The sequence below is a fragment of the Extensimonas perlucida genome (genome assembly GCF_007655255.1).
GTDB classification, from domain to species: domain Bacteria; phylum Pseudomonadota; class Gammaproteobacteria; order Burkholderiales; family Burkholderiaceae_C; genus Extensimonas; species Extensimonas perlucida.
This window is the reverse complement of the sequence record NZ_VMYE01000012.1, coordinates 57,012-103,552: the sequence shown is the minus strand read 5'-3', so window position 1 is coordinate 103,552 and position 46,541 is coordinate 57,012. Positions and strand designations below refer to the sequence as shown.

Sequence of the window (46,541 nt, the reverse complement as noted above, 5' to 3'; positions counted from 1 at the left end):
CGATCATCATGGTGTACGGGCTCCTTTGCTGGCTTGCTCATGTTCCTCAATCAGGGCTTGCAAAACGGCACGAGCCATGAACAGGGGGTAGCGGCGGGAGTCTATACAATCGTCAGGGATGCGACAGCAAACTCCTTGCGCGCCTGGCGCACCAGCGCCGCCGTGCGCTCGAAGCCGAAGGACTTGTCCTCGGCGAGCTTGAAGTAGTCGTAGCTGCGCACGTTGAAGTGCAAGTCGGTCGTTTCGAGCACCGCGAGCGTGGCACTCGCAGGGGTGGACAGCGGCGTGGCAGGTGTGGGCGCCACAAAATCCGAGCCGCCACCGCCACAAGCGGTCAGCAGCCCCAGCAAGGCTAGCAACCCTGCGCGGGCCGGCCGCAGCGCAAAAGACACTGAAAAGGAAGGACGTTCCAGCATGGCAAATATCCAGAAAGTGGAAGAAGTGCCCGAGTGTCTGGAGCCGGTTTGACAGTGCAATGAAACGTGCACTGGCGTGCACTCAGCCCCTTTGGGCAGGCAGCGGGAACGCGCAGACTTGTCCCCGCACCGGCTGCACAACTCTGTGGAAAAGCCCGAAAAAGCCTTGTACGGCGTTTGTAAGCCATTGATTTTTAGGCACAAACGACGCATTGCCAAACTTTTCAGCAGGCGGGCGCCCGCTTATCCCGCGCGCCGCTGGACAAACATGTGGATAAGTTTTGGCTTGCGCTGTATGGCCGCGGCAAGCCCTTGATTTGCCGGGCGGCACCGCAGATTGCTTCTTTTTTGCGCACGAGACACAAGCGAAAAAAGGCATGATTGGGGGCTTTGGATTTTCGGGAAGTTCCATGTCCAACCCTTTTTCCCCTGCGCAGCTCACGGCGCTGACCGCGCGCTTTGGCACGCCTTTGTGGGTGTATGACGCGGCCACCATCCGTGCGCGCATTGCGGCGCTGGCCGCGTTCGAAACCGTGCGCTACGCGCAAAAGGCCTGCTCCAATCTGCACATCCTGCAACTCATGCGCGCGCAGGGCGTGCGCGTCGATGCGGTCTCACGCGGCGAGGTGCTGCGCGCGCTCGCTGCCGGCTATACCGCGGGCCATACGGCCGAAAAAGTGCGCGGCGACGCGGCGCGCGCGGCTGCGGCCGAAATCGTCTTCACCGCCGACGTGTTTGACCACGCCACGCTCGAATGCGTGGTGACGCAGGGCGTGCCCGTGAACGCGGGCTCGATCGACATGCTGCACCAGCTGGGCAAAGCGGCGCCCGGGCATCCGGTGTGGCTGCGCATCAACCCCGGCTTCGGCCACGGGCACAGCAACAAGACCAACACCGGCGGCGAGCACAGCAAGCACGGCATCTGGCACGCAGACCTGGGCGCGGCGCTCGCGGCGGTGCGCGCGCACGGCCTTGCGCTCGTGGGCCTGCACATGCACATAGGCTCGGGCGTGGACTACGCGCACCTCGCACAAGTGTGCGGCGCCATGGTCGAGCTCGTGCGCGCCACGCACGCGGCGGGGCACGACGTGCACGCGATTTCGGCCGGCGGTGGCCTCTCGACGCCCTACCGCGAGGGCGACGCGGTGGTCGATACGCAGCACTACCACAGCCTGTGGGACGCCGCGCGCCGCGAGGCCGAGGCCATCGTGGGCCACGCACTCGGGCTCGAAGTGGAGCCCGGCCGCTATCTGGTGGCCGAATCGGGCGTGCTGTTGTGCGAAGTGCGTGCCACCAAGCACGCGGGCGGCACACATTTCACGCTCGTCGATACGGGCTTCACCGAGCTGCTGCGCCCCGCGATGTACGGCAGCTACCACGCGATGAGCGTGCTGCGCCCGGACGGCAGCACACCGGCGGGCAGCCGCGCCACCGTGGTCGCGGGGCCGCTGTGCGAGTCGGGCGACGTGTTCACGCAGGGCGAAGGCGGCGTGCTGCTGCCGCGCCAGCTACCGCCCGCGCAGGTGGGCGACCTGCTCGTGATCCACGACACCGGCGCCTATGGCGCGAGCATGTCCTCGAACTACAACACGCGCCCGCTCGCGGCCGAGGTGCTGGTCGATGCCGATCACGCGCGCCTGATCCGCCGCCGCCAGACCGTGGAGGAGTTGCTCGCGCTCGAGCAGAACCTGCACGAAAGCACTGCGCTACCGCGGCTTTCGGCAGCGTAAACCGCACGCGGGGGCCGAAGGCGACCGGTGGCGCAATTGGGGGCAGATTCCCATTTTTTCTGCCAGCCTCTCACCCAACGCGGTGGTGTACGCAGTCATGGCCGCTCCTATGAACGTCGTAGCTGAGGGGCCACTCGGCGGCGCAACCAACGGGGTACCGGCAAGCTATGCTTGCCGGCGGTCCACTCGAGCGTAGTGTCCGGCCATATGGTTACGCACCTCGCGAATGACGTGCGACGTACTTTCGCAGAACGCTGTCCATCAAGGACTGCCAACCCTCACCGGTGGACTTGAAATAGGCAATGACTTCCGGGCTGTAACGCACCGACACGAGCAACTTCTTGTTCGCGGACCTGGGGCGGCCACGAACGGAAGCCAGGGGAACCATTGCCCACCGCCCGCGCCCTTCGCCCACTTGCCCACAGCCCTCCACGATGGTGAGAAAAATCTCCAATACACTGCCGACGTCTACAACGATTCGACTCGTTGCGCCTCGCTGCTTTTTGCGGGGGCTTCAGGCTCATACCTGATTTGGAAAAGACTGGCACGCGACGGCGCCTGCCTGCGGGGCCAAACGTGGAAGTGAGCGGCCTGCGCGGCTTTTTCGCGCAGGCCGCTCGACTGCCGGTTATGTACGCGCCCGGCGTCAGTCAGGGCAGGCAGCGGCGCGCGCGCAGCCAGAGCTTGGGGTGGCGCCCGGTACCGCGCGACTCACCCGCGCTCTGGCTCGGCGCGCGGCTCGCGCTCCATGAGCAGGGCCACGGCGTCGGCGGCTTGCAGGTGGCCGTCGAGCAGGGCCACCACGGTTTCGGCAATGGGCATTTCCACGCCCAGGCTGCGCGCACGCTGCACGGCGGTGTGTGCGGAATAGACGCCCTCGGCCACGTGGCCCAGAGAGGCCACGGCCTGCTGCAGGCTCTGCCCTTGTGCGAGCAGCAGGCCCACGCGGCGGTTGCGCGAGAGGTCGCCCGTGGCCGTGAGCACCAGGTCGCCCACGCCCGCCAGGCCCAGAAAGGTTTCGCTGCGCGCGCCCAGCGCCAGGCCCAGGCGCGTCATCTCGGCCAGGCCGCGCGTGATCAGCGCGGCGCGCGCATTCAGGCCCAGCTGCAGGCCGTCGCACAGGCCCACTGCGATCGCAAGCACGTTTTTCACGGCACCGCCGATTTCAACGCCGATGAGGTCGTCGTTCGCATACACGCGCAGGCTCGGGCCGTGGAAGGCCTGCACCAGCGCGTGGCGCACCGATGCGTGCGCGCTCGCCGCCACCAGCGCCGTCGGCTGGCCGTGCGCAACCTCCTGCGCAAAGCTTGGGCCGCTGAGCGCACCCGCTTTCAAATCAGGAGCTACCTGGGCGCATATTTCATGGGCCAGCAACCCAAAAGCGTCTGAACCCGCAGGCGCGGCCTCGAAGCCCTTGCAGAGCCAGGCGAGCGGCACCTGGCTATCGCGCAGCAGCGCCAGAAACGAACGCAGCGCCGCCATGGGCGTGGCGACGATGAGCAGATCGGCACCGCGCGCACACTGCAGCGCATCGCCCTGCGCCAGTGCCAGGTTCTCGGGCAGCGAAACGCCCGGCAGATAGCGCAGGTTCTCGCGCCGGGCCTGCATGTCGGCCACCTGCTGCGCGTTGCGCGCCCACAGCGTGACCGCATGGCCCGCAGGATGGCGCGCTGCATTCATGGCCAGCGCCGTACCCCAGGCACCGGCGCCGAAAACTACGATATTCATAGCTACTGACGCTTACTGGATGGGCACAAAATGGCAAAACGACTCGAAATACTTACTGCGCCATGCCCCCAGCCGCCTGCGCCTGCTGCTGCTCGTACATGGCCTGGAAGTTGATCTCGGCAAGGTGCACGGGCGGAAAGCCGGCGCGCGTGATGATGTCGGCGACGTTGCCGCGCAGGTACGGATAGACGATCTGCGGGCAGGCGATGCCCAGCACCGGGCCCATCTGGTCTTCGGGCAGGTTGCGGATTTCGAAGATGCCGGCCTGCTTGACCTCGACCAGGAATACCGTGCGATCGTCGATGCGCGTGTGCACGTTGGCCGTGACGGCGACTTCGATGATGCCCTCGCTCACGGGCGTGGCTTCGACGCCGAGCTGAATGTCCACCGTGGGCTGGCTCTGGTCGAGCAGGATGCCGGGCGAGTTGGGCTGCTCGAGCGACATGTCCTTGAGATAGACGCGCTGAATTTGGAAAACGGGGGTGTCTTGGTCGGCCATGGTGGAGTCTTTGCGTGAAAGTGGAGCGAAACGATGCCCGCCGGGGAGTGGCTCCCACGGCGGGCAGACAGACAGGTGGGCTGGCGCAAGTGCCGGCAGCCGCGCCGCATTATGCAATCGCGGCGTGTCTTTACAACGCCATCCTGTGGTTCAGGCCGCGGGCTTGCCTTCGAGCAGCGGCACCAGGCCGCCGCGCGCGTCCAGCGCCACGAGGTCATCGTGGCCGCCCACGTGCGTGTCTCCGATGAAAATCTGCGGCACGGTGCGCCGGCCGGTGATCTCCATCATGTGCTGGCGTGCCGCAGGGTCGGCATCCACGCGGATTTCCTCGATGTGCTGCACGCCCTTGGACTGCAATATCTGCTTGGCGCGCACGCAGTAGGGGCAGACGGCGGTGGTATACATCTTCACGGTTTGCATGCTTGTCTTTCGCTCAAAAAGTGGGGGATCAGGCTTTTTCGACCGGCAGCCCGGCCTCGCGCCAGGCCTTGAGGCCGCCGGCGAGCACCTGGGCGTTCTCGTAGCCGAGCTTGCGCGCGATGGCCGCCGCGCCGCGCGCGCGCATGCCGCTCGCGCACACCAACACCACGGGCAGGGACTTGTTCTTCACCACGGCCGGCAGGCGCTCCTGCAGCTGCGCGAGCGGCACGTTTTTCGCGCCGTTCACATGCCCCGCGGCAAACTCGCCGGGCTCGCACACGTCGATGACCACGGCTTTTTCGCGGTTCATGAGCTGCACCGCCTGCTGCGGCGAGAGGGCGCCGCCGGCATTGCGCAGCATGGGCAAAAACAGCATGCCACCCGAGGCCAGGGCGATGAAAATCAGGTACCAGTTGTCGATGATGAATTGCACGAAAGCTTCCTTAGAACCCGTTCACGATCGGCAGGATTCTAAAATGACTGGTTTTGACCCGTTCACTGGCCTTGCAAGAAACCATGCACAAACTCGTCCTGATCCGCCACGGCGAATCGCTGTGGAACCTCGAAAACCGCTTCACCGGCTGGACCGACGTGGACCTCACGCCCACGGGCGTAACGCAGGCCATGTCCGCGGGCAAGCTGCTGCGCGCCGAGGGTTACGAATTCGACCTGGCCTACACCAGCGTGCTCAAGCGCGCGATCCACACGCTGTGGTATTGCCTCGACGAGATGGACTGCACCTGGCTGCCCGTGGTCAAGAGCTGGCGCCTCAACGAGCGCCACTACGGCGCGCTGCAGGGCCTGAACAAGGCCGAGATGGCCAAGCAGTACGGCGACGAGCAGGTGCTGATCTGGCGCCGCAGCTACGACACGCCGCCGCCCGCGCTCGAGCCCGCCGACCCGCGCTGCGAACGCGCCGACCGGCGCTACGCGGGCTTGGCGCCCGATGAAGTGCCGCTGACCGAATGTCTCAAGGACACAGTGGCGCGCGTGCTGCCGTTCTGGAACGACACCATGGCCCCGGCGATCCGCGCGGGCCAGCGCGTGGTAGTCGCGGCGCACGGCAACTCGATCCGCGCGCTGGTCAAATACCTCGACGGCATCTCCGACGCCGACATCGTGGGCCTGAACATCCCCAACGGCATCCCGCTGGTCTATGAGCTCGACGCCGAGCTCAAACCCCTGCGCCACTACTACCTCGGTGATGCGCAGGCCGTCGCGCAGGCGGCCGCGGCCGTGGCCGCACAGGGCAAGGGCTGAAGGCAGGGGTCGGCAGGTGCGGCGCAGGGGTGTAAACCCGCAGTAAATCCAGCGCAATTTGGCCCTGCGGCGCGGCAAATGTGGGTGAAAAACCGCACAATGTGGGCCGCCTTCGCACTTCACTTTATTTTCCCGCTTTCACCGCAGCACGCTTCGGATCGGTAAAAGGTTTCTTATGGGCCACAAACTCAAAATCGCAGGATGGATCTCGGTGGGCGCACTCGCCGGGGCGCTCACCACGGTGTCGCTGCAAACCATGGCGCGCAACGCCATGGCGCCGCTGCCGCTCGAGGAAATCCAGCAGCTTTCGGCCGTGTTCGGCCTGATCAAGACCGACTACGTCGAGCCCGTCGATGACAAAAAGCTCATCACCGACGCGATCTCGGGCATGGTCAGCGGGCTCGATCCGCATTCGCAGTATTTCGACAAAAAGTCCTTCAAGGAATTCCGCGAGGGCACCTCGGGCCGCTTCGTGGGCGTCGGCATAGAAATCACGCAGGAAGACGGGCTCGTGAAGGTGGTCTCGCCCATCGAAGGCTCGCCCGCGTTCCGCGCCGGGCTCAAGACCAACGACCTCATTACCAAGATCGACGACACCGCCGTCAAGGGTCTCTCGCTCAACGAGGCCGTCAAGCGCATGCGCGGCGAGCCCAACACCAAGGTCACGCTCACCATCTTCCGCAAGGACGAGAGCCGCACCTTCACGGTGACCATCACGCGCGAGGAAATCAAGACCCAGTCGGTCAAGAGCAAGATCGTCGAGCCCGGCTACGCCTGGGTGCGCCTGTCGCAGTTCCAGGAGCGCACGGTGGAAGACTTTGTGCGCAAGGTGCAGGAGATTTACCAGCAGGAGCCGCGCCTCAAGGGCATGGTGCTGGACCTGCGCAACGACCCTGGCGGGCTGCTCGATGCGGCCGTGGCGATATCCGCCGCCTTCCTGCCCGCAAACGTGACCGTGGTCAGCACCAATGGCCAGTTGCCCGAGAGCAAAGCCACCTTCACGGCCTCGCCCGAGTTCTACGCGCGCCGCGGCAGCCCGGATCCGCTCAAGCGCCTGCCGGTGGCGCTCAAGACCGTGCCGCTGGTGGTGCTGGTCAACGAGGGCTCGGCCTCGGCGAGCGAGATCGTCGCCGGCGCCCTGCAGGACCACAAGCGCGCCACCGTGCTGGGCAGCCAGACCTTCGGCAAGGGCTCGGTGCAGACCGTGCGCCCGCTCGGACCGGACACGGGCATCAAGATCACTACGGCGCGTTACTACACGCCCAGCGGCCGCTCCATCCAGGCCAAGGGCATCGTGCCCGACATCATGGTGGACGAGTCCGAAGACGGCAATCTGTTCGCCGCGCTGCGCGTGCGCGAAGCCGACCTCGACAAGCACCTCGGCAACGGCCAGGACGGCGACAAAGGCAAAGACCCTTCGGCTGACAAAGCCCAGGAGCAGGCGCGCGAACAGGCCCGCGAGGAAGCCCTTAAGCGCCTCGAATGCGAAGCCAAGAAGCCTGAAGCCGAACGCAAGCTGCCGGAATTCGGCAGCGACAAGGACTTCCAGCTGCAGCAGGCGCTGAACCAGCTCAAGGGTCTGCCCGTCAAGGTCAGCAAAACCCTGACCGAGCGCAAGGAAGAAAAGAAGGACAAGGACGAATAAGCGCTTTGCGAGCGCGACAGGCCGGCACCCGTGACGGGGCGGCCTTTTTTCTTTTTTGCCTGCCACACGCCCCGCCATGACCGACGAGCAACTCCTGCGCTATTCGCGCCACATCCTGCTCGACGAGGTCGGCATCACAGGCCAGGAGCGCATCCTCGCGAGCCACGCGCTGCTGATCGGCGCCGGCGGGCTGGGATCGCCCGCGGCGCTGTACCTGAGCTCGGCCGGCGTCGGACGCATCACGCTGGTCGATGACGACGTGGTCGACCTGACCAACCTGCAGCGCCAGATCGCCCACACCACGGCGCGCGTGGGCCAGCCCAAGGTGCAGTCGGCCGCACAGGCGATCGAAGCGCTCAACCCTGAGGTGCAGGCCGTGCCCGTGCAGGCGCGCGCCGACGCCGCGCTGCTCGCGCGCCTCGTGCCCACGGCGTCGGTGGTGCTCGACTGCAGCGACAACTACGCCACGCGCCAGGCTGTGAACGCCGCCTGCGTGCGCCACGGCGTACCGCTCGTGACAGGCGCGGTGATCCGCTTCGACGCGCAAATCACCGTGCGCGACCCACGCGACGCGCTGTCGCCCTGCTATGCCTGCCTGTTCGCACCCGACGCCGCGCCGCAGGAAGCGCGTTGCTCGACCATGGGCGTCTTCGCCCCGCTCGTGGGCGTGATCGGCGCCATGCAGGCAGCCGAAGCGCTCAAGCTGCTTGCGGGCGTGGGCCCGTCGCTCGCCGGGCGCCTGCTGATGCTCGACGGACGCAGCATGGAATGGAGCAGCCTGCGCGTGCAACGCCAGGCAGACTGTTCGGTATGCGGCACGCCAGGCCGGCATGCAGAGGAAAGGGATGGAACTTCGGATAATGATTGACATTGATCAATCACCATCCATGGGAGCGCTCTACAGTCCCTGGAATTCTCGCAAACACCGAGCACCCACATGACCCCCCTGGAGCTTTACCGCGACCCCAAGCACGCCTGCCTGATGTTCACCGACCTCATCGAAGAAGACGGGCAGGCGGTGCAGGCCAACCAGTTCCTGATCGTGGACGACGACACCGGGGCCGTGATCGACCCCGGCGGCAACCTTGCGTTCAACGAGTTGTTCATGGGCATGACGCGGCATTTTCCGCCGCACAAGCTGTCGTACCTGATCGCGTCGCACGCCGACCCGGACATCATCGCCTCGCTGGACCGCTGGATGACCAGCACCAAGGCAAGTCTCGTGATCTCGCGCCTGTGGGAGCGCTTCGCCCCGCACTTCACCAAAGTGGGCAAGACCGAAAACCGCGTGATCGGCGTGCCCGACAGCGGCGGCCACTTGCCGCTGGGCCGGCATGAACTCGTGATTTTGCCCGCGCACTTCATGCACGCCGAGGGCAATTTTCACTTTTACGACCCGGTGAGCCGCATCCTGTTCACGGGCGATCTGGGCGTGTCGATGATGTCGGGTGCAGAGGCGCGCGTGCCGGTGACTGATTTGCAGGCACACATCCCGCGCATGGAAGCCTTCCACCGCCGCTACATGGTGTCGAACAAAATCCTGCGCCTGTGGGCGCGCATGGCACGGCAGCTCGACATCGCGATGCTGGTGCCGCAGCACGGCGCACCCATCATGGGCAAGCAGGCAATCAGCGACTTTTTCGACTGGATCGAAAACCTCATGTGCGGTATCGACCTGTTCGACGACCGTGCCTACCAGTACCCCACCGCCTTCATCGACCCGGTCTCGCGCCAGATGCGCCCGGCGCTGCGCTCGGTCAATGGATGATTATGGGCGAAAATTGCCTCAAAGCCATGTGTATCAAGCACAGATAGCTATTTAACAAATAGCAGTTAGTTTGTGACGCCAGCAGGCCGCCGCCTGCGCCACCATACATGGCCCAGGCGCCAGCCCAGCAGCACGCCAAGTATCGCGGCATAGACGGCCACTTCAGCGAAATTGCGCTTGCCCGCGCGCATCCAGAAAAAATGCAGCAGCGCCAGCCCCGCTACGGCATAAACCGCGCGGTGCAAGGCCTGCCAGCGGCATCCGCCCAATGCCCGCACGGCGCGCTGGGTCGAAGTGACGGCAAGCAATGCCAATAGCACCAGTGCCATGCTGCCCACGAGGATGAACGGACGCTTGCCCACGTCGCGCACGATGGCGGGCATGTCCAGCCCCTGGTCGAGCACCGCATAGCACACGAAATGCAGCGCGGCGTAGAAAAACACCCACAGCCCCAGCATGCGCCGAAAGCGTGCGAGCGCGGGCGTGCCCGTGAGCACGCGCAGCGGCGTCACGGCGAGCACCAGGCACAGCGCGCGCAAAGTCCAGTCGCCCGTGGCGCGGATCAGAGCCTCTGCAGGGTTGGCGCCGAGCGTATCGGCCAGCGCCGCATAGACCAGCCATGCGCAAGGCAGCGCGCACAGCATGAACACCAGCGGCTTGGCGGCCGGGTGGAGCCATGGCGACCTCACTCCCGCCTTCAGCCCCGCGTTCATGCCTGCCCGCCGTGCCGCGTTCTGCTTCACCACGAAAATCAGAAAAACCTGCGCAAGTCCATGCCGGCATACAGCTGCGCCACCTGCTCGGCATAGCCGTTGAACGGCAAGGTCTTGCGCTTGGGCGCGAACAGGCCGCCTTCACCAATGCGCCGCTCGGTGGCCTGGCTCCAGCGCGGGTGATCGACGTCGGGGTTGACGTTGGCATAAAAGCCGTATTCCTGCGGCGCGGCCTTGACCCAGGCCGTGGCGGGCTCGCGCTCGGTGAAGCGGATTTTGACGATGCTCTTGGCGCTCTTGAAGCCGTACTTCCACGGCACCACGAGGCGCACGGGCGCGCCGTTTTGCTTGGGCAGCACCTCACCGTACATGCCAAAAGCGAGCAGCGTGAGCGGATGCAACGCCTCATCGAGCCGCAAGCCCTCCACGTAGGGCCAGTCGAGAATGCGCGAACCCACGAAGGGCATGGTCGCCTTGTCGGCGAGCGTGACGAATTCCACGTATTTCGCGCTGCCCAGCGGCTGCACACGCGCTATCAGGGCCGCCAGCGAATAGCCGACCCACGGAATGACCATGGACCAGCCTTCGACGCAGCGCAGCCGGTACACGCGCTCTTCGAGGGCGCTGAGCTTGAGCAGGTCTTCGACGCCAAAACGCCCCGGTTTGTGCACCAGTCCTTCCACCTCCACGCTCCAGGGGCTGGTGCGCAAAGTGTGGGCGTTGCGCGCGGGGTCGTCCTTTTCGGTGCCGAACTCGTAGAAATTGTTGTAGCTGGTGGCATCCTCGTAGCGCGTAGGCTTTTCGAGCACCATGGCGCCGGGCACCTTGGAGGGCACGGCGGCGAGCGGCGCGAGCTTGCCAGGGCGCGGCGCCTGCGCCAATGCCGCGCGGCCCGCCCAGGCGGCCAGCGTGGCGCCTGCGGCACCACCGGCCAGGCTGCGCAGCAGCGCGCGGCGGTTTTCATACACCGCGCGCGGGGTGATCTCGGACGGCAGCGGCTGCGAAAAATCGCGCGCACGGTGAAAAATCGCCATGGCAAGCCCCTCTTTACGTGGCCCCAGCAAAAGCAGAGGCCGATCTACAAGGTACCGTAGCTGTGCAAACCGCTGAGGAACATGTTCACGCCGATGAAGGCAAAGGTCGTCACCGCGAGGCCCCCAAGCGCCCACCAGGCCGACACCGTGCCGCGCAGGCCCTTCATGAGGCGCATGTGCAGCCAGGCGGCGTAGTTGAGCCAGACGATCAGCGCCCAGGTTTCTTTCGGGTCCCAGCTCCAGTAACCGCCCCAGGCCTCGGCCGCCCAGAGCGCACCGAGCACGGTGGCGATGGTGAAAAACGCAAAGCCCACGGCGATGGCCTTGTACATCAGGTCGTCGAGCACTTCGAGCGCGGGCAGGCGCGCCGCGATGCGCCGGCGCCCAAGCAGGATGCCCGCGACGATCAGCGCCGAAATGCCGAAATACACCATCCAGTACGCGCTGCCCTGCGCGCCCGCGCCGCGGCGGAACACCAGCGGCTCGAAGCACAGCACCACGCCCAGCAGCCACAGGGGCGCGAGCTTGTACCAGCGCAGCTCCTGCGCGCTCTGCTTGACGAGGTAGGCAAAAGCCACCATGGCCGAGAGCGCAAAAGTGCCGTAGCCGATGAAGTTGGCCGGCACGTGCAGCTTCATCCACCAGCTTTTGAGCGCGGGCACGAGCGGCTGGATCTCCTGCGCCTCGCGCGCCACGGTGTACCAGAGCAAAAAGCCCACCGCCGCGCTAACCACCAGCATCACGAAGCCGCCGAGCGCGCGCGTGCCGTAGTGCGCCTCAAAATACAGGTAAAACAGCGCTGTGAGCCAGCAAAAGAGCACGAACACTTCATAGAGATTGCTCACCGGGATGTGCCCGATGTCGCTGCCCAGCAGGTAGCTTTCGTACCAGCGCACCATGGTGCCTATCAGGGCCATGGTGACGCCCGCCCAGGCCAGGCGCGAGCCCAGCAACGGCATGGTCTCGCCCGCGGCGCCGCGCGCGAACATGCCTATCCAGTAAAACGCCGTGCTCGCGAAAAACAGCATGCTCATCCAGAGGATGGCCGACTGGCTCGAGAGGAAATATTTGAGGCCAAACACCTGATCGGCGCGCGCCAGATCTCCCGCACCGCCCTGCTGGTACAGCCCGATCGCGAGCAGCACCGCCGCCGCCACCACCAGCATCAGCACGCGCAGCGGGCGCCAGAACCAGCCGAGCCAGATCGCGCACGGCACGGCGGCAACCGTGATGCCCTTTTCATAGACATCCATGGCGCTGCCGTAGCGCTGCAAGGCAAACGCACCGCCGAGCAGCACGAGCACGGCAAAGACCCAATCGAGGACGCTGCGCCGCGCAAAAAAACCTTCGTGCAAGTCCTGCCGAATGCCAGCGCCGCCCACCCCGTGGGGTGCGCCGCCAGCGGAAGAAATTTTTACCGTGGTCGTGCTGTTCATGCCTTGCCTTCCTGGGGTCGAGCCCCTATCAGTTGCTCCGCGAGCTGGGCAAATTCCCGATCGCCATCCATGGTTCTGCGGTTGCTCGACAGCGCCATGGTGGCGTGCGTGCGCGCACCTTGCCCTGGCGCCGGGCCGTTTGCGTCGCCTTGCGGCGCAAGCCAGACCCACACGCGCCGCTCGCGCACGTAGAGCATGGCAAAAACGCCCAGGATCAGCAAGGCGCAGCCCAGATAGACAACGTTCTTACCAGGGGCACGCGCCACCTGGAACACGCTGGCCTGCACCTGCGTGAAGTCCGTGAGTTCGAGCACGAACGGCGCCGGGTAGTTTTGCGCGTCGCTGAGCGCGAGCACGGCCTGCGTCATGAAGGCGCGGGCATGCTCGTCGGCGGGCAGCGGCGCGAGCCCCGCGCGCTCGCGCGTGAGCTGCAGCAGCTCGAACAGGCTGCCGTTGAGGATGCGCACCAGCACCTCGGCGGCCTTGCCGCGCTCGGCCTCGGGCACGTTGGCCTCGATGAAGTCGGACACGGCCTGCAGCCCACCGCGCGCTGCGCCATGCGCAGAAGCCTGGCCACCCGCGCCCGCAAACAGGGCGAGCGCACGCGCGGCCGACTCCGCAAGCTGCTGCGCGAGTTCGGGGCGCGCGGCCTCGAGTGCCTTGGCCACGTAGCGCTGCACGGCCTGCGCACGCGCCTCGGGGTCGGCGAGCGCGGCGCGCAGGCGCATGAAGCCGTCCATGCGCCCTTGCTCGTCGGCCGGAATGCGCAGGTAGCGCATGGGCTCGGCCACACTTGTACGCACGCCGAGCAGAAACACCGGCACGCCGTCGCCCAGATCGACGGGCAGCATGTAGTTGTGGAACTCGATCGCCTGCCCCGCCGCGTCGCGCAGCTTGTAGCCCACGCTCGGGCCCACGTTGCGCAGCTCCTTGGGTTTGCCCGCCTTGTTCGCAGCGCCCAGACGTTCTTCGAGCGAAGCACGCAGATCGACCTTGCGCGCATCGGCACCCGAGCCGCCTTGGTTGCCGAAATTCTCCACGTTGATGGTGCGCAGCGCGGTGAATTCCACCGTCAGGGTTTGGGTTTGCTGCGCGGCATTGCCGGCCGCCGAGCCGCCCGCAGCCATGCGGTTGAGCTGCGCCGAACCGCCCACCACGCCTTCGAGGTCGAAAGGTGCGACGTTCGCGCCCATGGGGTAGGCGTGGAGCTTGAGGCGCGAGCCGCCGTCGTCGAAGCTCGACTGGTAAATCTCGATGCCGCGGTAGCTCGCGGGGTGGTTGACCTCGACGCGCGCGGGCACCTGCGCGCCCGTGGCCTTGTCGTGGATCACGATCTCGCTGGCGAACAGCTTGGGCATGCCCGTGGAGTAGTGCTCGACGATGAATTTTTTGAGTTCGATCGCAAACGGCAGCTCCTGCAGCAGCACGCCGTCCGACTGGCTCAAAATGGCCGTGTCGGACTGCGTGCCCTCGGCAACGAGCAGGTTGCCGCGGAAGGTCGGGTTGCGTTCGGAGAGGCGGTGCTGGGCTGGCACATCCGAGATCAAACCGCCGCCGCGATACGGCGTCTTGCCGCCCAGCAGCATTTGCGCGCGCACGATCAGGTCGCCATCGAACAATCCGCCCAGGCAAATCAGCACGATGGCGCTGTGCGCGGCGATGTAGCCGATCTTGTTCGCGGCGCCCGCTTTGGCCGCGACCATCCAGCCCGCACCCGCCGTTGCCTCCCTTCCCTGCCCCGGCGCGCGCTGCTGCAGACGCACCTTCCAGCCCTTGCGCGCGAGCTGCTGGCCTATGCGCTGCGCGGCGGCCTCGGGCGCTTCGGGCAGCTCGGCCTCGGCCCGGTGGTGGAAGGCACGCAGGCTTTGCACGCGGATGTTTTCCTTGTAGGTCTTGAGGTCGGCCAGAATCTTGGGCGTGTTGCGCGCGATGCACAGCGAGGTGCTGAGCACCAGAAACGCCAAAATCAACACGAACCACCACGCGCTGTAGATGGTATTGAGCCGCAGCGTCAAAAACAGCTCGGCCCAGAACGGCCCGAACTGGTTGACATAGTTCGCCGCCGGTTCGTGCTGCTTGAGCACCGTGCCTATCACCGAGGCGATGCAGATCACCGTGAGCAGCGCGATTGCAAAGCGCATCGACGACAGCAACTCGAAGCTGGCACGCAAAGCCTCGGAGCCGCGGCGCAGGCGCACGCCTTGGGTGGATTCAGACATGGAACGGAAAGTGGAGCGGTGCGATGGTCACAAGCGAAAAAGGGCAGGCCCTCATCCAGCCCGCCCTTTTTTGAGCTTATCGAGTGTGCTTGGTTCCGGCGGTGACACCGTGACCAGCGGTGTCAGCCTCAGCGCAGCCCGGCGATGTAATCGGACACGGCACGGATTTCACGGTCATTGAGCTTGGCCGCGACCTGCGTCATCTGCAGGCTGTTGGTGCGCACGCCGTCGCGGAAAGCGATCAGCTGCGCCGCAACGTAATCCGCATGCTGCCCAGACAGACGCGGATACTGCACGGGAATGCCCGCACCGTTGGGGCTGTGGCAGCCGGCGCAGGCAGCGATCTGGCGGTCGGCAATGCCGCCGCGGTAGATGCGCTCGCCGAGCATCACCAGGTCTTTGTCTTTCGCAAAGCCCGGCTTGGCGGGCTTGGAAGCCACCCACCAGGCGATGTTTTTCATCTCTTCTTCCGAAAGCGCTGCGGCAAAGCCCTTCATGATGGCGTTGTTGCGCTTGCCTGACTTGAATTCTTGCAGCTGCTTGAACAGGTATTCGGGGTGTTGCTGCGCGAGCTTGGGGTTGGCTGGAATGGTCGAATTGCCGTCCGCCGCGTGGCAGGCCGCGCACACCGCGCCAAAGCTGGCTTCGCCCTTGGCCAGGTCGGGTTTGGCGGCCTGAGGCTTCGTTGCAGGGGATTCGCCCGCCGCGAAGGCCGGCAAAACGGGTGCTGCCAGTGCGGCAGCCGTCAGCAAGGAGGCGAGCAACTTCATATGTCGAGGGTCTGTGTCGTTGGAGGAATGCGCAAAACGGGGCGATTCTACAATGCGGCCCCAGCTCTGCCGCATGCCCTTGGGCGCACCCCGCGCCTCTGCCCGCGCCGCTCGTTCTCCGTGCTCTTTCCCGACGCTCTTTTTCGGCGCTTCTTTTTCTTCAGCCATGACCATCGAATCTCCCGCCCCACAGGCTGCCGCGGCCGCTGCCACCCCCATCGCCCCCGCAGCCGCGGTGCCCGACGCCAAGACTGCCATGGGCTGGCTGCACACCGCGCGCTTTTTCACGACCGCCGCACAGCTGCACCAGCTGCCGCCCGTCGGCGTGCCGGAGATCGCCTTCGTGGGTCGCTCGAACGCGGGCAAATCGACCTGCATCAACACGCTGACGCAGCAAAAGCAGCTCGCCTTCGCCTCCAAACGGCCCGGGCGCACGCAGCACATCAATCTGTTTGCGCTGGGCAAGCAGGGCGTGACCGACGCGGTGCTCGCCGACCTGCCGGGCTACGGCTACGCGGCCGTGTCGCGCAGCGACAAGCAGCGCTGGCAGCAGGTGATGGTCAACTACCTCGTGAGCCGCGCGAGCCTGAGCGGCATCGTGCTGCTGTGCGATCCGCGCCTGGGGCTGACCGAGCTCGACGAGGCGCTGCTCGAAATCGTGCGCCCGCGCGTCGAACAGGGGCTCAAGTTCCTCGTGCTGCTCACCAAGGCCGACAAGCTCACGCGCGCCGAGCAGGCCAAGGTGCTGGCGATCACGCGCCTGCAGGCCGGCGGCGGCGAGGTACGGCTGTTTTCGGCGCTCAAAAAGCAGGGCGTGGAAGACGTCGCCCAGCTGCTGTGGCAATGGGCGCATCCGGCTACGGCCCAGGACACGCCCGCGGCGCCGGCCACGTCGCCCGCACCCGCCGCACCCGAACCCACCGCGGACAGCGCGTGAAAGTCGGCCTCATAATCCAAAAACGATAGCTGCTTGCGCTTGATGGACGTTGGCTAGGAGCCTGTCGGACTGTGGGCGTCGAAAGCGAGAATGCGCCCCGGCGAGGCCAGTTTTTGCCGGATTCGCAGCCCCATAGTGGTGCTATGGGGCAAGAAGCCGGTAAAAAATGGGCCGCTGCGGCGCATTCGCAGCCGACGATTCCAAAGTCCGACAGGCTCCTAGAGGCCGATTTCATTCATAAACCGAAGGCTCTCCAGGCGGGCGCGTCTTGAAGCGCCGGTGCACCCAGTAATACTGGCCGGGCATGGTGTCGATGTAGCTTTGCAGGCGCCGGTTCATCTCGGCGGTGTCGGCCTGTGCATCGTCGCTCGGAAAGTTGGGCCAGGCGGGCGTGAGTTCGGCCACGTAACCCTCGGGCGTGATGCGCGTGTACATGCCCACCACCTTGGCCCGCCCCAAGCGCGCAAAGCGCGACAGCGAAGGCACGGTGGCCGCGGGCACGCCGTAAAAGGGCACGAACACCGAATCCTTGGCGCCGAAGTCCATGTCCGGCAACAAATACAGCAAGCCGCCCTGGCGCAAATTCGCGATGATGGGCTTGACGCCGTCGGCGCGGTTGAGCATGCGCACGTCGCCAAAGCGCTGGCGCCCCGCGCGCAGCCAGGCGTCTATGGCGGGGTTGGGGTGCGTGGAGAAAATCGAGGTGAAGGGCCTTTGCGTGCGCAGCGGCAGCGCAAGCCCGCCCGCGTCCATGCCGTAAAAATGCGGCGCGAAGACGATGGTCGGAGTGTCGCCTTCGAGTTCTTGAACAGCGCCCTGCAGCTTGACGCGCCGCTCGACCAGCGCGCGCGGGCCGAACCAGAGCCAGCTGCGGTCCAGCCAGGTCTGGCAAAACGCCACGAAGCTCTCGCGCGCCCAGCGCCGGCGCTGGCGCTGCGGCACCTGCGGAAAACACAGCTCCAGATTGCGCAGCGCGATCTTGCGCCGGTGCGCCGCGAGCACGTACAGCACCTGCCCAATGCCCCAGCCCAGCGCACGCAGCACGGGCAGCGGCAGCGGCGCGAGCACATGCATGAAGGCCACGCCCAGGCGTCCGCCGAGCGCGCCTTTGTCCGCCTTTCCCGACTTTCCCGCCTTTTTTTCTTTTTCTTCTTCCTGCGGCATCATGCTGCAGCCTCCATGCGTTCCACACGCGGTTTTTTGTAGCGCCCGTAGCCCCACAGGTATTGCTCGGGGCAGGCGCGGATCAGCTTTTCCATGGCCTCGTTGATCTGCCGCAGCGCGACTTCCATGTCGGGGGCAAGCTCTGGGCCGGGTTCGAAATGCAATACGTAGCCGCGCCCCCAAGGCCGCCGCTCGCAGCGCGCGAGCACGATGGCCGCCCCCGTTTGCTGCGCGAGGCGCGCGGCGAGCGTCATGGTGTAGGCTGGGCGGCCAAAAAACGGCGCCCACAGCCCCTGCCCCTCGGGCGGCACCTGGTCGGGCAGCAGGCCCACGGCGCCGCCGCGGCGCAAGACCTTGATCATGCTGCGCACGCCCGCAAGCGCGGTGGGCACGGCCTGCACGCCGGGGCGGTTGCGCGCCGTTTCCTGCAAGCGCGCAAGCCAGGCCTGGCGCGCGGGCCGGTAGAGTACCGTGATCGGCCCGTGATCGGCGCTCCAGCGCTGCGCCGCCCTCTGCACCGACATCTCGAAGCAGCCCTGGTGCGGCGTGAGGAACACGATGCCCCGCCCCGCGGCCCAGGCGCGCTCGACGCAATCGCCGCCGTGCAGCGCGCAAGGCGGCGGCCGGCCCAGCCACAGGCGCGGCAGTTCGGCCACCATGCGCCCCGCGTGGCCCACGGCCGCGCGCACCTGCGCAAACGCATAGCCGGCCTGCGCCGCGTTTGCCAGAAAACGCCGGCGGTACGTGGGCGAGAGCGCAAACACCACCCAGCCGAGTGCAGCCCCGAGGCCGTGCAGCAGCCCCAAAGGCAGCGTGGCCAAAAAACGCCAGAAAAGAAGCATTAGAATGAAAATGTCGCTGAGTTAAATGAGCAACTTGCAGGGCGACGTAAAACAAATCTGCTAAAGCGTTCGCCACAGCTCCTGTGAGCCGAGGGCAACGCCCCAAAAGCCGCAAACACAGGAGTTTATTCAATGGAACTGGCGAACAGCTTTCTCTTCACGTCCGAATCGGTCTCCGAAGGCCACCCCGACAAGGTGGCCGACCAGATTTCCGACGCCATCCTCGACGCCCTGCTCGCACAAGACCCGCGCTCGCGCGTGGCCGCCGAGACGCTGACCAACACCGGCCTGGTGGTGCTCGCCGGCGAAATCAGCACCAACGCGCACGTCGATTACATCCAGGTGGCGCGCGACACCATCCGCCGCATAGGCTACGACAACACCGAGTACGGCATAGACTACAAAGGCTGCGCCGTACTCGTGGCCTACGACAAGCAGAGCAACGACATCGCGCAGGGCGTCGATCATGCGAGCGACGACTACCTCAACACCGGCGCGGGCGATCAGGGCCTGATGTTCGGCTACGCCTGCGACGAAACGCCCGAACTCATGCCCGCGCCGATCTACTACGCGCACCGCCTGGTCGAGCGCCAGGCGCAACTGCGCAAGGACGGGCGCCTGCCCTTTTTGCGCCCCGACGCCAAGAGCCAGATCACGCTGCGCTACGTCGATGGCAAGCCGCACAGCATAGACACCGTGGTGCTCTCCACGCAGCACCACCCCGACCAGTCCGAGACGGCCACCAAAATGAAGCCGAGCTTCATCGAGGCCGTGATCGAGGAAATCATCAAGCCCGTGCTGCCCAAGGAGTGGCTGGTCAACACGCGCTACCTCATCAACCCCACGGGGCGCTTCGTGATCGGCGGGCCGCAGGGCGACTGCGGCCTGACCGGGCGCAAGATCATCGTCGACACCTACGGCGGCGCCTGCCCGCACGGCGGCGGCGCCTTCAGCGGCAAGGACCCGACCAAGGTGGATCGCTCGGCCGCCTACGCCGCGCGCTACGTGGCCAAGAACATCGTCGCCGCGGGCCTGGCGCGCCAGTGCCAGATCCAGGTCTCTTACGCGATCGGCGTGGCCGAGCCCATCAACATCACTATCTACACCGAAGGCACGGGCGCCCTTCCCGACGCCGAGATCGCCAAACTCGTGCGCGAGCACTTCGACCTGCGCCCCAAGGGCATCATCCAGATGCTCGACCTGCAGCGTCCCATCTACAGCAAAACCGCCGCCTACGGCCACTTCGGCCGCGAAGAGCCCGAGTTCAGCTGGGAGCGCACCGACAAGGCCGCCCTGCTGCGCGCCGCCGCGGGGCTTTGAGAACTGACTCTGAGGCGCGGCACGCTGCCTGCACACCGCAGGGCCACGGCAGCGAGCGCCGGCGCAAAAGTCTTGTCAAGGCTGGCAGCTATCGACAAAATAGCTGCCAGCGCTTGACCTATCAGCACTGGAGGCAAAAATGACCAATAATTTGGCAACGCCACCGCAGCCGCCGCACACAGCCATCGCCCGCCGCCCGCTGGCCTTGGGCGCCCTGGGCTTGCTCGGCGCGCTGGTGCTGGCCGGCTGCGGCAGCCCCCCGCGCCGCTCAGGCGACGCCGCCGCCGGCAGCGCCCCGCCCTGGCAGACGCGCACCAGCCGCACGCCCCCACTCGCGACGCAGCCGCCGCTGGAGCTCGACCCGCGCGGCCGCGAGGAGGCCGTGGCGCTCGCCACGCTGGTCATCAACACGCCCTACACCTACGGCGGCAACACGCCGCAAGGCGGCTTCGACTGCAGCGGCCTCGTGTATTACGTCTTCAGCCACGTGGCCCAGGGCAGCGCGCTGCCCCGCCGCCTGCCGCGCAGCACCGCCGAGTGGGCCGCGGCCACGCAGCCCGTGGACGACGCCGCACTGCAGCGCGGCGACCTGGTGTTCTTCAACACCACCGGCGCCTTGTTTTCGCACATGGGCATTTACGTGGGGCAAGCGCAATTCGTGCATGCGCCGTCGAGCGGCGGCACCGTGCGCCGCGACTCGCTCGAAAGCAGCTACTTTCGCCCACGCTACGTCGGCGCGCGCCGGGTGTTCGCGCCTGTCTGAGCAGCCATCGCCACGCCCGCGCATCAAACCTCGCCCGCAACCTCGCCCGCAACCGGCCCACACAGCCGCCCCATCCACCATCCACCTCCCCATGACCACAGCCTGCGACACCGCCATCTACATCGGGCGCTTCGAGCCCGTACACCACGCGCACCTTGCGCTGCTGCGCCAGGCGCTGGCCAGCGCGCGGCAGGTGATCGTGGTCATAGGCTCGGCCTGGCAGGCGCGCTCGCCGCGCAACCCCTTCACCTGGCAGGAGCGCGCCGGCATGCTGCGCCAGGCCCTGCCCGAAGCCGAGCGCGCGCGCCTGCAGCTGCTGCCCGTGCGCGACTACTACGACGAGCCCGTGTGGGCGCAGGCCGTGCGCCGCGGCGTGGCCGCGCTGACCACACCGGGCGCACGCATCGCCCTCGTGGGTCACTTCAAGGACGCGACGAGCAACTACCTGCGCAGCTTCCCGGGCTGGGAGCTGATCTCGCTGCCGCGCCAGGGCGACATCGACGCGAGCACGCTGCGCGACGCCTACCTCGGCGCCGCCACGGCTGCGCAGGCCAGCGCGGCGCCGAATGCAGCACTGCATGCGCAAACCGGCGCCGATCTGGCCACCGATCCAGCCGCCAACCTGGCCGCCATCGATGCTGCACTGCTCCCATGGAAAGAGCACATACCGCCCGCCACACTTGCCTTTCTGCGCGATTTTGCGCAAAAACCAGAATACGCCGCGCTGCAGCATGAATGGCACGTGCTGCGCGACTACCGCGCCTCGTGGGCCGGCGCGCCCTACCCTCCCGTGTTCGTCACCGTCGATGCCGTGCTGCGCTGCCAGGAGCACGTGCTCGTGATCCGCCGCGCGCACGCGCCCGGCAAAGGCCAGCTCGCCGTGCCCGGCGGCTTCATCGAGCAAAAAGAAACCCTGTGGCAATCGTGCCTGCGCGAGCTCGCCGAAGAAACGCACTGCGCCCTGCCCGAAGCCGCACTGCGCGCCGCGCTGCGTCAGGTGCAGGTCTTCGACCACCCCGAACGCAGCCAGCGCGGCCGCACCATCACGCACGCGCACTACTTCGACCTCGGCAACGCCCCTTTCCCCGCCGTGCAGGCCGACGACGACGCACTGCAGGCGCAGTGGCTGCCCATCGCCGCGCTGGCGGGCATGGAAGACCAGTTCTTCGAAGACCATTTCCACATCCTCGACCGGTTTTTGCAGCTCACGGATGCGGCGGAGCTGGCGCGGGGGGTGTGAAAGCCTCGGCCCCGACCGAATCCAAATCGCATTGCAGTTGCATACAGGGTTTCATGCAACGATGCAGGACTCCGACGGAGAACATCATGCCAACCACCAATGAATCGGCAGGCAAGGTAGCCCGCTAACGCGAGCGAATGCGTGCTGCAGGGCTGCGTCCCGTGCAGTTTTGGGTGCCGGACACGCGCTCGCCGGAGTTTGCGGCGCAGGTGCGACAGCAGTGCCAAAACCTCAAGGACGACTCTGCAGAAGCCGACGTTTTGCGCTTTACCGAAGAGGCTGCAACCCACATCGAGGGTTGGACATGACACAACGAGGCGACTTGGTCACGGTTTCTCTGCAAGGCGACTATGACAAACCGCGACCAGCCTTGGTGATTCAATCCGATCTTTTGACAGATTTGGAAAGCGTTGTGCTTTGCCCCGTCACGAACGACCTGCGCAATACCGTATTTCGCGTGACCGTGGAACCCAATCCCGCCAACGGGTTGCACACCCTTTCGCAAGTCATGGTGGACAAACTTTCCACGCTACCGCGCACCAAAATCAGCGAACCCTTTGGCCGTCTCGATGCAGACAGGATGAAGGCGATAGACCGGGCATTGCTGCTGGTAATCGGCGTGATTTGATTTACACCTTTTGGATCTGAGAAACCTCTACAAAACGCCCTGCCGCCAATACTTGCGCTTGGGGAATTTTCATCTCCAGAAATCAACCAACTTCTGCAGAAATTGGAATCTGACCCCAATTATTCCATTGGCCTACCATCGGCAAGTTGGGAGGCCTGTGATGAGCAAGAATTGGAATCTGACCCCAATTATCGAGCCAGAGTGCAAAAACATCGGTTTTCCGAATCTCGACCATGGAACGGATGTACCCCAATGGCTACACATTGTCAATTGATCATGTGCCATCAAACGGCGGCACTGTGCGCCGCGGCTCAGCCAAGAACAGCTATTCCCGCTGAAATTGGAATCTAACCCTAATTATCCCAAAGAGGGTGTTCAACGAGTCCTCTTGGATGAAGACTACTTGTTCAGAAATTTCTCTAGGTTAATCGAAAACTGCTCAAAAGAAACGGCCCGCATGATATCCGAAGAAAGCTTCTGCACAAACATCAGCTCATCAATCCCGCGCGACTCAAGATTTTTTCGAAGCCTAAAATAAAGCTTCTTGTCCGGCCGATCTAATTTCACGCCCGCATATTTAGCGTGATGCTCTGCAGCCAATGTATCCAACGAGTCAAGCTGAAAGTATTTGTCATTTATAACCTTTTTTAGGCCAGGCTGCTTTCCGTCAATTATGATATCGTAGAGGAATTTCTCAATGCTTTTGACCGGTAGAAATAGCTTCCTTAGGTCTGGTCGCGCCTTGTTGGCTTCCGTCACCACATCACCATCCAAGATGCTTATTACTTCGCGACCTAAGCCAAGAACGTTTCCCCGCAATAGATCGTCCTGAAGAGAAAGCACGTTACTCCATCCGCCCACAGGGACGATATGAATTAGCTTGCTAGCGTTTAATCCGCGCGTCTCAAGAACATTTTCAACGAGCACCTTGGCAAGAATGTCTTCAACCAATAGAAGAAAGTCAAAACCGTCATGGCGATACACATCGCGAATAACATAACTCGGAAATCCAGGATTAACTACTTCAACTACGCCGCCATTGTTCTCAATTTTGTATATATTCTTGGGGGCAATCTTCCTTATGACCTCGGGTGAGTGGGATGTGAGTATCACCATCAAGTTCTGTGACGCATTAACGAGGTCGCTCATCAGGTCAATAAAGCGACTGACGGCGATAGGGTGTAAAGCCAGCTCAATTTCATCGATAAGAACCAATATAGGTTGATCCTGCGGCAAAGACCTACGAACAATTGCGTTATAGACAAAGTGGAGGAGCGAGACCAGCAAACACTCGCCCGAACTCATCCGGTACTGACTAATTAGCTTGCCGTTCACAGAATTGAAGTAAGGCGTACTCGCAAGCCGCAACTTTTCAGAGATGGCCCTATTTCTTAATCTTTTTAGACCGGAATACTTTCCTACGCCACCGGACAGAATGAAGCTCAGCTTGTCTTTAACGTAATCGTCAGCGTCGACTATTTCATCGGATTGAATACGTCCCGTCCGCAAATGCTCATCTACCGTTCTAGAATCATTGAACCGTGTTCCATAAAACAAGCTCCCCTCATACATGCCGTTAAGCGGCGAATTTCGAGAGTTATGGCGCCAATTTTCTAGGCCTGTCCAGACGCTCGCCTTGCCATCGATATTGATTTCCACTCTCGACGAATCATCAAAATCATCATCGCTCAGTGACTTTAGCGAGCTTCGAATTGCCTGCGACAAAGCCAAGAGAATAGTACTTTTCCCGCTTCCATTGCTTCCGACAATTAGGTTTAGGCTTTTCTCCAGTGGAAATTCAATGGACGCTTGCTTGATATTCTTGACGTTTTCGATGGTAATCTTTAAGTCATTCATATTGCACCCAATCTACAATAGCAACTATCTCAACCAAAACTGAAACGGCTCCACGCCCATTCCGTGGAATTTGACATAACCCACTGTCAGATGGCATGTCGGCCCAGCGGTGATACAACGGCTCAGACACTATCCAGTGTATTCGCAAGGGGAATTGGGGTCGGATTCCAATTATTCCTGCCCCGGCTCGAACCGCCACGAAACCGATCGCAATATACCAGCGCACTCCCCTCACCCCGCCCGCGCCAGCATTGCATGCAGCAGCACATTGCACCCCGCGGTGACGTGCTCGGGTGTGGCGGATTCGATTTCGTTGTGGCTGATGCCGTCTTTGCAGGGGATGAAGATCATGCCCGTGGGGGCGAGGCGGGCGAGGTAGACGGCGTCGTGGCCGGCGCCCGAGACTACGGGCATGTGTGCATAGCCCAATTGCTGCGCGGCGCGCGCGACGGCGGCGGTGCATTCGGGGTGGAAGGGCTGTGCGGGGTAGCTCGACACCAGCGTGACGTTGATGTCCAGTCCGGTTTCGGCCGCGAGGCGCGCGGCGGCGGTGCGGATGTCGGCGTCCATGCGCTCGCATTCGGCGTCGCTGGCGTTGCGCAGGTCTATGCTGAACTTGACCTGGCCGGGGATGACGTTGCGGCTGTTGGGGTGCACTTGCACCATGCCCACGGTGCCGCGGCCGTGTGGCGGGTGGCGGTGCGCGCAGGCCACCACTTCCTGCATCAGGCGCGTGGCCACCTGCAGCGCGTCACGGCGCAGGGCCATGGGCGTGGGGCCGGCGTGCGCCTCCATGCCGGTGACGGTGCAGTCGTACCAGCGGATGCCGAGCACGCCCGTCACCACGCCTATGGTTTTGCCGTGGTCTTCGAGCACCGGGCCTTGCTCGATATGCGCCTCGAAGTAGGCGCCCACGGGGTGGTCGCCGGGGCGCTGCGGGCCGATGTAGCCTATGCGTTCGAGCTCGGCGCGCACGGTTTTGCCTTCGGTGTCGGTGGCGGCGTAGGCGTGTTCGAGCGTGAAGGCGCCGGCGAACACGCCCGAGCCCATCATCACGGGCACGAAGCGCGAGCCTTCTTCGTTGGTCCAGAAGGCGACTTCGATCGGCGCTTCGGTTTCGATGCCGTGGTCGTTGAGCGTGCGCACCACTTCGAGGCCCGCGAGCACGCCGTAGTTGCCGTCGAACTTGCCGCCCGTGGGCTGGGTGTCGATGTGGCTGCCGGTCATGATGGGCGGCAGCGCCGGGTTGCGCCCCGCGCGGCGCATGAAGACGTTGCCGATCTGGTCTATGGTCACTTGCAGGCCGGCGTCGCGCGCCCAGCCGATGACGAGGTCGCGCGCCTGTTTGTCGAGCTCGGTGAGCGCGAGGCGGCACACGCCGCCCTTGGGCGTGGCGCCGATCTGCGCGAGCTCCATGAGCGAGGCCCACAGGCGCGCGCCGTTCACGCGCAGGTTGGCAATGCGGGGTTGGACTGCGGTATCCATGGCTTGGTTCCTTTGCAATATTTGGTTCCAAAAGAATAGCTGCTTACGCTTATTCATAAAGCGCAAGTGGCATATTCGATGCCTAGCTTTTTGCTATCGAATTCATAACTTTTGGCGCTGCACGGGCGTGGGCGCGAGCAGCTCTGCGCGGCGCTGCGTGGCCTGGAAGTCGGGGCCGAAGGCGGGGCGGGGCACGTAGCGCCCGCGGCCGGGTTCGACGCGCAAGTCGCCCTGCGCATAGACGACTTCGCCCTGGCTGATGGTGTGGCTGGGGATGCCGCGCACGCTGCGGCCTTCGAAGATGTTGAAGTCGCCCTTGGAAAACTGCGTGCGCGCCGAGAGGGTTTTGTGGCCCTGCGGGTCCCAAAGTACGAGGTCGGCGTCCGCGCCCACGGCGATGCAGCCTTTGCGCGGGTAGATGTTGAACAGGCGCGCGGCGTTGGCCGAGGTGATGGCGACGAATTCGCTGGGCGTGAGGCGGCCGGTGTTCACGCCGGCGTCCCAGATCACGGCCATGCGCTCCTCGATGCCGCCCGTGCCGTTGGGGATGCGCGTGAAATCTGGGAGCTGGTCGGGCTTTGGATTCGTCGGCTGCAAATGCGCCGCAGCGGCCCACTTTTCACCGGCTAACTGGTCTCGCTGGGGCGCATTTTCGCTTTCGACGCCCAAAGCCCGACCAGCTCCCTGCGCCTTTTGCGCCGCACAAAAAGTGCAGTGGTCGGTCGCGGTGGTGTGCAGCTGGCCCGACTGCAGGCCGCGCCACAGCGCCTCCTGGTGACCTTGGGGGCGAAATGGCGGGCTCATGACGTGCGCCGCGGCGGTGGCGAAGTCGGGGTGGCGATAGACGCTGTCGTCGATCAGCAAATGGCCCGCGAGCACTTCGCCGTACACGCGCTGGCCGCGGGCGCGGGCGCGCGCGATGGCTTCGGCGCTTTCGGCGCAGCTCACGTGCACGACGTAGATCGGCACGCCGAGCACGTCGGCAATCGCGATCGCGCGCTGCGCGGCCTCGGCCTCGACGGCGGGCGGGCGCGAGAGCGGATGCCCCTCGGGGCCGGTGATGCCGCGCTGCAAGAGCTGCTGCTGCAGCAAAAAGACGAGCTCGCCGTTTTCGGCGTGCACGGTGGGCATGGCGCCGAGTTCGAGCGCGCGCTGGAAGCTGTGCACCAGGGTTTCGTCGTCGCACATGATGGCGTTTTTGTAGGCCATGAAGTGCTTGAAGCTGTTCACGCCCTCTTGCTGCACCAGCGTGCCCATGTCGGCGCGCACCTGCTCGCTCCACCAGGTGACGGCGACGTGAAAGCCGTAGTCCGCCGCCGCCTTGGCGGCCCAGCCGCGCCACTTGCGGTAGGCGTCGAGCAGGGGCTCTTGCGGGTCGGGGATGACGAAGTCGATGATGCTCGTCGTGCCGCCGGCCAGGCCCGCGGCCGTGCCCGTGAAGAAGTCGTCCATGGTCGTCGCGCCCATGAAGGGCAGCTGCATGTGCGTGTGCGGGTCTATGCCGCCGGGCAGCAGGTACTGGCCGCTCGCGTCGAGCACGCCGGCGCCTGCGGGTGCCTGCGCCGCGGCGTCGGCGCCCACGGCGGCGATGCGGCCCGCGACGCACAGCACGTCGGCACGCTCGGCGCGGTCGGCGTTGACGACGATGCCGCCGCGGATCAGAAGGGCTTGGGTCATGGGTGTGTCTCCGTTACTTCATCGAACCAGGACAAACCAGGGCTTCATGCCGGTTGCATCGCATCGGGCACAAGCTGCCACGGCTCATGATTTCTTCGCCGTCAGGTAGTAGTACGCTCCCGCGACGGCCAGGCTGAAAAACCAGCCGGCATCGAACAGCGTGAGCCAGATCGCCGGTATGCCGGCCTTGTCGATCACGCCCGACACCGCGAGGTAGCCCGGCAGGCAGGGCAGCACACCGAGCACGAAGGCCACGAGCGCCTGCGGGTTCCAACCATTGCGGTACTCGTAGGCGCCGCCGCGGCGGTACAGGTCATCGACTTGCAGCTGTCCCCGGCGCACGAGGTAGTAATCGGCCAGCAGAATGCCCGCAATCGCGCCCAGCAGGGTGCCATAGCCACCGAGCCAGGTGAAAAGGTAGTTCCCCGAGCTGGCCAGCAGCTTCCAGGGCATGAACAGCAGGCCGAGCAGCGCGGCGATGATGCCGCCCGTGCGGAAACTGATCTTGGCGGGCGCAATCTGGCTGAAGTCGTAGGACGGCGAGACCAGGTTCGCGGCCACGTTGGTGGTCAAGTTGGCCAGCAGGATCACCAACAGGCCCAAGCCCGCTGCGATGGGCCCCATTTTGGTGAGCAGGCCGTCGGGGAACAGTTCGGCCTTGCCGTAGAGGATGGCCGAGGCCGAAAACCCGATCACGCCCACCATGGAGAACAAGGCCATGGGAATGGGCAAGCCTATGGCCTGGCCCAGCACCTGGTCTTTTTGCGACTTGGCAAAGCGCGTGAAGTCCGGGATGTTGAGCGCCAGCGTGGCCCAGAAGCCCACGAGCCCGGTCAGCGCGCCCCAGGTGCGGGGGCCGCCCTCCACCACTTTGGCGGGCAGGTTGAACAGCTGCGCCGCCGGCACGCGCGCCAGCAGCACCGCGACGAGCACGACGGAAGCCACGATCATCAGCGGAGCGGCGACCACTTCGAGCCTGCGTATGGACTCCGGCCCGCGCCAGATGAACCAGATGTGCACCGCCCAGAAGGCCAGAAAGCACAGGAACTGCGAGCTGCTGATGGTCTGCCCAGGCGCTGGGCCGGCGAGGTTCATGCCTAGCACGTTCAAAAATCCGTGCAGCGCCAGCGCACCAAAGTAGCAGTTGATGGCGAACCAGCCGCAGGCCACGAGACCGCGCAGCACAGCGGGAAGATTGGCCCCCTTTACGCCGAAGGAAGCACGCGCGAGCACGGGAAACGGCACGCCGTAACGCGGCCCCACGCGCCCCAGCAGCACCATGGGCACGAGCACGATGCAATTCGCAAGAAACACCAGCCACACCGCCATCTGCCAGGTAAAGCCCTGGTCCAGCATGGAGCTGGCCATGGTGTACGTGGGCACGCACACCACCATGCCCACCCACAGCGCAGCGTAGTCCTTCCAGTCCCAATGGCGCTGCGCGGCCGTGGTGGGAAGCAAATCTTCGTTGGCAAGCGCATCGCCGGATGCGCCGCGCTCTTGCCCCGCCAGGGGGATGGCGCCGCTGCTGCTATCGTTCATAGGAGCACTCCTGTCATGGAAAAGTGAAAAAAGGATGCGAATGGCCGCAAAAGGCACGCTTGGGCACGCAATATCCACACCATAAGCCTTCACGCCGCCACGCGCTGCGGATTGTTCGGATGCGTGGTCCAGTTCGCGTAACTGCCACCCACCACCTGGCCCGTGCGCGCATCGACCTCACCCGGTGCGAGTGTGCGCAGCGTGATGCAGTCGGGCACGGGGCAGACGGTCACGCACAGGTTGCAGCCCACGCAGTCGGCCTCGTCGACGACGAAGCGGCGCACGCCGCCGCTCTCGGGGCTTGCTTCCTGCACGCGGATGGCCTGGTGCGAGGTGTCTTCGCAGGCGATGTGGCAGCGCCCGCAGCCTATGCAGAGCGCGGGGTCGATCCGGGCCTTGTCGATGTGGTTGAGGTCGAGCTGGTTCCAGTCCTTCACGCTCGGCAGCGCGCGGCCGCGCAAGTCGTCGAGCGTGCGCCAGCCCTGCGCGTCCATGAAGTTGGCCAGGCCGTCGCACAGGTCTTGCACGATCTTGAAGCCATACACCATCGCGGCCGTGCAGACCTGCACCGTGCCGCAACCCAGCGCGATGAACTCGGCCGCGTCGCGCCAGGTGGTCACGCCGCCGATGCCGCTGAGGGGCAGGCCCGCGGTTTGCGCGTCGCGCGCGATCTCGGCCACCATGTGGAGCGCGATCGGCTTTACGGCCGGGCCACAGTAGCCGCCGTGCGAGCCCCAACCGCCGGTGTTGGGCGTGATCGCCATGCGCTCCAGATCGACGCCGATGATGGAGTTGATGGTGTTGATGAGCGACACCGCATCGGCGCCGCCCGCCTTGGCCGCACGCGCGGGGTAGCGCACGTCGGTGATGTTGGGCGTGAGCTTGACGATCACCGGCAGCCGGCTGTAGTGCTTGCACCAGGCCGTGACCATCTCGATGTATTCCGGCACCTGGCCCACGGCCGCGCCCATGCCGCGCTCGCTCATGCCGTGCGGGCAGCCAAAGTTGAGCTCGATGCCGTCCGCGCCCGTGTCCTCGACCATGGGCAGGATGCGCTTCCAGCTCGCCTCCTCGCACGGCACCATGAGCGAGACGACCATCGCGCGGTCGGGCCAAGCACGCTTGACGCGCGCGATTTCTTCGAGGTTGGTGCGCAGCGGCCGGTCGCTGATGAGCTCGATGTTGTTGAAGCCGAGCACGCGCCGGTCGGGCCCATGCAGCGCGCCGTAGCGCGGGCCGTTGACGTTGACCACGGGCGGGTCTTCTCCCAGGGTCTTCCAGACCACGCCGCCCCAGCCAGCCTCGAAGGCGCGCGTGACGTTGACTTCTTTGTCCGTGGGCGGCGCCGAGGCCAGCCAGAACGGGTTGGGGCTGCGAATGCCCAGAAAATTGCTGCGGATGTCTGCCATGGGATTGCTCCGGTCTGCAAAAGGGTTGCGTTCGGGTTGCGTGCGTGCGGCGTCTATGGGGGTGGCGTCTGAGGGTTGGCGTCTGAGCCGTGGACGGGCTTGGGTAGCGCGGCGGGCTCAGCCGCACAGTGCCTGGTGCATCGAAAGCGCCGCAATCTTGCCGTGCTGCACGGCCTCCACGGTAAGGTCGCGCCCGCCCGCGCGGCAGTCGCCGCCGGCCCACACGCGCGCCACGCTGGTGCGCCCCTGCGCATCGGTGGCGATGCGGCCGCCTTGCAGCGCGATGGCCGCGCCCGCGGGCTCGGGCACGTAGTTCTGGCCAATGGCCTTGAGCACCATGTCGGCTTCGAGCGTGAAGGCCTCGCCCGTCTCCACCAGGCGCCCGTCCTGCAGCGCCGTGACCACGCAGCGCAGGCCGCGCACCTGCCCGTCGACGCACAGCAGCTCCTGGGGCGCGGCCCAGTGGCGCAGCAGCACGCCCTGCGTCTGCGCCCACTGCTGCTCCGCAGCCGAGGCGGGCATGCTCTCGGGCCCGCGGCGGTAGACGATGCTGACCTCCTCGGCGCCGAGCATGCGTGCCTGCACCGCCGCATCGATGGCCGTCATGCCGCCGCCGAGCACGAGCACGCGCCGCCCCACGGGCACGCTGGCCAAATCCTGCGCCTGGCGGATCTCGGCGATGAAGTCCACCGCGTTGCGCAGGCCCTGCGCCTGCGGCTCGGCAATGGAGAGCGCATTCACGCCCGCCAGCCCCAGGCCCAGAAACACCGCGTCGTAGGCGGCGAGCAGCCCGTCGAGCGTGAAGTCGCGCCCGAGCTGCTGTCCGCAGCGCAATTCGATGCCGCCCACCGACAGCAGCCAGCGCACCTCCTGTTGCACGAATTCGCTCGTGACTTTGTAGCGCGCAAGACCGTATTCATTGAGGCCACCGGGTTTTGGGCGCGCCTCGAACAGCACCACCTCGTGCCCGCGCAGCGCCAGTCCGTGCGCGCACGCGAGCCCCGCCGGCCCCGCACCGACCACGGCCACGCGCCGCCCTGTGGGTGCAGCGCGCTCGAACAATGGCGCGCCCAAGGGGTCGGCGCTCTCGCGCTGCTGCGCCGCAAAGTACGCATCGGTGGCGTAGCGCTGCAGCCGCCCGATCTCCACGGGCTTTTCCTGCAAGGCGTTGCGCACACAAGCCTGCTCGCACAGCACCTCGGTCGGGCATACGCGCGCGCAGGTGCCACCCAGTGGATTGGCCGACAGGATCGCGCGCGCCGCACCGCGCAGGTTGTCCTGGGCGATGCGCTGGATGAACGCCGGCACGTCGATCTCGGTCGGGCAGGCGCGCGTGCAGGGCGCGTCGAAACAGTCGTAGCAGCGCTCGGCCTCGATCAGCGCCTGCGCGCGCGTGAGGGGCGGGTGTGCGTCGCTGAAACGCGCAGCGTATTCGGCCGGCGCCAGCCGCGCGGCGCATAAACCGCTGGCACGGCTTGCAAGGGTTGGCATCACAAAAAACCTCCAACGGACGGGTGGCAAACGAAAGGTAAGTTGCAGGGGCGCACGCAAAAGCAGCGCGATCAAATTTACTTTTTGGTAAAAATTTACCAATAGGTAAAACCCTTAGAGCAAGTGCCATGCCAGCTTTCGGCCGCGCGCCTTGTCCCACAATGGTGCAATGCACGCATCTTCTTCGCCCCCGCCAGCCGCCCCGCCAGAAGACCCCGCCGCCCCGCGCCGCCCCAGCGCCGCACGCCAGCGCAAAGAGGACACCATCGTCACCGAAGCCGAGCGCCAGTTCGCGCAATTCGGCTTCGAGGGCGCGACGCTGGAGAGCATCGCCGCGGCCTGTGGCATCAGCCGCCACAACCTGCTCTATTACTTTCCGAGCAAAGAGGCGCTGTACCAGCGCGTGCTCGATGCGGTGCTCGACCAGTGGCTCGCAGGCATGCAAGACCTCGCGCAGAGCGACGCACCGCAGCAGGCGCTGCGCAACTACATCCGCGCCAAGCTGCGCTACTCCCGCGAGCGGCCCCACGGCGTCAAGGTCTTTGCCAAGGAAATCATCGCGGGCGCGCCGCGCTACGCTGCGGCGATCACCGAGCGCGTGGCGCCGCTGTTGCAGGCCGAAGTGCAACGCTTCGAGCGCTGGGCCGCCGAAGGCCGCATCGCGCGCGTCGATTTCACGCACCTGATGTTCGCGCTGTGGGCACTCACACAGTCCTACGCCGAGCAGGAGGCGCAGTTCGCACTATTGCTGGGCAGGCCCGCGCTCACCGAAGCCGACTACGCCGCCGCCGAAGCGCTGATCTGTCGCCTCGTGTTCGGCGCGCTGGGGCTGGCCGAATAGCTTTTATTTTAGGAGCTACTAGCGCTTGATATACCTGCGTAAAATGCCAATTTGAATAAACTTTTTGGGGCTCATCCAAAACCGCATCCGCCGGCACAAGTCCCAAAAAATCCGCATCCGCCCCTTGAAATCCAAACAAACGCCCGTATCATTAGCACTCGCTACGGGTGAGTGCTAACACCCGTGGAGAGTAAACCAAGCGTCTGTCTTTTTGCCAGGCGCTTTGTCATGTATCCACTCACCATTTTTTGCAAACCAGGAGAGATGCAATGAAACTTCGCCCCCTGCACGATCGCGTGATCGTCAAGCGTATCGAGAGCGAAACCAAGACTGCCTCTGGCATCGTCATTCCCGACAACGCCGCCGAGAAGCCCGATCAAGGTGAAGTGCTGGCCGTAGGCCCTGGCAAGAAGAACGACAAGGGCGAACTCAGCCCCATGAGCGTCAAGGTTGGCGACCGCGTCCTGTTCGGCAAGTATTCGGGCCAGACCGTGAAGGTTGATGGCGACGAATTGCTGGTCATGAAGGAAGACGACCTTTTCGCCGTGGTCGAAAAGTAAGTCCCGTCACCTGTTCGACGAACCCCTGAATTTTTGAATACGGAGAATCCAAATGGCTGCAAAAGACGTAGTTTTCGGTGCTGATGCACGTCACCGCATGGTCGAAGGCGTGAACATCCTCGCCAACGCCGTCAAGGTGACCCTGGGCCCCAAGGGCCGCAACGTGGTGCTCGAGCGCTCCTTCGGCGCCCCCACCGTGACCAAGGACGGTGTGTCCGTGGCCAAGGAAATCGAGCTCAAGGACAAGCTGCAGAACATGGGCGCGCAGATGGTCAAGGAAGTTGCTTCCAAGACCAGCGACAACGCCGGTGATGGCACCACCACCGCCACCGTGCTGGCCCAGGCCATCGTGCGCGAAGGCATGAAGTACGTGGCCGCCGGCATGAACCCCATGGACTTGAAGCGCGGCATCGACAAGGCCGTCGAAGCCCTGATCGCGCAGCTCAAGAAGGCTTCCAAGCCCACCACCACCTCCAAGGAAATCGCCCAGGTCGGCTCGATCTCGGCCAACAGCGACAGCTCCATCGGCCAGATCATCGCTGATGCCATGGACAAGGTCGGCAAGGAAGGCGTGATCACCGTCGAAGACGGCAAGTCGCTGCAAAACGAGCTCGACGTCGTGGAAGGCATGCAGTTCGACCGCGGCTACCTCTCGCCCTACTTCATCAACAACCCCGAGAAGCAGGCCGCCATCCTCGAAAACCCCTTCGTGCTGCTGTTCGACAAGAAGATCAGCAACATCCGCGACCTGCTGCCCGTGCTCGAGCAAGTGGCGAAGGCCGGCCGCCCGCTGCTGATCATCGCCGAGGACGTCGAGGGCGAAGCCCTGGCCACGCTGGTGGTCAACACCATCCGCGGCATCCTGAAAGTGGTGGCTGTCAAGGCTCCGGGCTTCGGTGACCGTCGCAAGGCCATGCTCGAAGACATTGCCATCCTCACGGGCGGCAAGGTCATCGCCGAAGAAGTCGGTCTGGTGCTCGAAAAGACCACGCTGGCCGACCTGGGCCAAGCCAAGCGCATCGAAGTGGGCAAGGAAAACACCATCATCATCGACGGTGCCGGTGCTGCTGCCGACATCGAAGCGCGCGTCAAGCAGATCCGCGTGCAGATCGAGGAAGCCACCTCTGACTACGACCGCGAGAAGCTGCAAGAGCGCGTGGCCAAGCTCGCCGGCGGTGTGGCCGTGATCAAGGTCGGCGCCGCGACCGAAGTCGAAATGAAAGAGAAGAAGGCCCGCGTCGAAGACGCCCTGCACGCCACCCGTGCAGCCGTCGAAGAAGGCATCGTGGCCGGTGGTGGCGTGGCTCTGCTGCGCGCGCGCCAGGCCGTGGGCGAACTCAAGGGCGACAACCATGACCAGGACGCCGGCATCAAGCTGGTGCTCAAGGCCATCGAAGCGCCGCTGCGTGAAATCGTGGCCAACGCCGGTGGCGAGCCCTCGGTGGTGATCAACCGCGTGCTCGAAGGCCAGGGCAACTTCGGCTTCAACGCCGCCAACGACACCTATGGCGACATGATCGAAATGGGTATCCTGGACCCGACCAAGGTCACGCGCACCGCGCTGCAAAACGCCGCCTCCGTGGCCGGCCTGATGCTGACGACCGAGTGCATGGTCGCCGAAACGCCCAAGGACGAAGCGCCTGCAGCCGGCGGCGGCATGCCCGACATGGGTGGCATGGGCGGCATGGGCATGTAATGCCTGGCTGAGCTCCAGCAATCCTGCACAAAGGGCCGCGCAAGCGGCCTTTTGTGTTTTTGTTTCCCGTGTTTTTGTTTTCGTGCTTTCTTACGCCGCGAGCGCCAGCGCCAGCAGCGCGCTGGTCTGCTCGGTGATGGCCATGCGCGTGCTGCGCTCGAGCTTTCCCAGCCAGCGCCGCGGCAGAGCCTGGGCGCCGCACAGGGCGCCCGCGAGCATCCCGGCGAGCGCCCCGGTGGTGTCCGCGTCCCCGCCCTCGTTGACCGTGCCCACCACCGCGGCCTCGAAGCCGGGCGTCGCAAAAAAATGGTGCAGCACCGTCTGCACGGTATCGACCACGTAGCCCGTCGCACGGCCGGGGTAGGGTTGGTAGCGGAACTTGGGAAAGCGCTCGACCAGGTGGTCCGCGATTGCCTTGCACGTCGTCAGCGCCTGCTGCGGCTCTTTGTGCCGCAGCAAAGCGTGCAGCATCTGCCCGAAAGCCACCGTGGCCGCATCCGACAAAGGGTGGTGGTGCGTGATATGCGCCTGCGCGATCGAAACCGGCTCCAGGCACTCGGGCGCCCCGAGCGTCGCCAGCGCCACCGGCAGGTTGCGCATCAGCGCGCCGTTGCCGCCGTCGCCGGGCTGCGGCGGGCCTTGCACGCTGCCGTCGGCCAGGTAGCGCATGATGCCGCGGCGACAGGTGTTGCCGCAATCCACGGGCTTGCCGCGCCACCAGCGCACGAAAGCCTCGGCCATCAGCCCCACGTCGAACGGCCGCCCCTGCTGCTGGCCTTGCAGCAGGGCCTCGCCCAGCGCCAGGCTCATGGTCGTGTCGTCGGTGACCTGCCCGGGTTTGAGCCGCAGCCAGCCGCCGCCGACCATGTCGCGGTGCACGCCGTACTGGTGCCGGATTTCGCGCGACGTCATGAACTCGACGGTCGCGCCCAGCGCATCGCCTATGGCCAGCCCAAGGTAAGCCCCGAGCGCGCGGTCAAAGAGCTGCGCGCGGCTGCTTGCGGCCAAAGCGTTCGCTGCCGGCAAGGGCGCGCCTTCAGGCATGGCGCGCCTCCACTTTGTAGAGCCCGCCCAGGGCCAGCACTTCGCCCTCGCCGTGCAGCAGCACCTTGTGCAGCAGGCCCGGGTAAAACAGCAGCTTGGCCAGCGGCACGCGCACGTGCAGCAGCCAGTCGCCAAAGCATTCGGCTTGGTCGGCGCGCTGGGCAAAGCTCACCAGATTGTTGAGCTGCACGGTGAGCAGGCGCTTGCCCAGGCCCAGCGTGCCCGCGACGATCTGCTCCTCACAGCGCGTGATGCCGCGCCACAAGGGCAGGTGCTGTACCGCACCAAAGGGCTGGAAGCGCTGCAGCGCCCACTGGCAGAACTCGTAAAGCAAATCGAGCTGCTGGTAGATGCAGTTGTTGTGAAAGCGGCTCGAGGCCTTTTCTTCGAGGTACTTGACCCAGGCAGGCGAGGGAAAGTGCTCGAGCCGCTCGCCATGAAAGCACGGCACCAGGCCAAAACGGCTCTCGACCCAGCCCTTGAGCACGGCCCCGGCCTGCCCGTTGCTGTCTATGCCCCAGCTCTGCAGGAGTTTGACGTAGCTGGCACGCCAGCGCCGCGCCTCGGCGGGCGAGGCCGGGTCTTTGGCGGGCTCCAGGCCAAAGGCCAGACTCAGGTAATGGATGAACATCTCGCTGGCTTCCTCTGGGCTGGTGCTGGCTGCCAGCAAGGCAAAAAGCCCTGCATATGCCTGCCGCGTGCCGCCGATGTGCAATGGCCTGGGATGGTCGTTGAACGCCGTGCTGCCGAGCAGCTGCGCCGGCACGCCCACCAGATTGGTCGTGTACCAGGTGCGCGGATGCGCGGCATGGTCAGGGCGCATGAGAACCCGTTCCAAGGCGCTCCCTCAGCGGCCCGCGCGGGAACTGTGCGGCGGCGCCAACCCGCCCGGCTGCACCTCGCGCGGGCGCCCCGGATGCGCCCGCTCCTGCCCGCCCTCCTCGGTATTGCGGATGAAATCGGCCACTTTGTAAAAAGCCGCTTCGAGCTCGCTGCGCAAGCCCGCGTCGGCGCACACCTCGGCCAGCGCCTGGCGCATGCACAGCATCCAGGCATCGCGCGCGGTGGCGTCGATGTCGAAGGGCTGATGGCGCCGCCGCAGCATGGGCGCACCGCGTGCAGGCGTGTAGAGCCTGGGCCCGCCCAGCCATTCGCTGAGGTATTGCACCAGCACTGCCTTGGTGGCGCGAAAGTCCGGCGCGTGCATGGCCCGTATCGTGGCCGCCTCTGGCAGGCGGTCCATGGCGCGGTAAAACGCATCCACCAAGCGCACGACCTGCTCTTGACCGCCCAGACGAGCGTAGTGCGGGTTCTGCGGTGCAGCGGGAGAAGCAGGAACGGTAGAGGCGTGCATGGGCCCTGCAGACGCAACTGCCGTACCAGCCACGCCCAGGCGGCAAGGCGGCGCTTTGCGTGGCAAAACAGCGCCTTGCGGCCAAAAACCGTGCAGGCATCGCCACGCCCCAACGCCTTTTTGTCGGCTTGCGTACAAACGCGACGCGCCCTGGCAGACGCAAAACCGCGCTGACCAGGCTCAGCGCTTGTTCCGAAACGCCAGCCAGGCCGCAAGGGCGCTGAAGGCGGCAATGACGCCCACAAGCACCCAAAAGCCATGCGGATGGTCGGCCAGCGGGATGCCGCCGACGTTCATGCCGAACAGGCCGGCCAGGATGTTGATGGGCAGCGCCAGCACCGTCACCATGGTCAGCACGAACAGGCTGCGGTTGTTCTCCTCGTTCACGCCGGCGGCGACTTCTTCCTGCAGCAGCTTGATGCGCTCCTCCAGCGCCTGCATATCGCGCAGCACCAGCGAAAACTCCTCGGTGGCCCCACGCAGGCCGTCCACGTCGGCCCCCGCCATCCACCCGGGCGGGCGCTGCAGCAGGCGAAACAGCGCTGCCGGCTCGGGCGCCAGCAGGCGCTGCAGCCGCACCAGCAGGCGGCGCATGGCACCCAGGCGGGCGCGCTTGTGGTCCAGGCGCCCGGCCAGCAGTTCGTCCTCGATGGTGTCGATGCGCGCCGTCACGCTGCGCACTATGCCCACCAGCACGTCGGCCTGCGTGCGCAGCAAGTGCTCGAGCAGGCCGGTGCTCGAAGGCGGCACTTCGCCCGCGCGCACCGCCGTGCGCAGCACGTCCACCGAGCGCAGCGGGCTGGTGCGCGCCGTGACGACCAGGCGCGGCCCCACGCTGATCCACAGCGTGGACACGTCGGACGATTCGAGATCGAAGTCGAACTGCAAGTCGCTGAGCACGGCCACCAAGTCATCGCCGGAGCGCTCGATACGGGTAGAGCGCACGCCTTCGTGCAGCGCCTCGAAAAATGCATCCGCGAGCTGTGCGTGCCGCACCAGCCAACGCTCGGCCTGCACATTGCTCAGATTGAAATGCAGCCACAGATAGCTGCCGCCCTGCGCCGCGGCGGCACCGCCGCCCCCGGCCTGCGCCACCTCGGCCAGCCAGGCCGCGGCCTCGTCCGAGCCCAGCGCACGTATCTGCTGCGCCGCCTCGGGGTCGAACAGGTAGCCGCAAATCAGGCCGACCTCATCGCCCCCGTAGGACGAAGTGGCCAGCGGGGGCACGGGCGGGCGCGGGGCGGTGGGGCTGTTCATTTTTTGATCGTCATTGCGAAGGGGCAGGCAAAGTGTGCCACCGCCTGCCGCCTGTCTGATGTTGCTGCGCTCGTAGGGACAAAGGCCATACCCGGCATGCTCTGCGCATGTCGTTGCGTCTTTGTGATGAATCGACCGCACCGGTGCCGCCACAGCTGCCGAGCAAACGCCGCACGGATGCCGCAGCGCTCTTCAGAGAACGTTCAGCAGCGCCCCGCACCATGGCGGCATGCAAAACATCCGCCCTTTTTCACCGTGCGCCATCCCCAGTGCCGCATGCCGGCTGGCGGCACTGCTGTGCCTTGCTTCGGCCCTGTTCAGCACGACTGCCGTGGCCGCAGACACCACGGCCACGGCGCAATGGCAGCGCTGGACGAACGCCGCCAAGACCGCGCCGGACGCCGCGCGCGGGCGCGACTTTTTCCGCAACCAGCACGGCGGTGAGTGGTCTTGCGCCAGCTGCCACGGCGCCAACCCCACGATGCAGGGGCGCCACGCCGGCACGGGCAAGCCCATCGCCGCGCTCGCTCCTGCCTTCAACCCCGAGCGCTTCACCGACAGCGCCAAGGCCGACAAATGGTTTCGCCGCAACTGCAAGGACGTGCTCGAGCGCGAATGCACGGCGCAGGAAAAAGCCGACGTGCTGGCCTGGCTGCTCTCGCTGCAGCCCTGACGCGGCCCCAGCCCTTCACCCTGCTCTCAGAAAGGAAGCACCCCATGCGCCCCAGCATTTCCCTGTCCGCGGCCCTGACCCTGAGCCTTGCGGCTGCCGGCCTCGCGCGTGCCGACTCGCCACACCTGCAGCCTGCAGCACGGCTGCCGGCCTACCAGCAAGAATGCGCCGCCTGCCACATGGCGTATCCGCCCGGCCTGCTGCCCGCACGCTCCTGGCAGCGCATCATGAGCGGGCTGGACAAGCACTACGGCAGCGATGCCTCGCTCGACGCGGCCAGCGTGCAGCAGATCAGCACCTGGCTGCAAGCCAACGCCGGTACGTCGCGGCGCGGGCGCGAAGAGCCGCCGCAGGACCGCATCACCCGCTCCGCATGGTTCGAGCGCGAGCACCGCGAAGTGCCCCCCGAAATCTGGCGCCGCCCCGCCGTCGGCAGCCGTGCCCAATGCGCCGCATGCCACAGCCGCGCCGAAACGGGTGACTTCGACGAGGACCGCATCCACATTCCGCGCTGACGCCCGCGCAACCCTCCCCATCCACACCTGGAGCCCACCATAAACCCCCACCTCCCCGCATCTGCTGGCCCCGGCACCCCCGGCAACGCGCCCGGCCCTGCCGCCCCCAGCCCTTCACGCACCGCCGCCCGCAACCCTTCCCGCAGCGCCTCGCGCCGCGTGACCGACGCCACCACGCGCATGCTGCACTGGCTGATGGCGCTGAGCTTTACCGGCGCCTACCTCACGGCCGAAGGCGAGCATTGGCGGCTGGTGCACGTCACGCTGGGCTACACGCTCGGCGGCCTGCTGGTGGCGCGCGTGCTCTGGGGCCTGCTGGGCCCGCGCCATGCACGGCTGACCTACCTGTGGAGCAGGCTGCAGGGGCTGCCCGCCTGGCTGCGGTCGCTGCGCACGGCCGCCCCGGCCTGGCGGCAGGGACAGCATCTGCTCATGGCGCTGGCCGTGGCCTTGATCCTGGCGCTGATCCTGCCCCTCACGCTCAGCGGCTATGCCAGCTACGCCGAATGGGGCGGCGGCTGGGGAGGCGAATGGCTGGAGGAGTTGCATGAATTCTTCGGCAACGCCATGCTGGCCGTGGTGCTGGGCCATATCGGCCTGATCGCCGGGCTGAGCCTGCTGCGCCGCAAAAACCAGGCCTTGCCCATGCTCACCGGCCGCGTGGCAGGCTCCGGGCCCGATCTGGCCCCGAAGAACCACGGCCTGCTCGCGGCCACCGTGCTCGCCTGCGTGCTGGCCTTCTGGAGCTGGCAGTGGCACACGGCGCCGCAGCCAGTGCCGGGCGCAACGGGCGCGGATTGGCATGGGCAGCAGCACGACGATGACGACTGAACCCGCCTTCTTCTGCACTGCCCCGCGCCTGCGATACTGCGGGCATCCCGCTTCCCTCCCCCCCGACCTTCCATGCGCATCCTGCTCGCAGAAGACGACGACATCCTCGGCTCCGGCCTGCGGGCGGGGCTGATGCAGCACGGTTTTCAGGTGGACTGGGTGCGTGACGGCATCGCCGCCGAGCGCGAACTGGCCAGCGGGGCCTACCAGGCCGGGGTGCTCGACCTGGGCCTGCCGCGCCAGGACGGCATGGACGTGCTGCAGCATCTGCGCCGCCAGCGCATCAACACGCCGCTGCTGGTGCTCACCGCGCGCGACGCCATTGCCGCGCGCGTGGCCGGGCTGGACGCGGGTGCCGACGACTACCTCATCAAACCCATAGACCTGCACGAGCTCGCAGCGCGCCTGCGCGCCCTGGTGCGGCGCGCCCACGGCCAGCCCCAAGCCAGACTGCGCAGCGGCAACGTGGAACTCGACCCCGCCGCGCACCAGGTCTGGCTGGACGGGCGGCCCGTCGAGCTCTCGCAGCGCGAATACGACCTGCTGCACGCCTTTTTGCTCAACGCCGGCCGTGTGCTCAGCCGCGAGCAACTGGAGCAGCACCTGTACCGCTGGGGGCATGAGGTGCAAAGCAACGCCATCGAGGTGCACATCTCGCACCTGCGCCGCAAGCTGCGCCCCGAGCTCATAGAAACCGTGCGCGGCGTGGGCTACCTGCTGCCGCGGGGCGAGGCATGACGGGCGCCGCCAGACCGCTGTCGCTGCAGCGCCGCCTGCTCTACACCGTGCTGGCTCTGGTGATGCTCGCATGGGCTGCGGGCGCCATCCTTACCTGGCGCGACGCCGAGCACGAAGTCGGCGAACTGCTGGACGCACACCTCGCGCAGGCCGCCGCCCTGCTGCGCATGCAGCCGCTCGACGAGCTGGACGAAGACGGCATCCACCCGGCCCCCGAACTGCACCGCTACCAGCCGCGCGTGGTGTTTCAGGTCTGGCACGAAGGCCGGCTGCTCGCGCACTCGGCCAATGCGCCGCAGCAACCCCTGTCTGCACAGCACACGCCAGGCTTTTACGACAGCCGCGCCGATGGCAAAAGCTGGCGCGTGTTCGTCACCCCCGGCAAGGACGCCGACCTGCTGCTGCAGGTGGGCGAACTGCAGGCCGCGCGCGCGGAAATCGTGCTCGCCAGCCTGCGCAGCATGGCCCGGCCGCTGGCCTTCACCCTGCCGCTGCTCGCGCTCGCCATCTGGTGGGCCGTGCGCGCCTCGCTGCGGCCGCTGCGCACGCTGGGGCAGGCGCTGCGCGCGCGCCAGCCGCAGTCGCTCGCGCCGCTGCCCACGCAGGGCGTGCCGCCCGACGTGCTGCCGCTGGTCGAGGCGCTCAACGGCCTGTTCGAGCGCATCGCGCACCTGCTCGCGGCCGAGCAGCAATTCACCGCCGACGCCGCGCACGAATTGCGCACCCCGATCGCCGGCATCCGCATGCAGGCCCAGGTGGCGCAGGGTGCACGCGACGAGGCCGAACGTGCCACCGCGCTGGCCGCCACCGTGCAGGGTTGCGACCGCGCCACGCGGCTGGTCGAGCAGCTGCTGCAGCTGGCCCGGCTGGACGCCGAAGTCGCACCCGCGCACCCGCCAGCGCAGTCTGACCTGGCCGATGCCGTGCGCAGCATCGCGGCCGACCTGCAGCCGCGCGCGCAGGCACGCCAGCAGACGCTGCGCCTGGAGCTGCCGCCCACGCACGCCGCGACCGTGCTGCCCGAGGCGCTGGCGCAGGTGCTGGTGCGCAACCTGCTCGACAACGCCCTGCGCTACAGCCCGCCGGGCGCGCAAATACGCGTGCGGGTGGAGTCCCTGCGCCCCACCGGCCGCGGTGCGTCACCCCAGGCGCACGAAGTTCTGCTTTGCGTAGAAGACAGCGGCCCCGGCCTCGACGCGGCCGATATGGCCCGCCTGGGCGAGCGCTTTTTCCGCGCCCGCAGCGCCAGCCACAGCGGCGGCGGCAGCGGCCTGGGCTGGTCCATCGTGCAACGCCTGGCGCGCCTGTACCACCTGCAGGTGCAAGTGGACCGAAGCCCCGACCTCGGCGGTCTGCGCGTGCGCATCGGCGTGACCGTAAGCAGCGCAGGGCACGGGGAGTGACGGAGGGTCAGGAGTCCTTGGGGTCGGATTCCAAAGATTCCCGCACCCCCAGCCGCTCCTGCAGCCGCGGGCTGGTGGTCGTGTATTGCAGTGGCAGGGGCTGGCCGGCGCGGGCTTCGGCGGCGGCCCAGGCAGCGAGAGTGGCTTCATGGAAGCCGCAGACCAGCAGCTTGCGTTTGCCGGGGTAGCTGTTGATGTCGCCCACGGCGTAGATGCCGGGCACACTGGTGGCCATGGTGGCAGGATCGACACGCAGCTGCTTGCGCTCGAGCGCCAAGCCCCAGTCGGTGATGGGCCCGAGGCGCGGCGAGATGCCCAGCAGCGCCTGCAACTGGTCCAGCGGCAGGCGCTCGGTGTGGCCCGCGGGGGTGAGGACTTCGAGCGCGCACAGGCGTGTCTCGGCGGCATCAATGCCTTGTTCGGCGCCCTCTTCGACTGCGGTGTGAAAGCCCGTAATCTGCCCCGTCACCACCTGCAGCAACCCCGCGTCGCGCAGCTGCTGCAGGCGCGCGAGCAATTCGGGCGGCGCTTGAAACACCTCGCGGCGGTGCAGCAAGGTGACGCTGGCAGGCGCGCCGGCGCCAGCGCCGCCGGTGGCAGATGGGCGCCGCTCGGCCAGCGCCACGGCCTGGGCGACGGCGCTTTCCTCGCCGCCGTGCACCACCACACGCAGGCCCGCACAGGTGGCGGGCGCGGGAATCGCGTTGGCGTAGAAAACCTGGCGGCCTTCGAAGCGCTCGAGGCCCGGCAGCGGCAAACGCTTTGGCACGAAGGCACCCAGCCCCGCGGCGATGAAGACCTGGCGCGCGTGCAGTTGCGTGCCGTCGCTACAACCGAGCAGCAACTGGCCGTCGGGCTGCGGCTGCAAGGCTTGTACCAAGCTGCCGAACCGCCAGCGCGGCGCAAACGGCGCGGTCTGGCGCAAAAGCAGCGCGACGAGCTCGCTGCCCGTGCAGCGCGGCACGCCTGGGAGGTCGTAAATGGGTTTGTCGGCGTAGAGCTCGGCACACTGGCCGCCTGCGTGCGCGAGCGCATCGATGACATGCGCCCGTATGCCTTGCAGGCCCAGTTGAAACACCTGGAACAGGCCAACCGGGCCCGCGCCTATGACCACGGCGTCGGCGGTGGGGTGCTCGGTGGCGGTGGACACGGCGGTGGCGACAGCGGCAAAAGGCGATGGGGAGGCAGCGGGGGAAGAAAAGCGGCGCGGCGCGTCAGATGCAGCGGATCAAGCTCAGCGGATCAGGTGCTGGATTTTGCCCGGCTTGCCGTTCCATTCGTCGGCATCGGGCAGCGGGGCCTTGCGCTTGGTGATGGTTTTCCAGCCGGCGGCGCGCGCAAGCTCGGCGTTGATCTTGATGAACGCGAGTTGGTCCGAGGGCACGTCTTCTTCGGCGAAGATGGCGTTGGCCGGACATTCGGGGATGCAGACCGCACAGTCTATGCACTCGTCGGGGTCGATGGTCAGGAAGTTCGGCCCTTCTTTGAAGCAATCGACGGGGCACACGTCCACGCAATCGGTGTATTTGCAGTTGATGCAGTTTTCGGTAACGACGTGGGTCATGACGGATGGTTGCCGGTGGGTGAAAGCCCGCGATTTTATGCGGGCGATGGATGCTGATGAACGCAGTAGGGGCTGATCTAAGTCAGGGCAATGCCAGCTTGCACCAGCACGGCGGCGGCGGTGCGGTGGCTTGCGGTGTCAACAAGGATCAGCGAACCGAGCACGCGCGCCTGCGTGAAGGGCGCGACGGGGATGGGCTCTTGCAGCAGCAATTGCACCTGGCCGATCGCGTTGGGCTCGAGCTGCGTGGCTTCTTGCGCGGCCAGGGTGTGGATGTCGAGCCGGTGCAGGATGCGCTGCACCTTGGCCTTGACCCAGCGGTGACCGTGCAGCGCCCAATAGACGCGGCCCGGCTGCAGCGGCTCGTCGTCCATCCAGGCGAGCGTGGCCGTGAAGTCGCGCCGCGCGGGCCAGACGGGCGCAGCCGCGGGTGCTGCGGGCATGTCGAAGTCGTCGTCCTGTGGCGTTTGCGGCACGGCACCAGCGGCGGGCGCGGCCATGAGCCAGTCGCCGCGCGATACATCGACTTCACGGTCCAGCACCACGCCGGCGCTGCGGCCCGCGCACACGGCCTGGGGCGTGCGCACGGCGTCTAGGAGCCTGTCGGACTTTGAAATCGTCGGCTGCGAATGCGCCGCAGCGGCCCATTTTTTACCGGCTTCTTGCCCCATAGTCCCGCTATGGGGCGGCGAATCCGGCAAAAACTGGCCTCGCCGGGGTGCATTCTCGCTTTCGACGCCCAAAGTCCGACAGGCTCCTAGCACCTGCGCCACGCGCGCCATGTGGCCGCTCGGGAAGACTTGCACCGCCATGCCCTCGTACACCTGGCCCGCGGCCACGCGGCCCCAGAACACGCGGCGCCCGCGCGTGGTGTCTGCCGAGGCGGAGAACTTTTCCACCCACTGCACGGGCAGAGCCAGCGGCAAGGCGGAATCGGCAGGCGTGGTGGGCAGCTGCTCCAATACTTGCAGCAAGCTCGGGCCCTGGTAGCCGCACCAGCCCGCGTGCGTGTGCTCGAAATCGACCACGTTCCAGCCTTCGAGCGCCGAGATCGGCACGATGGCCGTGGGCGTGATGCCGCTCGCGCGCGTGAAGTCCTGCAAGGCCGTGCGGATGTGCGCATACGCGGTGGCCGGGTCGTCCACGGCGTCGAGCTTGTTGATCGCAAACACGATGGAGGGCACGCGCAGCAGGTCGAGCAGCAGCGTGTGGCGGCGCGTTTGCGGCAGCAGCGCGAGCGCAGCGTTGCGCCAGTCCAGCTTGGTGGCATCGACGAGTACCACGGCGGCGTCGGCCTGCGAGGCGGCGGTGACCATGTTGCGCGTGTATTGCTCGTGCCCCGGCGCGTCGCCGATGATGAACTTGCGCGCCTCGGTGGCAAAGTAACGCCAGGCCACGTCGATGGTGATGCCTTGCTCGCGCTCGGCCTGCAGGCCATCGGTGAGCAGTGCCAGGTCGGCCGTGCCGCCGCGTGTGACGCCCGCGAGGTGGTCTTGCAGCACCGCGCGGCTGTCGAGCAGCAGGCGCCCGATCAGCGTGCTTTTGCCGTCATCGACCGAGCCGCAGGTGATGAAGCGCAGCGCCGCCGCGCGCGTGCCGGCGTCTGAAAGTTTTGCATCATTTTGGCCATTTGCACAGGTAGGACGAGCGCTAGCAGCTATTGATTCAGTAGTTTCCATGATCCGGTCCCTCATCAAAAGTACCCATCCCGCTTGCGCTTTTCCATGCTCGCCTCGCTGGTCTGGTCGTCCATGCGCGTGGCGCCGCGTTCGCTGACTTCGGCGGCCAGGGTTTCGCGCACGATGTCGGCGGGCGTGGCGGCGTGGCTTTCCACCGGGCAGGTGCAGGTGATGTCGCCCACGGTGCGAAAGCGCACGCTGCGCACTTGCACCTGCTCGCCCGCGCGCGGCGGCGTCAGCGGCGTGACGGGCACGAGCAGGCCGCGGCGCTCGACCACCTCGCGGCGGTGGGCGTAGTAGAGGCTGGGCAGCGCGATGTGCTCGCGCGCGATGTATTGCCACACGTCGAGCTCGGTCCAGTTGCTGATCGGGAACACGCGAAAGTGCTCGCCC

At 66.0% G+C, this 46,541-nt stretch carries 46 protein-coding genes and 1 pseudogene (1 of these 47 only partly in view); 20 read left to right on the top strand and 27 right to left on the bottom strand.

Annotated features, from left to right (window positions below):
* Positions 1 to 125 precede the first annotated feature (125 nt).
* Positions 126 to 416 (bottom strand): annotated as a pseudogene (locus tag FK527_RS11410) (bifunctional metallophosphatase/5'-nucleotidase); the annotation flags it as partial.
* Positions 417 to 826: 410 nt separating this feature from the next.
* On the opposite strand from FK527_RS11410, the gene lysA reads away from it, so the two are divergent.
* Positions 827 to 2,146, top strand: coding sequence for a diaminopimelate decarboxylase (gene lysA / locus FK527_RS11405; RefSeq protein WP_144733762.1), 1,320 nt, complete (start codon positions 827 to 829; stop codon positions 2,144 to 2,146).
* A 211-nt stretch (positions 2,147 to 2,357) separates the two neighbouring features.
* Here lysA and FK527_RS11400 read toward each other — a convergent pair whose 3' ends face one another.
* The 5 genes from FK527_RS11400 to FK527_RS11380 all read right to left on the bottom strand — a co-directional run bounded on the left by FK527_RS11400 (position 2,358) and on the right by FK527_RS11380 (position 5,226).
* Positions 2,358 to 2,534, bottom strand: coding sequence for a BrnA antitoxin family protein (locus tag FK527_RS11400; protein WP_246072760.1), 177 nt, complete (start codon positions 2,532 to 2,534; stop codon positions 2,358 to 2,360).
* Positions 2,535 to 2,857: 323 nt separating this feature from the next.
* Complete coding sequence (locus tag FK527_RS11395) at positions 2,858 to 3,874, bottom strand: NAD(P)H-dependent glycerol-3-phosphate dehydrogenase (protein WP_144733759.1); 1,017 nt, start codon at positions 3,872 to 3,874, stop codon at positions 2,858 to 2,860.
* 52 nt (positions 3,875 to 3,926) lie between these two features.
* The gene (secB, locus tag FK527_RS11390) at positions 3,927 to 4,373 is read right to left on the bottom strand and encodes a protein-export chaperone SecB (protein ID WP_144733756.1); all 447 of its coding nucleotides are present in this window, start codon (positions 4,371 to 4,373) and stop codon (positions 3,927 to 3,929) included.
* Between the two features lie 150 nt (positions 4,374 to 4,523).
* Entirely contained in the window at positions 4,524 to 4,793 is a 270-nt protein-coding gene (gene grxC, locus FK527_RS11385; protein ID WP_144733753.1) for a glutaredoxin 3, read from the bottom strand.
* 28 nt (positions 4,794 to 4,821) lie between these two features.
* The gene (locus FK527_RS11380; protein WP_144733750.1) at positions 4,822 to 5,226 is read right to left on the bottom strand and encodes a rhodanese-like domain-containing protein; all 405 of its coding nucleotides are present in this window, start codon (positions 5,224 to 5,226) and stop codon (positions 4,822 to 4,824) included.
* Between the two features lie 83 nt (positions 5,227 to 5,309).
* On the opposite strand from FK527_RS11380, the gene gpmA reads away from it, so the two are divergent.
* The 4 genes from gpmA (at position 5,310) to FK527_RS11360 (ending at position 9,466) form a co-directional block, all read left to right on the top strand.
* On the top strand, positions 5,310 to 6,053 hold the full coding sequence (gpmA, locus tag FK527_RS11375; protein ID WP_144733747.1) for a 2,3-diphosphoglycerate-dependent phosphoglycerate mutase: 744 nt from the start codon (positions 5,310 to 5,312) through the stop codon (positions 6,051 to 6,053).
* A 175-nt stretch (positions 6,054 to 6,228) separates the two neighbouring features.
* The gene (locus FK527_RS11370) at positions 6,229 to 7,698 is read left to right on the top strand and encodes a S41 family peptidase (protein ID WP_144733744.1); all 1,470 of its coding nucleotides are present in this window, start codon (positions 6,229 to 6,231) and stop codon (positions 7,696 to 7,698) included.
* A 76-nt stretch (positions 7,699 to 7,774) separates the two neighbouring features.
* The gene (locus tag FK527_RS11365) at positions 7,775 to 8,566 is read left to right on the top strand and encodes a HesA/MoeB/ThiF family protein (RefSeq protein ID WP_144733741.1); all 792 of its coding nucleotides are present in this window, start codon (positions 7,775 to 7,777) and stop codon (positions 8,564 to 8,566) included.
* A gap of 69 nt (positions 8,567 to 8,635) precedes the next feature.
* On the top strand, positions 8,636 to 9,466 hold the full coding sequence (locus tag FK527_RS11360; RefSeq protein ID WP_144733738.1) for an oxygen-binding di-iron domain-containing protein: 831 nt from the start codon (positions 8,636 to 8,638) through the stop codon (positions 9,464 to 9,466).
* Between the two features lie 65 nt (positions 9,467 to 9,531).
* Here FK527_RS11360 and FK527_RS11355 read toward each other — a convergent pair whose 3' ends face one another.
* From FK527_RS11355 to FK527_RS11335, 5 genes are all read right to left on the bottom strand, one after another.
* A complete protein-coding gene (locus FK527_RS11355) occupies positions 9,532 to 10,155 on the bottom strand; it encodes a protein-methionine-sulfoxide reductase heme-binding subunit MsrQ (protein ID WP_144733735.1) in 624 nt (207 codons plus the stop codon).
* 62 nt (positions 10,156 to 10,217) lie between these two features.
* A complete protein-coding gene (gene msrP, locus FK527_RS11350; RefSeq protein ID WP_144733732.1) occupies positions 10,218 to 11,213 on the bottom strand; it encodes a protein-methionine-sulfoxide reductase catalytic subunit MsrP in 996 nt (331 codons plus the stop codon).
* A gap of 44 nt (positions 11,214 to 11,257) precedes the next feature.
* The gene (ccsB, locus tag FK527_RS11345; RefSeq protein ID WP_144733729.1) at positions 11,258 to 12,649 is read right to left on the bottom strand and encodes a c-type cytochrome biogenesis protein CcsB; all 1,392 of its coding nucleotides are present in this window, start codon (positions 12,647 to 12,649) and stop codon (positions 11,258 to 11,260) included.
* Entirely contained in the window at positions 12,646 to 14,868 is a 2,223-nt protein-coding gene (locus FK527_RS11340; RefSeq protein WP_144733726.1) for a cytochrome c biogenesis ResB family protein, read from the bottom strand. Before FK527_RS11340 ends, ccsB begins: the two co-directional genes overlap by 4 nt.
* Positions 14,869 to 14,996: 128 nt before the next feature.
* Positions 14,997 to 15,638, bottom strand: coding sequence for a c-type cytochrome (locus tag FK527_RS11335; protein ID WP_144733723.1), 642 nt, complete (start codon positions 15,636 to 15,638; stop codon positions 14,997 to 14,999).
* A gap of 166 nt (positions 15,639 to 15,804) precedes the next feature.
* Here FK527_RS11335 and yihA point away from each other — a divergent pair, with 166 nt between their 5' ends.
* Positions 15,805 to 16,575, top strand: a complete 771-nt coding sequence (gene yihA, locus FK527_RS11330; protein WP_144733720.1) for a ribosome biogenesis GTP-binding protein YihA/YsxC — start codon at positions 15,805 to 15,807, stop codon at positions 16,573 to 16,575.
* A 71-nt stretch (positions 16,576 to 16,646) separates the two neighbouring features.
* On the top strand, positions 16,647 to 16,847 hold the full coding sequence (locus FK527_RS11325) for a hypothetical protein (protein WP_144733717.1): 201 nt from the start codon (positions 16,647 to 16,649) through the stop codon (positions 16,845 to 16,847).
* On the opposite strand, the gene FK527_RS11320 is transcribed toward FK527_RS11325, so the two are convergent.
* A complete protein-coding gene (locus tag FK527_RS11320) occupies positions 16,807 to 17,649 on the bottom strand; it encodes a lysophospholipid acyltransferase family protein (protein WP_246072759.1) in 843 nt (280 codons plus the stop codon). The two genes, FK527_RS11325 and FK527_RS11320, sit on opposite strands and share 41 nt — an antisense overlap.
* Positions 17,650 to 17,738: 89 nt before the next feature.
* Positions 17,739 to 18,581, bottom strand: a complete 843-nt coding sequence (locus tag FK527_RS11315) for a lysophospholipid acyltransferase family protein (RefSeq protein ID WP_144733714.1) — start codon at positions 18,579 to 18,581, stop codon at positions 17,739 to 17,741.
* 138 nt (positions 18,582 to 18,719) lie between these two features.
* Here FK527_RS11315 and metK point away from each other — a divergent pair, with 138 nt between their 5' ends.
* The 5 genes from metK to FK527_RS11290 all read left to right on the top strand — a co-directional run bounded on the left by metK (position 18,720) and on the right by FK527_RS11290 (position 22,532).
* Positions 18,720 to 19,901, top strand: coding sequence for a methionine adenosyltransferase (gene metK / locus FK527_RS11310; protein ID WP_144733778.1), 1,182 nt, complete (start codon positions 18,720 to 18,722; stop codon positions 19,899 to 19,901).
* 139 nt (positions 19,902 to 20,040) lie between these two features.
* On the top strand, positions 20,041 to 20,664 hold the full coding sequence (locus FK527_RS11305; protein WP_144733711.1) for a C40 family peptidase: 624 nt from the start codon (positions 20,041 to 20,043) through the stop codon (positions 20,662 to 20,664).
* Positions 20,665 to 20,755: 91 nt separating this feature from the next.
* Positions 20,756 to 21,904: a bifunctional nicotinamide-nucleotide adenylyltransferase/Nudix hydroxylase gene (locus FK527_RS11300; protein WP_144733708.1), complete on the top strand. Its 1,149-nt coding sequence runs from the start codon at positions 20,756 to 20,758 to the stop codon at positions 21,902 to 21,904.
* Positions 21,905 to 22,041: 137 nt separating this feature from the next.
* Entirely contained in the window at positions 22,042 to 22,212 is a 171-nt protein-coding gene (locus FK527_RS11295; RefSeq protein WP_144733705.1) for an antitoxin MazE family protein, read from the top strand.
* Entirely contained in the window at positions 22,209 to 22,532 is a 324-nt protein-coding gene (locus tag FK527_RS11290; protein WP_144733702.1) for a type II toxin-antitoxin system PemK/MazF family toxin, read from the top strand. Before FK527_RS11295 ends, FK527_RS11290 begins: the two co-directional genes overlap by 4 nt.
* Positions 22,533 to 22,931: 399 nt before the next feature.
* On the opposite strand, the gene FK527_RS11285 is transcribed toward FK527_RS11290, so the two are convergent.
* From FK527_RS11285 to FK527_RS11260, 6 genes are all read right to left on the bottom strand, one after another.
* Complete coding sequence (locus tag FK527_RS11285; protein WP_144733699.1) at positions 22,932 to 24,389, bottom strand: ATP-dependent nuclease; 1,458 nt, start codon at positions 24,387 to 24,389, stop codon at positions 22,932 to 22,934.
* 231 nt (positions 24,390 to 24,620) lie between these two features.
* Complete coding sequence (locus FK527_RS11280; RefSeq protein ID WP_144733696.1) at positions 24,621 to 25,874, bottom strand: Zn-dependent hydrolase; 1,254 nt, start codon at positions 25,872 to 25,874, stop codon at positions 24,621 to 24,623.
* A 102-nt stretch (positions 25,875 to 25,976) separates the two neighbouring features.
* Complete coding sequence (locus tag FK527_RS11275) at positions 25,977 to 27,551, bottom strand: dihydropyrimidinase (protein WP_144733693.1); 1,575 nt, start codon at positions 27,549 to 27,551, stop codon at positions 25,977 to 25,979.
* Positions 27,552 to 27,635: 84 nt separating this feature from the next.
* Positions 27,636 to 29,093: an NCS1 family nucleobase:cation symporter-1 gene (locus FK527_RS11270; protein ID WP_144733690.1), complete on the bottom strand. Its 1,458-nt coding sequence runs from the start codon at positions 29,091 to 29,093 to the stop codon at positions 27,636 to 27,638.
* A gap of 89 nt (positions 29,094 to 29,182) precedes the next feature.
* Complete coding sequence (gene preA, locus FK527_RS11265; RefSeq protein ID WP_144733687.1) at positions 29,183 to 30,502, bottom strand: NAD-dependent dihydropyrimidine dehydrogenase subunit PreA; 1,320 nt, start codon at positions 30,500 to 30,502, stop codon at positions 29,183 to 29,185.
* A 117-nt stretch (positions 30,503 to 30,619) separates the two neighbouring features.
* Positions 30,620 to 31,993: an NAD(P)-dependent oxidoreductase gene (locus FK527_RS11260; protein ID WP_144733684.1), complete on the bottom strand. Its 1,374-nt coding sequence runs from the start codon at positions 31,991 to 31,993 to the stop codon at positions 30,620 to 30,622.
* Positions 31,994 to 32,162: 169 nt separating this feature from the next.
* Here FK527_RS11260 and FK527_RS11255 point away from each other — a divergent pair, with 169 nt between their 5' ends.
* From FK527_RS11255 to groL, 3 genes are all read left to right on the top strand, one after another.
* Positions 32,163 to 32,834, top strand: a complete 672-nt coding sequence (locus FK527_RS11255) for a TetR/AcrR family transcriptional regulator (protein ID WP_144733681.1) — start codon at positions 32,163 to 32,165, stop codon at positions 32,832 to 32,834.
* A 269-nt stretch (positions 32,835 to 33,103) separates the two neighbouring features.
* On the top strand, positions 33,104 to 33,394 hold the full coding sequence (groES, locus tag FK527_RS11250) for a co-chaperone GroES (RefSeq protein ID WP_144733678.1): 291 nt from the start codon (positions 33,104 to 33,106) through the stop codon (positions 33,392 to 33,394).
* A gap of 52 nt (positions 33,395 to 33,446) precedes the next feature.
* The gene (groL, locus tag FK527_RS11245) at positions 33,447 to 35,090 is read left to right on the top strand and encodes a chaperonin GroEL (protein ID WP_144733675.1); all 1,644 of its coding nucleotides are present in this window, start codon (positions 33,447 to 33,449) and stop codon (positions 35,088 to 35,090) included.
* A gap of 90 nt (positions 35,091 to 35,180) precedes the next feature.
* Here groL and draG read toward each other — a convergent pair whose 3' ends face one another.
* From draG to FK527_RS11225, 4 genes are all read right to left on the bottom strand, one after another.
* The gene (gene draG, locus FK527_RS11240) at positions 35,181 to 36,134 is read right to left on the bottom strand and encodes an ADP-ribosyl-[dinitrogen reductase] hydrolase (RefSeq protein WP_144733672.1); all 954 of its coding nucleotides are present in this window, start codon (positions 36,132 to 36,134) and stop codon (positions 35,181 to 35,183) included.
* Positions 36,127 to 36,957, bottom strand: coding sequence for an NAD(+)--dinitrogen-reductase ADP-D-ribosyltransferase (locus FK527_RS11235; RefSeq protein WP_144733669.1), 831 nt, complete (start codon positions 36,955 to 36,957; stop codon positions 36,127 to 36,129). The genes draG and FK527_RS11235 overlap by 8 nt, the downstream gene beginning before the upstream one ends.
* 24 nt (positions 36,958 to 36,981) lie before the next feature.
* Positions 36,982 to 37,488: a globin domain-containing protein gene (locus FK527_RS11230; RefSeq protein WP_144733666.1), complete on the bottom strand. Its 507-nt coding sequence runs from the start codon at positions 37,486 to 37,488 to the stop codon at positions 36,982 to 36,984.
* 180 nt (positions 37,489 to 37,668) lie between these two features.
* Positions 37,669 to 38,745, bottom strand: a complete 1,077-nt coding sequence (locus FK527_RS11225; RefSeq protein WP_144733663.1) for a transporter — start codon at positions 38,743 to 38,745, stop codon at positions 37,669 to 37,671.
* A gap of 229 nt (positions 38,746 to 38,974) precedes the next feature.
* On the opposite strand from FK527_RS11225, the gene FK527_RS11220 reads away from it, so the two are divergent.
* The 5 genes from FK527_RS11220 to FK527_RS11200 all read left to right on the top strand — a co-directional run bounded on the left by FK527_RS11220 (position 38,975) and on the right by FK527_RS11200 (position 42,905).
* Entirely contained in the window at positions 38,975 to 39,418 is a 444-nt protein-coding gene (locus tag FK527_RS11220; protein ID WP_144733660.1) for a DUF1924 domain-containing protein, read from the top strand.
* 44 nt (positions 39,419 to 39,462) lie between these two features.
* Positions 39,463 to 39,933 carry a diheme cytochrome c gene (locus FK527_RS11215; RefSeq protein WP_144733657.1) on the top strand — a complete coding sequence of 157 codons (471 nt, stop codon included), beginning with the start codon at positions 39,463 to 39,465 and terminating at the stop codon, positions 39,931 to 39,933.
* Between the two features lie 159 nt (positions 39,934 to 40,092).
* Positions 40,093 to 40,764 carry a cytochrome b/b6 domain-containing protein gene (locus FK527_RS11210; protein WP_246072758.1) on the top strand — a complete coding sequence of 224 codons (672 nt, stop codon included), beginning with the start codon at positions 40,093 to 40,095 and terminating at the stop codon, positions 40,762 to 40,764.
* Positions 40,765 to 40,836: 72 nt separating this feature from the next.
* A complete protein-coding gene (locus tag FK527_RS11205; protein WP_144733654.1) occupies positions 40,837 to 41,502 on the top strand; it encodes a winged helix-turn-helix domain-containing protein in 666 nt (221 codons plus the stop codon).
* A complete protein-coding gene (locus tag FK527_RS11200; protein ID WP_144733651.1) occupies positions 41,499 to 42,905 on the top strand; it encodes an ATP-binding protein in 1,407 nt (468 codons plus the stop codon). The genes FK527_RS11205 and FK527_RS11200 overlap by 4 nt, the downstream gene beginning before the upstream one ends.
* Positions 42,906 to 42,912: 7 nt before the next feature.
* Here the strand turns inward: FK527_RS11200 and FK527_RS11195 are convergent, their stop codons facing one another.
* The 4 genes from FK527_RS11195 to cysD form a co-directional block, all read right to left on the bottom strand.
* On the bottom strand, positions 42,913 to 44,055 hold the full coding sequence (locus FK527_RS11195) for an NAD(P)/FAD-dependent oxidoreductase (RefSeq protein WP_144733648.1): 1,143 nt from the start codon (positions 44,053 to 44,055) through the stop codon (positions 42,913 to 42,915).
* Between the two features lie 84 nt (positions 44,056 to 44,139).
* On the bottom strand, positions 44,140 to 44,469 hold the full coding sequence (gene fdxA, locus FK527_RS11190; RefSeq protein WP_144733645.1) for a ferredoxin FdxA: 330 nt from the start codon (positions 44,467 to 44,469) through the stop codon (positions 44,140 to 44,142).
* Between the two features lie 77 nt (positions 44,470 to 44,546).
* Positions 44,547 to 46,148 (bottom strand): sulfate adenylyltransferase subunit 1, encoded by a 1,602-nt coding sequence (locus FK527_RS17565; RefSeq protein WP_246072757.1) that lies wholly within the window; start codon positions 46,146 to 46,148, stop codon positions 44,547 to 44,549.
* 14 nt (positions 46,149 to 46,162) lie between these two features.
* On the bottom strand, positions 46,163 to 46,541 hold the 3' portion of the coding sequence (cysD, locus tag FK527_RS11175; RefSeq protein WP_144733643.1) for a sulfate adenylyltransferase subunit CysD. 578 nt of this gene lie beyond the right edge of the window; only the last 379 of its 957 coding nucleotides appear in the window; the start codon falls outside the window, past its right edge; the stop codon is at positions 46,163 to 46,165.

Excerpts from the sequence above, each read along its gene's own strand:
- FK527_RS11255 (WP_144733681.1), top strand. The coding sequence starts at position 32,163 with ATGCACGCATCTTCTTCGCCCCCGCCAGCCGCCCCGCCAGAAGACCCC.
- FK527_RS11305 (WP_144733711.1), top strand. The coding sequence starts at position 20,041 with ATGACCAATAATTTGGCAACGCCACCGCAGCCGCCGCACACAGCCATC.
- FK527_RS11295 (WP_144733705.1), top strand. The coding sequence starts at position 22,042 with ATGCGTGCTGCAGGGCTGCGTCCCGTGCAGTTTTGGGTGCCGGACACG.
- groES (WP_144733678.1), top strand. The coding sequence starts at position 33,104 with ATGAAACTTCGCCCCCTGCACGATCGCGTGATCGTCAAGCGTATCGAG.
- groL (WP_144733675.1), top strand. The coding sequence starts at position 33,447 with ATGGCTGCAAAAGACGTAGTTTTCGGTGCTGATGCACGTCACCGCATG.
- FK527_RS11360 (WP_144733738.1), top strand. The coding sequence starts at position 8,636 with ATGACCCCCCTGGAGCTTTACCGCGACCCCAAGCACGCCTGCCTGATG.
- FK527_RS11225 (WP_144733663.1), bottom strand. The coding sequence starts at position 38,745 with ATGAACAGCCCCACCGCCCCGCGCCCGCCCGTGCCCCCGCTGGCCACT.
- FK527_RS11335 (WP_144733723.1), bottom strand. The coding sequence starts at position 15,638 with ATGAAGTTGCTCGCCTCCTTGCTGACGGCTGCCGCACTGGCAGCACCC.
- FK527_RS17565 (WP_246072757.1), bottom strand. The coding sequence starts at position 46,148 with ATGGAAACTACTGAATCAATAGCTGCTAGCGCTCGTCCTACCTGTGCA.
- yihA (WP_144733720.1), top strand. The coding sequence starts at position 15,805 with ATGACCATCGAATCTCCCGCCCCACAGGCTGCCGCGGCCGCTGCCACC.
- FK527_RS11290 (WP_144733702.1), top strand. The coding sequence starts at position 22,209 with ATGACACAACGAGGCGACTTGGTCACGGTTTCTCTGCAAGGCGACTAT.
- FK527_RS11280 (WP_144733696.1), bottom strand. The coding sequence starts at position 25,874 with ATGGATACCGCAGTCCAACCCCGCATTGCCAACCTGCGCGTGAACGGC.
- lysA (WP_144733762.1), top strand. The coding sequence starts at position 827 with ATGTCCAACCCTTTTTCCCCTGCGCAGCTCACGGCGCTGACCGCGCGC.
- fdxA (WP_144733645.1), bottom strand. The coding sequence starts at position 44,469 with ATGACCCACGTCGTTACCGAAAACTGCATCAACTGCAAATACACCGAT.
- FK527_RS11320 (WP_246072759.1), bottom strand. The coding sequence starts at position 17,649 with ATGCATGTGCTCGCGCCGCTGCCGCTGCCCGTGCTGCGTGCGCTGGGC.
- FK527_RS11400 (WP_246072760.1), bottom strand. The coding sequence starts at position 2,534 with ATGGTTCCCCTGGCTTCCGTTCGTGGCCGCCCCAGGTCCGCGAACAAG.
- FK527_RS11235 (WP_144733669.1), bottom strand. The coding sequence starts at position 36,957 with ATGCGCCCTGACCATGCCGCGCATCCGCGCACCTGGTACACGACCAAT.
- draG (WP_144733672.1), bottom strand. The coding sequence starts at position 36,134 with ATGCCTGAAGGCGCGCCCTTGCCGGCAGCGAACGCTTTGGCCGCAAGC.
- secB (WP_144733756.1), bottom strand. The coding sequence starts at position 4,373 with ATGGCCGACCAAGACACCCCCGTTTTCCAAATTCAGCGCGTCTATCTC.
- FK527_RS11285 (WP_144733699.1), bottom strand. The coding sequence starts at position 24,389 with ATGAATGACTTAAAGATTACCATCGAAAACGTCAAGAATATCAAGCAA.
- FK527_RS11315 (WP_144733714.1), bottom strand. The coding sequence starts at position 18,581 with ATGCTTCTTTTCTGGCGTTTTTTGGCCACGCTGCCTTTGGGGCTGCTG.
- preA (WP_144733687.1), bottom strand. The coding sequence starts at position 30,502 with ATGGCAGACATCCGCAGCAATTTTCTGGGCATTCGCAGCCCCAACCCG.
- FK527_RS11215 (WP_144733657.1), top strand. The coding sequence starts at position 39,463 with ATGCGCCCCAGCATTTCCCTGTCCGCGGCCCTGACCCTGAGCCTTGCG.
- FK527_RS11260 (WP_144733684.1), bottom strand. The coding sequence starts at position 31,993 with ATGCCAACCCTTGCAAGCCGTGCCAGCGGTTTATGCGCCGCGCGGCTG.
- FK527_RS11220 (WP_144733660.1), top strand. The coding sequence starts at position 38,975 with ATGCAAAACATCCGCCCTTTTTCACCGTGCGCCATCCCCAGTGCCGCA.
- ccsB (WP_144733729.1), bottom strand. The coding sequence starts at position 12,649 with ATGAACAGCACGACCACGGTAAAAATTTCTTCCGCTGGCGGCGCACCC.
- FK527_RS11365 (WP_144733741.1), top strand. The coding sequence starts at position 7,775 with ATGACCGACGAGCAACTCCTGCGCTATTCGCGCCACATCCTGCTCGAC.
- grxC (WP_144733753.1), bottom strand. The coding sequence starts at position 4,793 with ATGCAAACCGTGAAGATGTATACCACCGCCGTCTGCCCCTACTGCGTG.
- FK527_RS11340 (WP_144733726.1), bottom strand. The coding sequence starts at position 14,868 with ATGTCTGAATCCACCCAAGGCGTGCGCCTGCGCCGCGGCTCCGAGGCT.
- FK527_RS11230 (WP_144733666.1), bottom strand. The coding sequence starts at position 37,488 with ATGCACGCCTCTACCGTTCCTGCTTCTCCCGCTGCACCGCAGAACCCG.
- FK527_RS11370 (WP_144733744.1), top strand. The coding sequence starts at position 6,229 with ATGGGCCACAAACTCAAAATCGCAGGATGGATCTCGGTGGGCGCACTC.
- FK527_RS11270 (WP_144733690.1), bottom strand. The coding sequence starts at position 29,093 with ATGAACGATAGCAGCAGCGGCGCCATCCCCCTGGCGGGGCAAGAGCGC.
- FK527_RS11300 (WP_144733708.1), top strand. The coding sequence starts at position 20,756 with ATGACCACAGCCTGCGACACCGCCATCTACATCGGGCGCTTCGAGCCC.
- FK527_RS11205 (WP_144733654.1), top strand. The coding sequence starts at position 40,837 with ATGCGCATCCTGCTCGCAGAAGACGACGACATCCTCGGCTCCGGCCTG.
- FK527_RS11200 (WP_144733651.1), top strand. The coding sequence starts at position 41,499 with ATGACGGGCGCCGCCAGACCGCTGTCGCTGCAGCGCCGCCTGCTCTAC.
- gpmA (WP_144733747.1), top strand. The coding sequence starts at position 5,310 with ATGCACAAACTCGTCCTGATCCGCCACGGCGAATCGCTGTGGAACCTC.
- msrP (WP_144733732.1), bottom strand. The coding sequence starts at position 11,213 with ATGGCGATTTTTCACCGTGCGCGCGATTTTTCGCAGCCGCTGCCGTCC.
- FK527_RS11275 (WP_144733693.1), bottom strand. The coding sequence starts at position 27,551 with ATGACCCAAGCCCTTCTGATCCGCGGCGGCATCGTCGTCAACGCCGAC.
- FK527_RS11395 (WP_144733759.1), bottom strand. The coding sequence starts at position 3,874 with ATGAATATCGTAGTTTTCGGCGCCGGTGCCTGGGGTACGGCGCTGGCC.